This window comes from Erwinia mallotivora, from assembly GCF_000590885.1.
Taxonomy (GTDB): domain Bacteria; phylum Pseudomonadota; class Gammaproteobacteria; order Enterobacterales; family Enterobacteriaceae; genus Erwinia; species Erwinia mallotivora.
In genome coordinates, this window is record NZ_JFHN01000053.1 from 346,028 (window position 1) to 396,747 (window position 50,720).

The following is a 50,720-nucleotide window of genomic DNA, read 5'->3' on the forward strand; positions in this document are numbered from 1 at the left end:
CAGCTGCAACAGGACTGGGAAGAGTTAATGGATATGATCGTGTTGGGTCAGGTCGAGCGCATTACCGCACGCCATGGCGAAGTGTTGCAAATTCGTCCCAAAGCCGCGAACAACAAAGCCCTTACCGAAGGAATTGGTGAAAATGGCCAGCCGATTATGACGCTGCCACGCGGTTTTTATCTGAAGAAAACCTTTACCGCCCCCCTGCTGGCGCGCCATTTTCTGCTGTAACACGGCTATTACCCGGCCTTAACTCCCCTGATGAACAGCCAGCAGCCGCGACGCTGAAAGCCGTGTGGCGGTGGGTCCACCATTTGCAGAGCCGCGCAGGCAAACGCCGGGCAATACCAGACGGAAGTGTAACGCGCATATAGCTTATGTACGCCGGGTTGAGTATCCTCTCCGTTTAACTTTCGTTTAGGATGTTACCTTTGTATGTTTGAGTGGATTGCCGATCCAAATGCCTGGCTGGCACTGGGTACGCTAACAATTCTGGAGATCGTCCTCGGAATTGATAATATTATTTTTCTCTCTCTGGTGGTGGCAAAACTGCCTGAACATCAGCAAAATACGGCACGTCGCCTCGGCCTGACAGGGGCAATGCTGATGCGTCTTGCTCTGCTGGCCTCTATCGCCTGGGTGATCCGCCTGACCACTCCCCTGTTTACCCTGATGGATCACAGCTTCTCCGCACGCGATTTAATCCTGCTGTCAGGCGGCCTGTTTCTGTTATGGAAATCCAGCCAGGAGATCCACGAAACGATAGAAGGGAGCGAGGGGGAGCATAAAACCCATGTCCACTCGTTTGCCGGTGCCATCGTACAAATTATGCTGCTGGATATTATTTTCAGCCTTGATTCGGTGATCACAGCGGTAGGCCTGTCCGATCATCTGATTATTATGATGGCCGCCGTGGTGATTGCGGTACTGATTATGATGCTTGCGGCCCGCGGCATCGGTGAATTTGTCGAGCGCCACCCATCGGTAAAAATGCTGGCGCTGGCCTTCCTGATTCTGGTCGGTTTTACCCTGATTCTGGAAAGCTTCAATATTCATATTTCTAAAGGCTACATCTATTTCGCCATGTTCTTCTCGATGGCAGTTGAGTGCCTGAATTTATTGAGAAATAAAAAAAATCCTGCCTGACTCCCACTGGCCGGTCATCCGGCCAGTAGTGATTTCTGAAATATCACTTTACGAAAAAAGTCAATAGTACCCCATGCTTACAGCGCATTTTCGGAGTGTTGAGATTAACGAATTGTGCTAAATGCGTTATTAATAAATAACAGTAACAGGCAATGGGAGCTGAGTATGAAGTGGATGTCTGGCGCGGTGGCGTTGGTGCTGGTTATGCTGGTCAGTGGATGCAGCAGTGATTATGTGATGGCGACGAAAGACGGCAAAATGATCATGACCCAGGGTAAACCAGAAATTGATAAAGAAACCGGTCTGGTGAAATACACCGATAATACCGGCCATATTTTACAAATTAACGGCGATGAAGTGTCATCCATTGTCGAACGCTGAAATCTGTTCTGCCACCCGCAGCGCGCATTCGGGTGGCACGACCGCACTCACCGATCAATCCCCCCTTCCCCCTGTTGCTCCCGGCAGTTATAGTCAAATGCCTGATCGGCCCCACCTCACTGCATGATGGGGTGAGCTTCAGGTTCCAGACCTTTTAATAATGAAAAAAAGGAAGCCGGCAAATGCACTATCACCGTATCCCCCACAGCACCCTTGAAGTCAGCAGTCTGGGGCTGGGCACCATGACTTTTGGTGAGCAGAACAGCGAAGCCGATGCCCATGCTCAGTTAGATTTAGCGCTTCGTTCAGGGATTAACCTGATTGATACTGCCGAAATGTATCCGGTCCCCCCACGACCTGAAACGCAGGGCCTGACCGAAAAATACATCGGTAGCTGGCTGAAGGCGCGCGGTAATCGTGAAAAGATTATCCTGGCCTCAAAAGTGGCCGGACCGTCTCGCGGGGCGGACGCCTCTATCCGCCCCGGCCAGGCGCTGGATCGTAAAAATATTCGCGAAGCACTGGAAGCCAGCCTGAAGCGGCTGAATACCGACTACCTCGACCTCTATCAGTTGCACTGGCCTCAGAGACAGACCAACTGCTTCGGTAAACTGAACTATGAGTACAACGACAACAGCGTTCCCGTCACCCTGCTGGAGACGCTGGAAGCCCTGAACGAACAGGTGCGGGCCGGTAAAATCCGCTACATCGGCGTTTCCAACGAGACGCCGTGGGGCGTGATGCGCTATCTGCAACTGGCAGAAAAACACGAGCTGCCGCGCATCGTTTCCATCCAGAACCCCTACAGCCTGCTGAACCGCAGTTTTGAAGTGGGCCTGGCAGAAATCAGTCAGTTTGAAGGCGTGGAACTGCTGGCTTACTCCAGCCTGGCGTTCGGTACGTTAAGCGGAAAATATCTGAATGGCGCCAGACCGGCAGGCGCACGTAACACGCTGTTCAGCCGCTTTACCCGCTACAGCGGTGAGCAGGCTCAGCTGGCGATTGAGGAGTACGTGGCGCTGGCGAAACAGCACGGCCTGGATCCGTCGCAGATGGCGCTGGCATTCGTTCGTCAGCAACCCTTTGTCGCCAGTACGTTGCTGGGTGCCACCACAACCGAGCAGTTACAGATCAATATCGACAGCTACAACCTGACGCTGGACAATGAGGTATTACAGCAGCTGGAAGCAATCCACCGCCGCTATACCTTCCCGGCCCCCTGAAACCCTGCGGACTGTTTTCGCAGGCAGATAAGTAAGCCGGAGGCGATCCTGGGATCGCTTCCGGCTTTTTTAACGCCGGATCCGCTGTCGCTGCCAGCGCCACAGCATGGCAATCGCCAGGGCAAAAAACAGACCAAAGCCCGCCCCGGTTGCCACCACCGAGGTCCCCAGGCTGATCGCCAGCGAGTAGCCGCCCAGCATCAGCAGCATTGCCGTGTTTTCCCCCAGATTCTGAACGGCAATGGCATTGCCTGCCCCAACGCTCTCTTTGCCATGCAGCTGAAGCAACGCATTCAGCGGCACCACAAAAAAGCCCCCCAGCGCCCCCGTGGCAATCAACAGCCCGTAAGCGCCAGCCGCAGTATGTTGCAGAGAGAAACAGACCACCGCCACGCCAATCAGCACACCCGCTGGCATACAGCGACTGACGGTTTTAATCGTCACCAGCCTGGCGGCCAGAACTGCACCGAAAACGATGCCGATGGCGACCATCGCATTGAGAATTGAAGGGGTTTTATTATCAGTAATGCCCAGCGCCACCGGCACCCACAGCACCAGCAATAATCGCAGGGTCGCACCGGCCCCCCAGAACAGGCTGGTGCCGAGCAGCGAAAGACGGGTTTCGCCGTTACGCCAGAGCACCCGGCAGGCATGGAAAAAACTGGCAGACATCTTTGCGGGTCGCCAGGTCTGGCCGGGGCGGGCCGCTGCCAGCGTCGGGATCAGCAGGTTAGCCGCCACCGCCAGCCCATAAGCCAGCGCGCAGGCTGCCAGCGCTGCCAGCAGATTCCAGTCCGCCAGAATGCCACCGGCGACGGAGCCGGTGAGGATCGCGGCGATGGTTGAAGATTCCATCATGCCATTAGCTTTCACCAGCCGCTCACCGTCGGTTAACTCCCCCAGGATGCCGTATTTCGCCGGGGAATAGGCTGCCGCTCCCACGCCGACCAGTCCGTAGCCGAGAAACGGATTGAATCCGCAGCAGATAACCAGCGCCCCCAACAGCTTCAGCCCGTTGGCGAACAGCATCACCCGCCCTTTGGCAAAGCTGTCGGCAACCTGGCCGACAAAAGGGGCGAGAAGGATGTAGGTTGCCACAAACACCATTTGCAGCACCGGCTGGCTCCAGTCCGGATACAGCTGCTGTTTCAGCACCGCCAGAGTGGCAAACAACAGAGCATTATCACCAAAAGCAGACAGAAACTGGGCGCTCATCACCGCCATCATTCCCCGCGACAGCAGACTTTTACCGGGTGCATTATGCATCGTTCTGGCTCTCCGGCTGTTCAGCCATATTCTTCAGTCTGACAAAATCGGGCTTGCCACTGCCCAGTAACGGCAGCTGTTTCAGCCAGCGAATATCTCGTGGTACGGCCAGCTCCGGGCTGCCCAGTTCACGAGCCGCCCGCTGTAACGCATCGCGAGCCAGCTCGCGGTCGGTGGTGAACAACACCAGTGCTTCCCCGCGTTGTCCATCCGGCTTCACCGAGGCGGCGTGTTGTTTATCCGGCGAGGCCTTCAGGGCAAGTTGCTCAACGGTTTCCAGCGACACCATCTCACCCGCAATTTTAGCAAAACGCTTTATCCTTCCCTGAATCTGGCAAAAACCGTGCGGGTCAAAGCTGACAATATCGCCGGTATCGTACCAGCCTGCTTCCATCCGACCTTCGCCGTCGTCCGCCTGCGGCGCTTCCAGCACGCCGGGATTCTCCACCCGCAGATAGCCTTTCATGATATTTGGGCCACAGAGCTGCAACAGCCCACCCTGCTCAATGCCCGGCACCGAAATCAGGCGGCAATCCATCCCCGGCAGAATGCGCCCCACGGTGTTATTTTTTGCCGCCATCGGCACATTGATTGCCACTACAGGCGCGCACTCGGTTACGCCATACCCTTCGAGGATGCGGATACCAAATTTCTCCATCCATATTTCGCGGGTCGCCTGCTGAAGCTTTTCAGCCCCGGCCACCACGTAACGCAGGCGAAAAAAATCATAAGGACTGGCAAAACGGGCATAGTTGGCAAGAAACGTGGAGGTGCCAAACAGCACCGTGCAGTTCCGGTCGTAGACCAGCTCCGGCACAATGCGGTAATGCAGCGGGCTGGGATAGAGAAACACCTGCGCCCCGGTGAAAAGCGGCGTGAACAGCCCCACGGTCAGGCCAAAAGCGTGGAACAACGGCAGTGCTGACATAAAACGATCGCGTGGAGTGAAATCAGCCACCGTACGGATCTGCTCGACGTTAGCCAGCAGGCTTTTATGCGAATGCACTACCCCTTTGGGATTGCCTTCCGAGCCGGAAGTAAACAGCACCATCGCCGCATCTTCCGGCTGCTGCGGGACGGCGGCGCGCCCCGGGAAGACCAGCATGCTGAGCACCCACAGCTTGTCCTGCAAGGTAACCGTTTCTTTTAAATCTTCGAGGTAAACCCATTTCACCTCGCTGACGCCTTCCGGCAGGTGCCAGAGCTTGCCCTTGTCGAGGAACTGGCGCGACGTAAAGATCGTTTTTACCCCGGCGGCCTTCACCGCACTGCGAAGACCGTTAACACCCGCGGTATAGTTGAGCATCGCCGGTATGCGCCCGCGCATTGAGGCACCCAGAATCGCCGCCGCCGTCACCGTGGCATTGGGCAGCAACAGCCCGATATACTCGCCAGGCGCGGTGTAACGTTCAAGAATGCGGCCAACCCCCAGCGATTTTTTCAACAGTCCGCTGTAACTGTCGGCGGAAAAATTCACGTCTTCAATACAGGGTTTGCACCAGCCATAGCGGGTGCGGGCGGCCAGAAACGCCTGATACAGCGTCTGCCGTGGGCGCACCGCCATCCGCGCTTCCATCATAATATGGTGCAGATGCTCACCGGCCAGCCTGCGCCGCTCGCGCGCGGTTTTGGCGTCGGGCATCGGTATGGTGGTGGCGGGCAGCAGCGTCAGGCTGATGCGGGGAAATAAACGGCGTTTGAACACCCCGGCGAGGCGGCCAAAGGGGGAAAACTCCGCCCCGTCAATCCGCAAAGGGACAACCGTGGCCTGAGATTTGGCAGCGACAAAGCCCGCGCCATCATAGATTTTCATCAGTGAGCCGGTGACGGTAATACGGCCTTCCGGAAAAATCACCACCGGGCGGCCCTGACCAATCATTTTCACCAGATATTTAACCGACATCGGTTTGGTCGGATCCAGCGGCACAAAATCAATCAGCTTACGCACCTGGCGCATATACCACCGCTCACTGATCGACGAGTAAACGGCGAAAACTGGCTTAACCGGCAGAAAAACCGCCAGCAGCACCCCATCCAGAAAAGAGGTATGGTTCGGTACTATCAGCACTTTTTCCTGTGACAGCCCCGACAGGTCGCCATACAGACGGGTGCGAAAAAACAGCCTGAACACCAGGCGCAGAAAGGAAAAAAACATGCCAACTCCCTGAGCTTAAAAAAGTTGGCTACAACGATGCAGGATAGCGGCAGATAACTCAATGCCGGGCCTGGAAAAATGTGCCGGAAAACGTCAGAAGCTGCTGATAACCCGGCGTTTGCAGCAGAAAGATGAAGCCCCGGCCCTGCAACAGACGCCGCGCCCTCTGCTGCTGCTCAGGGGCTTCATCAATGACACCATCGTGCGGCGTGCATATCCCCGGCGCAGCTAACAGGCCATTCATCATCCGCTTCACTGCGACAGCGTGCTGGCCTGCCAGCCACCGCCCAGTGCGGCAATCAGCTGCACGCTGGCTACCCACTGCGTACTTTGCAGCGACAGCAGGCTTTGCTGCGCACTGAGGCTGGTGTTTTCCGTGGTTGCCACGTCAAGGTAATCAATCATACCGGCCTGATACTGATTGAACGTCACCCTGGCGGACTCTTTCGCCGCGTCGGTCGCCCGTTGCTGCGCCAGCATCTCCGCTTCCAGCGGTGTGCAGCTCAACCAGGTAGTTTTCCACCTCCTGGAAACCGGTCAGTACCGCCTGGCGATAGCTGGCTACGTCCGCATCATAGCTGGCTCTGGCCTGCTCCACTTTCGACGACGTGCCGCCAAAGTCCAGCAGCGTCCCGCTCAGCTCAGGTCCCAGCGACCAGACACGGTTCGGCAACGAAATCAGATTGCGGAAGGCCGAGCTGGAATAACCGCCGCTGGCACTCAATGTCAGGTCAGGAAAATAACCGGCAATCGCCACGCCCACCGCTGCATTAGCGGCCGCCACATTGCGCTCCGCATAAGCGATATCCGGGCGACGTTGCAGCAGTTCAGAAGGTAGCGACTGCGGCACGGCGGGCAGCGTGGCGCTCAGTTTCGCCACGGGCAGACTGAACTCAGCCGGGGTTTTACCGGTCAGCATGGCGATGGCATGTTCGGTCTGCGCCCGCTGCCAGCTCAGGTCCAGTGCCGATGCCCGGGCGCTCTCCAGCTGTGCCTGCGCCTGAGCCAGGGTGGCACGAGACTCGCTACCGGCCTGGTATTTGTTGTTAATAATATTCAGGTAGCGCTGATAGGCATCAACGCTCTGCTGATACAGGGCTATCTGCTGGTCCATAATCCGCAGTTTAAAGTAATCCTGCGCCAGCTCAGACTGCGCACTGAGGGTGATATTCGCCAGCTCTGCCGCGCTGGCCTGCGCGCTGGCTTTGTTCTCTTCCAGCGTGCGTCGGAGCTTACCCCACAGGTCCAGCTCCCAACTGGCGCTGGCCTGCAAGGTATGGCTGTTACTGGTGGTGCGTTGTCCGGTGGTGGCACTGGCCGCCGTGCCGCTGCGCGTCGAGGAGGCGCTGTACGTCGCGCTGGGGAACAGATCGGAACGTGACTCGCCCACCAGCGCTTTGGCCTGGCGGTATTGCGCTTCGTACTGCGCGACGTTCTGGTTAGAAATGGCTACCTGACGCAGCAGCGAGGAGAGCGTTTCATCGTGATAGACCGCCCACCACTCGCCTTTATTCTGCCCGTCCTGCGGCTCGGCCTGACGCCAGCCCTTAGCCTCTTTGTACTGAGCGGGCACGCTGGCCGACGGACGATGGTAATCAGGTCCGACGGCGCAACCGCTCAGTAACAGCGCCAGTAAAACAGGGGTGAGTGTGTTTGTTTTTTTCATCATCGTTTAATGGCTACGCAGTCGGGCCCACTGCCGTCTGGTGGCACGGCTGGCGCGATCAAGATAGAGGTACACCACCGGGGTGGTGAACAGGGTTAACAGCTGGCTCAGCGCCAGGCCACCGGCAATCGCCAGCCCCAGCGGGCTGCGCAAATCGGCATCGCCTCCGCTACCCAGCGCCAGCGGTAGCGCGCCGAAGAATGCCGCCAGGGTGGTCATCATAATCGGCCGGAAGCGCATCAGGCAGGCCTGAACAATCGCCTGCTCAGGCGTCATGCCCTGCTGCCGCTCGGCGGCCAGCGCAAAGTCGATCATCATAATGGCATTCTTCTTGACGATACCGATCAACAGCAGAATGCCGATCAGGGCGATCACCGTCAGTTGCGTTCCGGTCAGCAACAGCAACAGCAACGCGCCGACGCCCGCAGACGGCAGCGTGGAGAGAATGGTCAGCGGATGGATATAGCTTTCGTACAACATGCCCAGCACGATATAGACCGCCGCCAGCGCCGCCAGGATCAGCCACGGCATTGATGCGGCCAGCGCAGCGTACGCTTTGGCTGTTCCCTGGAATCCCGCCTGGATGGTATCCGGCAGGGCAATTTTCGCCATCGCGGTTTTAATCAGCGCGGTGGCCTGCTCCAGCGAGACGCCGTCCGCCAGGTTAAACGCCAGGGTGCTGGTCGCGGCCTGCCCCTGATGCGCCACCGACAGTGGCGCATTACCGCCGCTGAAAGAGGCAAACGCCGACAGCGGGATGCGCTCACCGGAATCATTCACCACAAACAGCTTATTGAGCATCTCCGGGTCGCGGGTGTAAGCATCCTGCAATGACATCACCACATGATACTGGTTCAGCGTTTTATAGAGCGTCGCCACCTGCCGCTGAGCGAAGGCGTTATTCAGCATGGTGTCGATCATACTGACATTCACCCCCAGCCGGATGGCGCGATCGCGGTCGATATTAATCATCACCTCCTGCCCGCCAGTCTCGGAGTCAGAATCGACGTTGGTCAGCTGAGGAATGGCTTCCAGCGCGGCTTTAACCTTTGGCGTCCAGATGCGCAGCGTATCCAGATCGTCAGCATGCAGGCTGTACTGATAGCTGGCATTGGCACTGCGTCCGCCCATATGCAGATCCTGCGCGGCCATCAGGAACAGCTCCACGCCGGGAATATTCGCCGTTTTACCGCTCAGCCGGTTAGCCACTTGCGTCGCCGTGGCATCGCGCTTGTCAAAATCTTTCAGATGGACAAAAAAGTTGGCGCTGTTGCGCGATCCAAACATGCCACTGCCCATTGAGGCCATCACCCCGTCCACCGCCGGGTCCTGCTGGATCATCTGGCTGAACTGCTTCAGCTTCGGTTCCATCGCCTGGAATGAGATGTTCTGGTCAGCCCGCACCGCTCCCATCAGCAGCCCGGTATCCTGATTGGGGAAGAAACCTTTCTGCACCACCGAATAGAGAAACAGGTTGAGAATAACCGTCAGGATCAAACTCAGCAGCGTCAGCCGCTGATGGCGCATCACCCAGTTCAGCCCGCGTGAGTAAGCCGCCAGCAGGCGGTTCAGCCCGTTTTCGATCCACTGATAGAGCGGATGAGGCCGCCTGGAGACCCTGGGCTTCGGCTTCAGCAGTCGGGCGCAGAGCATCGGGGTCAGGCTGAGGGAGACCAGCATTGAGATAATCAGCGAGACGGTCAGCGTCACCGCAAATTCACGAAACAACCGCCCCACAATACTGCCCATCAGCAGGATCGGGATAAACACCGCCACCAGCGACAGGGTCATCGAAAGCACGGTGAAGCTGACTTCATGCGCGCCCTTGATTGAGGCGCGCAGCGGGCTGAGCCCCTCTTCGATATAGCGGGTAATATTTTCCAGCACCACGATGGCATCATCCACCACGAAGCCGGTGGCAATAATCAGCGCCATCAGCGACAGATTGTCCAGACTGTAGTCCAGCAGATACATCACCGCACAGGTGCCAATCAGCGACACCGGCAACGCCAGCGCCGGGATCACCACCGCCTGTAAATTGCGCAGGAAGACAAACACCACCCCAATCACCAGCAGCATGGCGATCAGCAGGGTTTCTTCGGTGTCATACAACGAAGCGCGCACGGTGGGCGAGCGATCGACCACGATTTGCAGCTGGACATCGGCGGGGAGATCTTTTTCCAGCTCCGGCAGCTGCGCTTTAATGGCGTCGATGGTTTCCAGCATATTGGCACCGGCCTGGCGTTTTACGCCAATCATCACCGAGGGCGTGCCGTTGTAGTAACCGACGTTGTACTTGTCCTCCACCGAGTCATAGACGGTCGCCACATCGCTGAGGTGAATGGCTTTGCCATCCTGATAGCTGACCACCAGATTGCGATACTGGCTGGCCTGATCCAGCTGGCCGTTGCTGTCCACCACCCACGACTGATTGCCGCCCTGTAAAATCCCCTTCGGCAGATTGGTGGTGCTGTTGGCAATCGCCTCGCGCACCTTGTCCAGCGAGACGCCAAAATGGCTCAGCATCTGCGGTTGCAGATCGATCCTCACCGCCGGTAAGGCGCTGCCCATCAGCGACACATCCCCCACCCCTTTTACCTGGGCGATTTTCTGGTCAATCTTGCTGTCGGCCAGATCGTAGAGATAACCTTTTGAGCGGGTTTTGGAGGTCAGCGCCAGCATCACAATCGGCGCGTCGGAAGGGTTTGCCTTGCGGTAAGTGGGCAGCGAAGCCATGCTGCTCGGCAGCAGGCTGCGGGCCGCATTAATCGCCGCCTGCACATCGCGCGCCGCCCCGTTGATGTCGCGGTCGAGATCAAACTGCAAAATAATATTGCTCGATCCCTGTGAGCTGCTGGAGGTCATCTCGGTGATCCCGGCGATCTGCCCCAGTGAACGCTCCAGCGGCGTCGCCACCGTTGCCGCCATGGTTTCCGGGCTGGCTCCGGCCAGGCTGGCGCTGACCATAATGGTGGGGAAATCCACCTGCGGCAGCGGCGCAACGGGCAACAGGCGGTAACCCAGCGCCCCCAGCAGCAGCAGCGCCAGGGTCAGCAGCAGCGTGGCGACCGGCCGGAAGATAAACAGACGGGTGATATTCATGCGCGGGTCCTGCGCATCCAGCGACGGCCACGTTCTGCCTGACGGTCAAACCACAGATAGATAACCGGCGTGGAGAACAGCGTCAGCACCTGGCTGAAAATCAGCCCGCCGACAATCACCAGCCCCAGCGGCTGGCGCAGCTCGGCACCGGAACCGGACGCCAGCATCAGCGGCAGCGCGCCCAGCAATGCCGCCATGGTGGTCATCAGAATCGGCCTGAAACGTAGCAGGCAGGCCTGATGGATCGCCTCTCTGGGGCTGAGCCGCTGCGTTTTCTCCGCCTCCAGCGCAAAGTCGATCATCATAATCGCGTTCTTTTTAACGATACCGATCAGCAGGATCACCCCAATCAGCGCAATCAGGCTGAATTCACTGCCCGCCAGCAGCAGGGTGAGCAGCGCCCCCACCGCCGCCGACGGCAGCGTCGAGAGGATGGTCACCGGGTGGATAAAGCTCTCATACAGAATGCCCAGCACCACATACATGGTCATCAGCGCCGCGAGGATTAGCCACAGCGTGTTGCTGGTGGCGCTCTGGAACGCCTCGGTTTCGCCCTGATAGCGCAGGGTGATACTGGACGGCATGTTCAGGCTTTGTCGCGTTTCGGCAATCGCCTGCTGCGCGTCTTCCAGTGAGTAGCCGTCGCTGAGATTGAAAGAGAGCGTTACCGCCGGGAACTGGTTCAGACGCATATGCACCAGAGAACCAATACGCTGGTGGATGGTGGCGATGGAAGTCAGCCTCACCATGCCGGTCGTGGACGTGCTGCCCGTGGTGCTGGTTGAGCTGCTGCTGGCGGACGAGGACGAGGAAGATGAAGACGTTGATGTCGAGGTCGTCGTTGAAGAAGAAGTGGTGCCGGATGTCGACGAGGTCGCCAGCCAGATATCGTCAAACGACGCCGGCGACTGCTGGAATTTGGGGGCCACTTCCAGCACCACCCGGTACTGATTCGCCTGGGTGAAGATAGTGGAAATTAACCGCTGACCAAATGCGTTATAGAGCGCGGTATCCACATCGGAAGCCGTAATGCCATACCGCGCCGCCGCATCGCGGTTCAGCTCGACATACGCCACCTGCCCCTGGTCCTGAAGATTGCTGACTACCGAGCTGAACTCCGGGCGCTTTTGCAGCGCCGCCACCAGCTGCGGCGACCATGTAGCCAGTTTTTCACTGTCGGCATCGTCCAGTGAAAACTGATACTGGTCCGGCGTCACCTGATCGTTCACCGTTAAATCCTGCGCGGCCTGCAAATGCAGCTGGATGCCCGGCACGTTTTGCGTCGCCTGGCTCAGTTCGGCAATGATTTTGTCAGCGCGCTGGTCGCGTTGATCAAAGGATTTAAGGTTAATTTGCAGGCGACCGCTGTTCAGGCTGGAATTAGTGCCATCGATACCGATAGTGGATGACAGGCTGTCCACCGCCGGGTTTTTCAGCACGATCTCAGCAAGCTGCTGCTGACGCCTCGCCATTTCACTGAACGACACGTCCTGCGACGCGATAGTAACGCCCTGAATCAGGCCGGTGTCCTGACTGGGGAAGAAACCTTTCGGGATAAACAGATACAGCCCGGCGGTCAATACCAACGTCGCCAGCGCCACCAGCAGGGTTAACGGCTGATGGTTAAGCACCACGGTGAGCAGGCGGTCATAACCGGCAATCAGCTTATCGAAGAACTGGCCGCCCTTGCGGTAAAAGCGGCTCTGACGCTCCTCCGGAATATGACGCAACAGATACGCACACAGCATCGGGGTCAGCGTCAGTGAAACCAGCATCGATACCAGAATCGACACCGCCAGGGTGATGGCAAACTCGCGGAACAGGCGGCCCACCACGTCGCCCATAAACAGCAGCGGGATCAGCACCGCAATCAGCGAAAAGGTGAGCGAGATAATGGTGAAACCGATCTGCGCCGACCCTTTCAGCGCCGCCTCCATTGGCGTTTCGCCCTGCTCCAGCCGTCGGGAGATGTTCTCCACCACCACGATAGCATCGTCAATAACAAAGCCGGTGGCGATAGTCAGCGCCATCAGCGACAGATTATTCAGGCTGAACCCGGCGAGATACATCACCCCAAAGGTTCCCACCAGCGACAGCGGCACCGCCACGCTTGGGATCAGCGTGGCGGCAACGTTGCGCAGGAACAGGAAGGTCACCATCACCACCAGCGCAATCGACAGCATCAGTTCAAACTGCACATCACTGATTGACGCGCGAATGGTCTGGGTGCGGTCAGAAAGGATCTGTACTTTAACCCCATCAGGCAGCGCGGCCTGCAAGGTCGGCAGCTGCGCCTTGATGCCATCAACAACTGCGATAACATTCGCGCCGGGCTGGCGCTGCACGCTGATAATGATTGCCGGGCTGTTGTTGGCCCACGCCGACTGATACGTATTCTCCGGTGCCTGCTCAATATGGGCAATGTCACGCAGACGCAGCGCCGCGCCGTTTTTATAAGTGAGGATCAGGTTGCCGTACTCGTCGGCGGTGCGCAGCTGGTCGTTGGCGTCAATGGTCACCGAATGGTATTTACCATCAAAACCGCCTTTCGAACCGTTAACGTTGCTGTTGCCGATGAGGGTGTTGATATCTTCCAGCGTCAGTCCACGCGCCGCCAGCGCTTTCGGATCGGCCTGAATGCGGATAGCGGGTTGGTGTCCTCCCGCCAGCGTCACCATGCCGACGCCGGAAATCTGCGACAGCTTCAGCGCAATGCGGGTATTGACCAGATCCTGCACTCTGGTCAACGGCAACGTTGAAGAGGTCGCCGCGAGGGTAATCACCGCCGTGTCCGCCGGGTTGACCTTTTTGTAGGTCGGCGGATTGGGCAGGTCGCTGGGCAGCAGGTTATTCGCGGCATTGATGGCCGCCTGGACCTCCTGCTCGGCCACGTCCAGCGACAAATCCAGCGAGAATTTCAGCGTAATCACCGACGAGCCGCTGGCGCTGCTTGACGCCATCTGGCTCAGGCCCGACATCTGCCCAAGCTGACGTTCCAGCGGCGCAGTCACTGACGAGGCCATCACATCCGGACTGGCTCCGGGATAGAGCGTGGTGACCTGAATCGTAGGATAGTCCACCTGCGGCAACGCCGAGGTGGAGAGGAAGCGGTAGGCAAAGATGCCGGAGATCAGCACGCCGATCATCAGCAATATGGTAGCGACCGGACGCGCGATAAAAATGCGGGAAGGATTCATTGCGCTGTTGCGCTCCCGCTGGCGGCCTTGCTCTCTTCTGCACCGATCACCGACACCGTACTGCCATCGCTGAGCCGGTCAATGCCTTCGGTCACCAGCTGTTCACCGGCCGTCACCCCTTCGGTAATCGCCTGGCGGGTTTCGTCCAGCACCGGTCCGGTTTTCACTGCCCGGCGAGTGACGGTATGGTCTTTGTTAATCACATAGACAAAGCTGCCATCGCTGCTGAGTTGCAGCGCCTGCGCCGGGATCACCGTCGCCTGTTTCAGCGTGCCGGTTTGCAGCCGCAGGTTGACGAACTGATTGGGATAGAGCGCCTCATCCTGATTAGCAAACAGCGCCTTCAGCTCTACCGTACCGGTGCTGGTATCAATCTGGTTGCTGATAAACTGCACCTTACCGTCTGCCAGTTGTTTACTGCCATCCTGATCGAAGGCGGTGGCGGACAGACTCTGACCGTTATGCAGCGCAGCAATCAGGGTCGGAATATTGCTTTGCGGCACGCTGAAAGTGACGGCAGCAGGCTGCGTCTGGGTAACGGTAACAATGCCGGTGGTATCGCTGGAGTTGACCATATTGCCTGCATCCACCAGCCGCAAACCGACGCGACCACTGATGGGCGAGGTGATCCGGGCAAAATCGATATTCAGCTTCGCTGCGTCGATCTGCGCCTGGTCGGCCTTCACTGCGCCGCTGTACTGTCCGACCGTGGCTATCTGGCTGTCCAGATCCTGGCGGGATAAGGAGTCCTGGGCATAAAGTTTGCGGTAGCGTGCCAGCGTCAGCTCAGCGCTTTTCAGCAGCGCCTGATTCTGGTTCAGACTGCCCTGATACTGCGCGAGGGTCGCCTGATAGCTGCGAGGATCAATCTGCGCCAGCAGCTGACCTTCCTGAACTTTTTGCCCCTCGGTGAAGTAAACCTTCATCAGCTGGCCGTCCACCCGGCTGGTGACGGTGACGGAAGCATTCGGGATAACCGTACCCAGCGCCGTCAGATACACCGGCACATCTGCCGTGGTCACCACGCCAGCGTGCACCGCCGCAGGCCCACCAAACATCATCCCACCCGGGCCACCCGGCGGAGGTCCACCCGCTGGCGGTGCGCCATGTACGCCCGCTTTACCCGCTGAACCATGAGGCCAGAAGCGCCAGATGAGTGCCGCGACAAGGAGGATCAAAATCAGGATCAGGATTTTTTTACGCAGAGAAGGTGAGATTTTCCTGGATGTTGGGGTCATGGGAATCTGCTGATCAAGTGAAACAAAAAATTCAAGGCAACATTTCGCTACCGCCCAAAAAAAGTCAGGCCAGTAAACAACTGGCCTGAGGATATTATGATTGTAGAGGGTGATTAATTTCCATCCTCTTAACGTAAGAATTTCGTAATCAACCGCTTATAATTTTTATTTCCCGCCATCAGCCGACGGATTCACCGTGTAACTTGCTGGTTTAATTGCCTGAATCAGACAGTCATTATCTCGTATTGCCGATTTGCAGAATAAATGCAGCAGGTAAGAATTTATCAGTAACCTTAACGTCAGACGGGAAAAAATCAGATGTGGTTGCCAGAATGGCCTGTAACGAGGCAAAAAAAACCCACGCATCCGCGTGGGTTGGTGCAATTTAACAGGGTGTAAATCTGCCGGGAGCAGATTGCTTTCTCACCAATCAATACCTCTGGGATAATCATCCTCGCAGCTGTGCTCCCGACCTGCCAGCAGCAAAACGCAACGGAGTTAGCGAAAATGCTACCAGCTGTAAAACCTTTGCGGCTTTGTTTACCGACCTTTGCAGAGCGTAACTCAGGTGCCACTGTGGGTGCTGTAAAGTGCATCCGGTGCCACGTTCATATGTTTCAGCACCGGGCCAATAATGTTGCCAAATACCGGCGCGGCAACCGATCCACCGAAGTGATCGCCCGCCGTTGGGTGGTTAATCATAATCACCAGCGCCACCTGCGGATTGCTGGCCGGTGCCACGCCAGCGGTATAGTTGATATAGCCACCATCATATTTACCGCTGCTGCCCATTTTCTCTGCCGTACCGGTTTTAATCGCCAGACGGTAACCCGGCACCGCCGCGCGCACCCCACTGCCGCCGGGTAGTGCATCGCTCTCCATCATATGCACCACTGAGCGAACGATATCCTCATCGGCCACCCGCGTGCCCATTACCGGCGGCGTCACTTTGGTGATCGACAGCGGGCGATAGACGCCGAAAGAGCCAAGGGTGGCGTATTCACGGGCGATTTGCAGTGGCGTGACCCGCAGACCATAGCCAAACGAGAAGGTGGCGCGTTCGATATCGGCCCAACGCTCACGGTGTAGCGGAAAATAGCCCACGCTTTCTCCGGTCAGTCCCAGGCCGGTTGGCTTGCCCAGTCCAAACGAGCGGTAAGTATTGACCAGCACTTCCGCAGGCATCGCCAGCGCAATGTGCGATACGCCAATATCGCTGGATTTTTGCAGAATGCCGGTCATCGTCAGGCGCGGCCAGTGGCCCACGTCGCGGATCAGGTGGCCATTGACGCGATACGGTGTGGTATCCAGCACTGAGTCAGGACGCACCAGCTTACGGACCAGACCTTCCATCACCACCAGCGGCTTCACCGTTGAACCCGGCTCATAGCTGTCGTTGATCGCGGCGTTACGCATCTGCGTGGGCGAGACATCGCCAAAATTATTGGGGTTAAATGACGGATAAGAAGCCATGCCGAGGATTTCGCCGGTATCAATCTTAATCAGGACCGCCGCCCCGGAGTCAGCTTTGTTCAGCAACACGCCGTCACGCAGTTTGCTGTAAAGGGTGTATTGATCAAATTTATCAATACTGAGCTGCACCGTGGGGGGCTGGCGTGGCGGCTCATAGTTGATCATCGCCACAATGTTGCCATTGGCGTCCTGGCGATATTTTTCTTCGCCCGGCGTGCCCTGAAGCACCTTATCAAAGCCTTTTTCCAGCCCGGTCAGGCCGCTGTTTTCCGCCCCGACGATACCGATAAGCGGCGCGGTCGCCTCGCTCATCGGATAAAAGCGGCTGTCGTCATACACGGTGGTAATCCCGGCCAGATGCAGCTTTGCAATGTCTTTGGCGATCCCCAGCTCAATTTTGTGGCCGAGATAGAGGAAGCGTCGGGTGGGACTGGCGTTAATCTGGCGGGCAATATCCTCCGGCCGCTGGTCCAGCGCATTCGCCAGATACTGCCATTTTGCGCTGGTAAAATCCGGGTGCGCTTCCAGCACGCGCTGCGGATCGGCAATGATATCGCGCGAAGGCACGCTCAGCGCCAGCGCTTCACCGTTGCGATCCAGCAGCGTCCCCCGGTTAGTGGGGATCGCCACCGTGCGCAGTGAGCGCTCATCCGCCTCTTTCTCCAGCATCGGATGGTTGATCAGCTGAAGATCGCCGACCCGCGCCAGCAGTAAAACCAGGCAGGTCAGCACACCAAAGCAGATCAGGCGGAAACGGAGAGGGTTAAAAGGCGCTTTCGCCTGGTCTTTAGCCAACAGTTTCTTTAAGCGGGGCATGGATTCTTTCACAGCTGATCGGGATAACTGATTGTGGGTTATATAAAAAATGCCGCCAGGATAACAGGGAAACTGTGTTTCAGCCTGTGATTGCCAGGCCGTTGATCGGCAGGGAACGCGGGGATTTCAGTTAGAATTCATTTTATTACCGCACTCAGGCGGTGTGCAGATAAAAAAAACCTGCGCATCGGCGCAGGTTGGTGAAATTAAAGCATGAAGACTTTTTGATGTTCACCCATCAATACCTCTGGGATCAGCACTGTAGCAATGCGGCTGACCCGGCAGCCAGCCCTCATTCGCAACAGTTATCCGCAAAATGTAACCAGCTATGAGATTGTTATTTTTATCATTCAGCTGTCGCGGCGCGTTTAATCTCCACCAGGCAGCTCATGGCGTTTGGGCCCTGGGTCAGGGACGACGTGCCGATATCCAGCGTCAGCACATTCGGATTACCGGCCCGGTCGTAAGGTTGCCAGGTCTTGCCAAAGCCGGGATCGAACCAGGCACCGGTGGCGATCAACACCACGCCTGGGCTGACGCCATCCGTCAATCGCACTCCGGCCAGCATCCTGCCACGATCGTTACTGACGTCGATGACCTCACCATCCGCAATCCCACGCGGGCCGGCATCCTGCGGATGCATCCACAGTGTTTCGTGACCGGCGGTTTTCGCCGCCTGCACCGTTGGCGTGGCATCCATCTGACTGTGCAGACGGTCGCCAGGCTGAATGGAAATCATATGCAACGGGAAGCGCTGGCTTAATCCGGCACCCAGCCACTCTCTCGGCGGCTGCCACTGCGGGTGTGGCGCGAAATCATCAAGCTGATAATCGGCAATCGTCTTGCTGAACAGCTCAATTTTGCCGCTGGCGGTCTTGATTGGATTGGCAACGGGATCGTCACGAAACGCCTCCATAAAGACAAAAGGTTTGCCGCCGGATGGCACCTCCACATGGCCTTCCCGCCAGAAGGTCTGGAAATCAGGCCAGTCAATCCCCTTCTCCTGATGCGCCCGGGCGCACTGCTGATAGAGGTATTCGATCCACTGCGCCTCGTTGCGCTGTTCGGTAAAAGTATCGCGGTAACCCAGTCTTTCTGCCAGATCGGCAAAAATATCAAAATCGTTACGTGCCTGATGCTGCGGTTTAATTGCCTGATGCAACGCCAGCACAAAGCGATCGCGCGAGGAACCGCCAATATCGTTACGTTCAAGCGTGGTCGTCACCGGCAGTACGATATCGGCCATCTGCGCCGCCGGGGTCCAGACGATATCCTGGACAATCACCGTATCCGGCCGCTGCCAGCCCTCCACCAGGCGATTCAACTGCTGATGGTGATGGAAAGGATTACCGCCCGCCCAGTGGATCAGGTGGATTTCCGGGTAAGTATGGGTCTGCCCCTGAAAACGGTAAGGCTCATTGGGGTGCAACAGCATATCGCTGATGCGGGCCACCGGGATCGCCCGATCGGCAATCGGATTGACGCCGGTAGACATCAGCGGGGCCGGGCCTTCAACGCGCGGATTACCGACGCTGTTCATCGAGCCATGACCGAAGGAGAAGCCCGCCCCCGGCAAACCCGGCTGCCCCAGCATCGAGGAGAGCGCAATCATCATCCAGTAAGGCTGCTCGCCACGGTGGGCGCGCTGCACGGAATAGGAGCAGGTGATAAAGCTGCGTTTGCCGCTCAGCTGCGCAGCCAGCAGTCTGATACGCGCGGCCGGAATGCCGGTAATCTCACTGGCCCACTCCGGCGTCTTGGGTGTGCTGTCCGTCTCGCCCAGCAGGTAGCTGCGCAGCTGTGGCCAGCCGACGCAGTGTGAAGCGAGAAAAGCGTTATCCACAGCGCCAGAGCGTTCAATTTCGTAGCCCAGCGCCAGCATCAGCGCCACGTCGGTGTTGGGGCGGATCGGAATCCACTCGGCATTGACAAAGGCGGGACAGTCATCGCGCATCGGGCTGATATTAATCACCGGTGTGCCTTTTGCCGCCAGTTCCAGCAGCGCCGGTTTCAGGCTGTGCTGCCCCGCTCCGCCGGAAGCCACCTGGCTGTTTTTCAGCGCCAGCCCGCCAAAGGCGACAAAAATGTCGCAATGCTCCACCACCTGCGGCCAGTCGGTGACGCGCCCGGTCAGCGGCATATAGGTGCCGATAATGTAGGGCAGGAAAAACTGCGCCGCTCCCCAGCTGTAGTTACCAAGCTGGTCGACACCGCCGCCGCCGGTAAAATAGAAACGGCGGATCAGCGTGCGGGCATGGTTAACACGCCCCGCAGAAGACCAGCCGTAAGAACCCGAAAAAATGCCGGTGGGGCCGTAACGGTCACGCACCCGGCGATTCTCCTCCGCCACCAGATCCAGCGCGGTTTCCCAGTCCACGGCGACAAAATCTTCCCGCCCACGCAGGGTGCGGTCACTTTTCTCGCGGGATTTGAGCCATGAACGGCGAACCATTGGCTGGCGGATGCGCTTGTCGGAATAGACCAGCTCCGGGATGGTATTCAGCATCGGCGACGGATCCTGGTCAGCGAAGAACGGCTCACAGCGGACAAGCTTGCCATCTTCGACAACGGCGGTGAAGGCGCCCCAGTGGGCGAGGTGCGGCACTTTTATTATGGTCATCAGGCGTTCCGGCAGGCTTTTCGGCATTATTTAACCGCAGAATAACATTATTCAGCGCCGGTTTTGAATCGCTTGCCGGCGGATAATCTTTGCGCGGCTTTTATCAGGCTTTGCGACGCCGCTGACATTCTGTCTGCTTGAAGTAACAGGAGAATTCCGCAACACTGGGCGGATGTAAACGTTTACCCAGGAAGGCTTACGATTTATGGCCACGATTAAGGATGTTGCCAGGCTGGCTGGCGTTTCCGTCGCCACGGTTTCCCGAGTCATAAACAATTCACCGAAAGCCAGTGAAAGTTCACGGCAGGCGGTGAACAGCGCGATGGTGCAGTTACAGTATCATCCCAATGCCAACGCCCGTGCGCTGGCGCAGCAGTCAACCGAAACGATGGGGCTGGTGGTCGGTGATGTTTCCGATCCCTTCTTCGGTGCGCTGGTCAAGGCGGTGGAGCAGGTCGCCTATGAGACCGGCAATTTTTTACTGATTGGCAATGGTTACCATATTGAGCAAAAAGAGCGTCAGGCGATTGAGCAGTTGATTCGCCATCGTTGTGGCGCGCTGGTGGTCCACGCCAAAAAGATCCCGGATAACGAGCTGTTACCGCTGATGGCACAAATCCCCGGCATGGTCCTGATTAACCGGGCGCTGCCGGGCTATGAAAAACGCTGTATTGCGCTGGACGATCGCTACGGTGCCTGGCTGGCAACCCGCCACCTGATTCAGCAGGGGCACCAGAATATTGCCTTTATCTGCTCGAACCATCCTATTTCTGACGCCGAAGATCGGCTTCAGGGCTATTACGATGCGCTGCGTGAACACCATCTGCCCTGTAATGATCGGCTGGTGGCGCAGGGTGAACCGGATGAAGTGGGCGGCGAACAGGCGATGACAGAGCTGCTCGGACGCGGTAAACCCTTTACCGCCGTCGCCTGCTATAACGATTCGATGGCCGCCGGTGCGCTGGCGGTACTGAGTGACAACGGGGTGCGGGTGCCGGAAGAGATGTCGCTGATTGGCTTTGATGACGTACTGGTTTCACGCTATGTCCGGCCACGTCTGACCACCATTCGCTACCCGATTGTGACCATGGCGCAGCAGGCCGCCGCGCTGGCACTGGCGTTAGCCAATAACCAGCCGTTACCGGAAGTGACCAATATCTTCAGCCCGACGCTGGTGCGTCGCCACTCGGTGGGTGCGCCGGGCCAGAGCTGAGTTATGCCAGCTGCTGTTCCAGCGCCAGCAAATCCTCTATCGTCTGGGCGCGGCGGATAATCCGCGCCTGACCGTTTTCAAACAGCACTTCCGGCAGCAGCGGGCGGCTGTTGTAATTTGAGGACATAGAGGCACCGTAGGCACCGGTATCGTGAAACACCAGGTAATCGCCCACCTGCACATCCGGCAGCGAGCGCGTCTCTACCTGGCCGCCTTCCAGCTGCGTAAAGACATCGCCGGATTCGCACAGCGGCCCGGCCACCACGCTTTCCACGGTGCGTTGTTCATCAAGCTGATGCCCTTCTCCCGCCATCGCGGAGATATGGTGGTAGCTGCCATACATCGCAGGCCGCATCAGGTCACTAAACCCGGCATCCACCAGCACGAAGTGACGGCTGCCCATCTGCTTAACGGCACGAACCTGAGAAACCAGCACGCCGGACTCCGCCACCAGGAAACGGCCTGGCTCGATTTCCAGCTTCACCGGGTGGCCCAGATGCTGCTCAATGCGTTTACGCGCCGCATCCCACAGGCTGAAATAATGATCGGTATTGATCGCCTCTTCGCCCGGACGGTAAGGAATCGACAGCCCGCCACCTGCGGAGATGGCATGCAGATCCTGACCGAAACTGACCACCTGATGCACCATCGCATCGCAGACCTGCTCCAGGTGACCATAGTCCACGCCGGATCCGATATGCATGTGAATGCCAACAAGCTTCAGCTGATGACGTTGCAGCGCGGCCAGCGCCAGCGGCAGATCCTCAGGCCAGATACCGTGTTTGCTGTTTTCGCCGCCGGTATTGGTTTTCTGGCTGTGTCCGTGGCCGAACCCCGGGTTGATGCGCAACCAGACCGGATGTCCCGGAGAGACCTCGCCCAGTTGCTCAAGCATATCCACTGACCCGGCATTGACCGGAATTTTCAGTTCAGCCACCCGCGCCAGCGTCGGCACGTCAAGCACATCGGCGGTGAACACGATGTCATCGCCACCGGGCTGGAATCCGGCGACCAGCGCACGCTCAATTTCTCCGAGGGACACCGAATCCACTCTCACCCCGGCTGCCTGCATCAGCCGCAGAATATGAATATTGGAACAGGCTTTCTGCGCAAAACGCACCACGTCAAACTGCTGTAACTGTGCGATGCGCGCGCGAATAATATCGGCATCATAGACCCACAGCGGTCCCCCTGACTTTTGCACCAGTGGCAGAAGGTTATCGCGGTTGAGTGCAGTTTCCGTGTTACTGAGCAGACGTGGCATAAAATTTCTCCTGAGGGTAAAGGCCTATTACGCCACAGCGAGGCAATGATTAAAAATATCTGTTTTAAGGCACTCTATTCATCCATGATATGGCTTTGATTTTCAGGAGCGGGCAATGACGGGCATTACGCTGCGCCATGTTGAGATTTTCCACGCGGTGGTCACCACCGGTAACCTGACGGAGGCGGCAGCGCTGCTGCATACCTCGCAGCCGACGGTGAGTCGCGAACTGGCAAGATTTGAAAAACTCAGCGGGCTGAAGCTGTTTGACCGGGTGCGCGGTCGCCTGCAACCCACGGTCCAGGGATTGCGGCTGTTTGAAGAGGTTCAGCGTTCATGGTACGGACTGGACCGCATTATCAGCGCCGCCGAAGGACTGCGCCAGTTTCGCCAGGGTGAGCTTTCCCTCGCCTGCCTGCCGGTGTTTTCCCAGTCGCTGCTGCCGCTGCTCTGTCAGCCTTTTTTACAACGCTACCCGGAGGTCAGTCTGAACATTATTGCGCAGGAGTCGCCGCTGCTGGAGGAGTGGCTCTCCGCCCAGCGCTATGACCTGGGGTTGACCGAAACCGGTCAGACGCCTGCCGGTACTGAACGCACCGAACTCTTCACCGCAATGGAAGTCTGTGTCCTGCCTCCCGGAGATGAACTGGCGCAAAAAAACTGCCTGACCCCGCAGGATTTCAGTGGCAGAAACTACATCAGCCTGTCACGCACCGACAGCTATCGTCAGCTACTGGATAAACTGTTCAACGAGCAGGGAGTGGAGCGGCGGATGGTGATGGAAACCCACAGCGCGGCATCGGTCTGTTCGATGGTCAGAGCCGGAGTTGGCGTGTCGGTAGTCAATCCGCTGACCGCAATGGAGTATGCGGGCAGCGGCGTGACCATCAGACGCTTCAGCGCCGAAATCCCCTTTACCGTCAGTCTGATCAGACCGCGCCACCGCCCCTCTTCTGCACTGACGGATGCCTTCTGCGCCCATCTGCAACAGCATATCAGCCTGTTTACTCAGCGACTGGCGGCGCTGTTAGATTAAGCCCGGGCGGTTTGCGGCCGCCCGCCTGAACGACGAAAGGTAATCAGAGACACCAGCAGGCCAGCCACTGCCAGCCCGGCAGCCACTACCGGCACCGCCGTCAGTCCAAAGCCAGAGCCGATTACCGCGCCGCCAGCCCAGGCACCAAAGGCATTACCGACGTTGAAGGCGGATATATTCAGCGTCGAAACCAGATTGGGCGCGTCCTTACCGTGGCGTACCACGTTAATCTGCAAGCCGGGCACAATGGCAAAGGTCGCCATCGCCCAGAGAAACAGGGTAATTTCCGCCAGCCATACCGCATGGCTGGTCCAGCTGAACAGCAGCGAGAACAGCGCTATCAGTGAAAAGCTGAGGATCAGGCTGAATGACACTTTCCAGTCGGCCAGCCTGCCGCCAAGAATATTACCCACCGTCAGGCCTGCGCCAATCAGGAACAGCGTCCAGCTGACGCTCCGATTGCTGATGCCGGTCACCTGCAACAACAGCGGCGCAATGTAGCTGAACAGCGCAAACATCGCCGCGGCAAAACAGACGGTCATCAGCAGCGACAGCCACAATTTGCCGTTAGCCAGCGCGCCAATCTCACTGGCGAGATGCACCGGTTTTTCGTCCCGGTTGCCAGGCAGACTAAACAGCAGGGAAATAAAGGCCAGCAGGCCGATAGCCGATACGCCCCAGAAAGTGGCGCGCCAGCCGAGAAGCTGACCAAACCAGGTCCCCAGCGGTACACCCAGTACGTTCGCCAGCGTCAGTCCGGTAAACATCAGCGCTACCGCTGAAGCCTGTTTACCCGGCGCGACCAGGCTGGCCGCCACCACTGAGCCAATCCCGAAGAAGGCACCATGACAGAGCGCGGTAATCACCCTTGCCAGCATCAGCAGGTTATAGCTGTATGCCAGCGCACAGAGGATGTTACCGACAATAAAAATTGCCATCAGCAGAATCAGCGTACTTTTACGCGGCAGCTTTGCGGTCAGTAAGGTCATTATCGGCGCGCCAATCGCCACCCCCAGCGCATAGCCGCTAATCAACCAGCCGGCAGAGGGGATCGATACCGCTAAATCGGCGGCCACTTCCGGTAGCAATCCCATGATGACAAATTCCGTGGTGCCAATGGCAAAGGCGCTCAACGCCAGCGCCAGTAAGGAAACGGGCATGTTTCTATCTCCAGATATTCTTCAGGTTTTACCACCAGTCATTCCCGGTAGTAAAAGAGCTCGGACTCCGCTCTAATAGTGACTAAAATTGATCTACATCACAAATATCATTTAGCTTAAGTATGATAGATGCTTACATACCGTTAACATTAAGCATCCGTAACGGCTCTGGCGGCCCTGAGCAGGGGATCCGTGCGCTGAAAAGTACGATGCTGTTGCATAACAGGCCCAGTCAGAGCCTGATTTATCAGCCTGACTGTTAATGAATTTTTATCAGTAAAACTCAGATCGTTCTTAGTTTTGTCGTTCAGCAGCGACAAACAATTGTCATTTGACGCAGAATGCATCAGGCTTTGTGTTAAGTAAAAAAGATTAAAGCTTCTTGAGCGTTTGCCGATACCTCGATGACGGATTACCGGGCGTTTGATGTGACGTGCTTGATCAATTCTTTTCGAGGACTAAAAATGCGATGCGCAATAAGCCTGCTATCTCTGATACTGGCCGGGTGCTCAGTTGGGCATTATGAGTACAGCCGCGAAGCGGAAAAACGGGTCGATATGACCGTTACCGGTATTCCAACCGTGTTGGGCATTGGTACATTAGGCACCACCATTCCCCTGACGTCTGAATACAGCCTGACCGCTGCCCATGTGGCAAAATATTCGCTTTACCGGGTCAAAGCCAGACACCCACTGTGCGATCTGGCGGTGGTCTATCACCCCAATCCCAACATCCAGCCGCCACATTTTCGTAACGGACATATTGGCGACAAAATCAACATGTATGGCTACAGCTTTATTTCCGCCATGCCGGTGGCCTCTACCGGCACCAGCCTGATCAATACCGGGCTGCAAAATGACTGGAATAAGCTGGGATGTGTGGTGGTGGCCTCCGATGCGGGGGTGGTGAAAGGGATGTCCGGTGGCGCGGTCTACAACGCGTCTGATGACTCCATCGCTGGCGTTATTGTGGGTTATTCTGACCGCATTAATGACTTAAAAACCGGCAAGGCACTGTACAAAAACGTCTCGCTGTATGTTCCTTATGCCAGCTTTAAACAGTGGCTGGATACCGCCATCAAGTCATGATTGCCGGGAAGCCTGTTCGTTCAGCGAAAAAAGCAGAACGCCCGGGCGTTTTCCCGGTCACCGTCTACAGTTGACTGATTGAGCATTCACGTAGAAACGCCACATCATGTCCAGTTCTCTGACCACCCACCTGTTTGCCCGGCTGCGCCTGATTTTCGCTGTTGCTGCCGGTCTGATTTGTTACTTTGTCCTGCCTGCGCAATCAGGGCAATTGCAACGTTTGCTGATAAGTTGGAATGTGCTGGCGTGGATCTATCTGGCGCTAATCTGGTTTCGCATGTTGCGTACTGATGCCGATAAGATCAGGCATATCGCCAGCGTCCAGGATCAAAGTGCCGCGCTGGTGCTGACGCTGGTGATCGTGGCCTGTGTGACCAGTATTGTGGCGATCCTGAGCGAGCTGCCGACGCTGAAACACCTCACCGGTTCGGCGCGCACACTGCATCTGCTGCTGACGGTACTGACCCTGATTGCCTCATGGGCATTACTGCCCAGCGCCTTTGCCATGCACTATGCTCACCAGCACTATCTGCATCGTAGCGACAGCCTCAGCCCATTTATTTTCCCGGAAAAAAACGCCAGGCCAGGGTACTGGGATTTTCTTTACTTCTCTTTTACCATCGCCGTGGCAGCGCAAACCGCCGATGTGGCAACGGGAACCACCGGGATACGCAAACTGACGCTACTGCAATCAGTCATCTCATTTATTTTCAATCTGGCCGTTCTGGGACTGTCGGTGAATGTCGGAGCCGGTTTGCTGAACTGATACCCGCTGCCGACCGCTGAGAGAAAAGTAAGCCTGGCCTCGGATCACCGTGACGGGGTCAGAGGCGCAGGCAGATGAGCTGTGGAGACCTTGCTTATTGTTGATTCTGCTGCTTAGCCGCCTCTTTCTGTTTTTTACTGGCCATATGATGCCCCACCGCACAACCTGCCGCCGCCCCGGCAACGCCATGATGTTTGATATGACCCGCCACGCCGCCTACCGCGGCCCCTTTCAGGCAGCCTTTCGCGTCGGCCTGCGAACTGACCGCCATAAGAAGACCGGCAGTGATAACGATTATGGAAAGCTTGCGCATCAACTTTACTCCCTGAGAATGAAAACAGCCTGATTAGCCAGACTGTGAGTTGTGATAATCCTGAGCATAGTCGAAGCGGACATTGATGGGGTGCAGCCCGCATAAACCTTAAAACTGTCTTACCGGCTGTTACGATTTCACTGGGGTTGATAGTTCAGGGCCTGGAGATCATACGTGGGTTGATGGCGTCCGACGGGGGAATTTTCGACTGCGTCCGGGTGTGGTTTCGGAAGATTGTATAACTCTTAAAAATAATTCAGATTTTGCCTTGCTTCGTGGGTGCCTTATGAGGACACCGCTGGTAAACGTACCTTGCATGAGAAGACTTAAAGCGCGTGGTTACATTGAGGTAAAAAGTTATGGCTATGGTGAAGATTGTCCGGCGAAGCGCTAAGACAGTTCTGTTTATCTTGCTGTTCTGTCTCTTTGCCCGGCTGATTGACTCTTCAAAATTTATCAGTCCGGGAGCAGCTAACCACTTTTCTTCCTGGTTGCATGGCAGTGCAAGTCAGGAAAATTTTGACGATTTATGGTTTTTCTCAGATGTACTGCTCACCCTGCTGGCTTCGGCTGTGGCTTATAACGTAGTTGTGGTGTTATATCACAAGGCGATAAAACGCCGGGCGTGTCGGGTGCATCAGCACTGAATTTTTGATGCAATTACGCAAGGCCCGGCCTGATTCATGAGGGTGCGGCCTCTCCCCCTCTTATTATGCGGTGTTGCAAAGTTTGTCAGCGCAGACTGCGGCTGGGATGGCTCAGCGCTGACAGAAAAGTTGTGATGGCAGATATAACTTTTTTCTGATCCCGGTCAGTAATAAAAAAAAGGGGCGAATGATTTCGCCCCGATACTGAATGCAGAGAGATTACTTACTGCCAGGCCGTAAAGCCGGGAACAGGATCACATCACGAATCGTGTGGCTGTTGGTAAACAGCATCACCATTCTGTCGATACCAATGCCCAGACCCGCAGTCGGTGGCAAACCATGCTCCAGCGCGGTGACGTAGTCTTCATCGTAGAACATCGCCTCATCATCACCCGCGTCTTTGGCATTCACCTGCTGAAGGAAACGTTCTGCCTGATCCTGCGCATCGTTCAGCTCTGAGAAACCGTTGCCGATTTCACGTCCACCGATAAAGAACTCAAAGCGGTCAGTGATTTCCGGGTTGAGATCGTTGCGCCGCGCCAGCGGTGACACTTCGGCCGGGTATTCGGTGATAAAAGTGGGCTGGATCAGATGGCTTTCCGCCGTCTCTTCAAAGATTTCCGTCACCACGCGCCCCAGTCCCCAGCTTTTCTCGACTTTGATGCCCAGCGACTGTGCAATCGCCGTCGCTTTTTCCATATCATCGAGATCGGCAAGGTCGGTTTCTGGCCGGTACTTCAGGATCGCCTCTTTCATGGTCAGCTTTGCAAAGGGCTTACCGAAGTCAAACTCCTCTTCACCATAAGGCACCACGGTGCTGCCCAGCACCTCCTGCGCCAGCGTACGGAACAGGCTCTCGGTCAGCTCGATCAAATCCCTGTAATCCGCATACGCCATGTAGAGTTCCATCATGGTGAACTCAGGATTATGGCGTGGGGAAATACCTTCATTGCGGAAGTTACGGTTGATTTCAAACACGCGTTCAAAACCACCGACCACCAGTCGCTTCAGATACAGCTCTGGCGCGATACGCAGGTACATATCAATATCCAGCGCGTTATGATGGGTGATAAACGGTCGGGCTGATGCGCCACCGGGGATCACCTGCATCATCGGTGTTTCCACTTCCATAAAATCACGGCCAACCATAAAGTTGCGGATGCCTGCCATAATCTTCGAACGGACTTTAAAGGTGTTGCGCGAATCGTCGTTGGCAATCAGATCAAGATAACGCTGACGGTAACGGGTTTCCTGATCGGCCAGTCCGTGGAATTTGTCCGGCAGCGGACGTAAAGCCTTGGTCAGCAGGCGCAGTTCATGGCAGTGAATCGACAGCTCGCCGGTTTTGGTTTTAAACAGCTTACCGCGCGCACCGACGATATCGCCAAGATCCCATTTTTTAAACTGCTCGTTGTAGATACCTTCTGCCAGGTCATCACGAGAGACATACAGCTGAATGCGCCCCCCCACGTCCTGCAAGGTAACAAACGAGGCTTTGCCCATGATGCGGCGAGTCATCATACGACCGGCGACGCTCACCTCAATACCAAGCGCCTCCAGTTCTTCGTTTTCTTTGTCGTCATAAGCCGCATGAAGCTGCTCTGACAGGGTGTCACGACGGAAATCATTCGGAAATGCCACGCCATTTTCACGCAGCGCACTGAGCTTTTCGCGACGCGTTTTCAGTTCATTATTCAGTTCCAGTGCGGCGTCAGCACTCTGCGGTTGTTGTTCAGACATGTCAGTTCCTTATAGTCCTGCTTTCAGACTTGCTTCAATAAATCGGTCCAGATCGCCATCCAGCACCGCCTGGGTATTGCGGGTTTCCACGCCGGTGCGCAAATCCTTGATACGGGAGTCATCCAGTACATAAGAGCGGATCTGACTGCCCCAGCCAATGTCGGATTTGTTATCTTCCAGCGCCTGTTTCTCAGCATTTTTCTTTTGCATTTCCAGCTCGTACAGCTTCGCTTTCATCTGCTTCATTGCCTGGTCTTTGTTCTTATGCTGAGAACGGTCATTCTGGCACTGCGTGACGGTATTGGTGGGAATATGGGTGATACGCACCGCAGATTCTGTCCGGTTTACGTGCTGACCACCGGCACCCGAGGCGCGATAGACGTCGATACGCAGGTCAGCCGGGTTGATTTCGATATCAATATCGTCATCCACTTCCGGATAGATAAACGCAGAGCTGAACGAGGTGTGGCGGCGACCACCGGAATCAAATGGACTCTTACGAACCAGGCGATGTACGCCGGTTTCCGTACGTAACCAGCCAAAGGCATAGTCGCCCATAATGCGCAAGGTGGCCGATTTGGTGCCGGCAACGTCACCTTCAGATTCTTCAATGATTTCAGTTTTGAAGCCTTTCGCTTCGGCCCAGCGCAGATACATCCGCACCAGCATACTGGCCCAGTCCTGGGCTTCGGTGCCGCCGGAACCGGCCTGGATATCAATATAGCAATCCGCACTGTCGTACTGACCGGAGAACATGCGGCGGAACTCCAGCTCTGCCAGTTTTTTCTCCAGCGTATCCAGCTCTGCCACGGCTTCGTTGAAGGTATCTTCATCTTCGGCTTCCACCGCCAGGTCCAGCAGGCCGGAAACGTCTTCCAGACCCTGACTCATCTGATCCAGTGTCGCAACAATGGCTTCCAGCGAGGAACGCTCTTTGCCCAGCGCCTGCGCGCGCTCAGGCTCATTCCACACGTCCGGCTGTTCCAGCTCGGCGTTAACTTCTTCTAAACGTTCTTTCTTCGCATCGTAGTCAAAGATACCCCCTGAGAACGCCGCTGCGCTCAGAGAGATCCTGAATTCGGTTTTTTACCGGGTTAATTTCAAACATGTTTTCAGTCTTCTACAATCTGCAATGTAATGGCGTAGTTTACCCGAATTTACGGGGGGTTTATAGCGTTGAAAAGCGTGATTCGCGGGCTTAATCAGGCTGTTGTTGGCGGTCGCGCGCCCTCATCCAGCCCCTTTTACAACGGCCAGATTCGTTCAATAATCAGCTGCACGCTGCGATTGCCGCGAAACTCGTTGATATCAAGTTTATAGGCCAGCGTGACCTGTCTGATGCTGGGATCAGGCCACAGGGTGGTATCAATATTAAAAGCGATACCGTCGATCAACGGGCCGCCACCGAGAGGTTCCAGCATTACCTTCAGGTGTCGTTCTCCCACCAGGCGCTGTTGAATAAGCTTAAATTTGCCGTCGAACTGCGGCTCCGGAAAGGCCTGTCCCCACGGCCCGGCATCGCGCAGCAATTCAGCCGTCGGCAGGGTCAGCTCCTGTGCCAGCAGCTCGCCATCCGACCAGACCACCCCCTGCAACACTTCCGCATCCAGTAATTCGCCCACCAGTTCACCAAATTGCTGACGGAAGGTTTCAAACTTTGCCTCTTCCAGCGTCAGGCCTGCGGCCATTGCGTGACCGCCAAATTTGAGCATCAGCCCCGGATTCAGGCTATCCAGCCGCTCCAGCGCATCACGCATGTGCAACCCGGCAATCGAACGGCCTGAACCTTTCAGGGTGCCATCGCCGGAAGGGGCAAAGGCAATGACCGGCCGGTGAAAACGCTCTTTCAACCTTGATGCCAGAATGCCAACCACCCCCTGATGCCACTCCGGATGATACATAGCAATACCTGTCGGCAGTGCCTCGCTGCTGCGTTCAAGTCTGTCGCACAGCGCCAGCGCTTCCGCCTGCATCCCCTGCTCTATCTCTTTGCGCGTCTGATTTAACGCATCCAGTTCTGCCGCCAGCATTCGGGCCTGAGCCAGGTCTTCACTGAGCAACAGTGCCACGCCGATGGACATATCATCAAGCCGCCCCGCCGCATTCAACCTGGGGCCCAATGCAAAGCCAAGATCGTTTGCCGCAAGTTGGCGGGCGTCTCGCCCGGCGATCTCCAGCAAGGCCCGGATCCCCACCCGGCACTTACCGGCGCGAATGCGGTTGAGTCCCTGCCAGACCAGAATGCGATTATTGGCATCGAGCGGCACCACATCGGCAACGGTGCCCAGTGCCACCAGATCAAGTAGCTCAGCCAGATTCGGTAATGTTTCGACACCGCTTTCTCGCAATCTGGCGCGCAAAGCCAGCATCAGGTAAAAGGCCACACCCACACCGGCCAGCGTTCGGGAAGGAAAGGCGCAGCCATCGAGGTTTGGATTAACGATAGCCTCTGCCTCGGGCAGGGTTTCGCCCGGCAGATGGTGGTCGGTGATCACTACCGCGATGCCTTTTTCATGCGCCAGACTGACGCCAGCATGGGAAGAAATACCATTATCCACGGTGACTATCAGCTGTGCGCCGCGGGCAGCGGCCTGCTCCACCACTTCCGGACTCAGACCATAGCCATCATCAAAGCGATTGGGCACCAGATACTTAACGTTACGTCCCCCCATGCTGCGCAGCGCCAGCACCGTCAGGGCGGTACTGGTTGCGCCGTCAGCATCGAAATCCCCAACAATCATGATGCACAGGTCGTCGACAATCGCCTGATGAAGAATCGTTGCCGCCTGCTCAATGCCATCGAGAGAATGGAAGGCATGAAGATACTTTGCGCCGCGCTCCAGTTCGGTTGCCTGCTTAACACCGCGATGCAGGTAGAGACGCCGCAGCAAAGGGTGAAGATCGTCCGGCAGGAGACAGCCTTCCGCCGCCTCCCGGCGACGGAGCTCAGTTTTGCTGTTCACTGCGTTCAGCCACCCTTCTGGCTGTCAAGCATTTGCTTCATTTCCTGTGGTCCCTGGTAGCCCGGAACCATCATGCCGTTCTGCAACAGGATAGCCGGTGTCCCCTGGATGCCATAAAGCACGCCCAGTTGGTATTGTTTAGCAAGATCGATTTTGCAGTCGGCAGGTGAAACGGCTTCGCCTTTCATGGCGGCATCAAAGGCTTTTTTACGATCGGCCACGCACCAGATCGATTTCATATCTTTTGCTACCTGACCATTCATCCCTTCACGCGGAAAAGCAAGGTAGCGGACGGTGATACCCAGCGCATTGTAGTCAGCCATCTGGGCGTGCAGCTTGTGACAATAGCCACAGGTGATGTCGGTAAAGACGGTGATCACATGTTGTTCTTTTGGCGCTTTATAGATGATCATCTCATCGCGCAGTGCTTCAACTTTCTTCTCCAGCAGTTTATTGGTCACATTGACCGGCTGGCCCGCGCTGACGTCATACAGCGGTCCCTGAATGAATTGTTTTCCATCGTCGGTGATATATAACACGCCGCTTTCTGACAGCACGGTTTTCATACCGGGCAGCGTGGAAGGCTGGATTTCAATCTGTTGCAGGCCCAGCTTTGTCAACGACTGACGGATGGCCGCATCGTCAGCATGGGCAAAACCGGTAAATGCGGTTATCAGCAGTGAAAGTAAAAGGTGACGCTTGTTCATTTAATGTCCTTAAAGCCTCATTGTCGGGCTGTTTACCTTCGCGCTAAGCGCGGGGATGATGCTGTTGATGTAACTGACGCAGCCGCTCTGTAGCGACATGCGTGTAGATCTGGGTGGTCGACAAATCACTGTGTCCAAGCAGCATCTGTACGACACGCAGATCCGCGCCGTGGTTCAACAGATGAGTGGCAAATGCATGACGTAGCACGTGGGGTGAGAGTTTCTCGCTGTCGATCCCCGCCAGTGTGGCGTAATGTTTAATCCGATGCCAGAAAGTTTGTCGGGTCATTTGTTGCGCACGGTTACTGGGAAACAGCACATCCAGAGCCTGACCGTTAAGCAACCACGGGCGACCATACTCAATATACTGCTCCAGCCAGTGCACGGCTTCTTCCCCCAGAGGGACCAGCCGCTCTTTATTGCCTTTGCCAATCACCCGTACCACGCCCTGACGCAGACTGAGATTATTCAACGTCAGGCTGACCAGCTCTGTCACGCGCAGACCGGTGGCATACAACAGCTCCAGCATGGCTTTATCACGCAATTCTACCGGCTGTTCCGTTCCCGGAGCCTGAAGCAGACGCTCAATCTGAGCTTCGCTGAGATCTTTCGGCAGCCGCTGCGGCAGCTTTGGTGAGGCCAGAATGGCACTGGGGTCGTCTTCACGCAGTTTTTCACGATAGAGGTACTGAAACAGGCGACGCATGGCGCTGAGCAGGCGCGCTGAGCTGGTGGCTTTATATCCCCCCTCGACCCGTTCAGCCAGAAAAGCCTGTAACTGAGCTGAATCCACCCGCAGCAGCTCCGAATCATGGTGGGCCAGCCACTCCGCCAGCGAGGTTAAATCCAGCCGGTAGGAGGCCAGGGTATTCTCCGCCAGATTTCGCTCTGACCATATAGCGTCAAGAAACTGTTCTATCCGATCGTTATCCTGCACCTTTTCCCCTTACTTTCTGCGCTGACGGCGGCAACGGCCGGGGTGCAATTCTGATATAATCCGCCCCATTGCACCACGAACATTGAGTTAATCAGAAATGAATATTGGTCTTTTTTACGGTTCAAGCACTTGCTACACCGAAATGGCGGCTGAGAAAATCCGCGATTTTATCGGTGAAGATCTTGTTACCCTGCACAACCTGAAAGACGATGCCCCGGAACTGATGGAACAGTATGACATGTTAATCCTCGGCATCCCCACCTGGGATTTTGGTGAGTTACAGGAAGACTGGGAAGCTGTCTGGCATAAACTGCCCACGCTTAATCTACGCGGTAAAGTTGTGGCGCTGTATGGCATGGGCGATCAGGCCGATTACAGCGAGTGGTTCCTGGATGCGCTGGGCATGTTGCATGACATTCTGGCTCCCCTTGCGGTGCAATTTGTTGGCCTGTGGCCAAACGAGGGTTACCAGTTTACCAGCAAAAAACCGCTGACAGCAGATGGCCGCCATTTCGTTGGCCTCGCCCTGGACGACGTCAATCAGTATGACGCTACCGATGAGCGCATTGCGCAGTGGTGTGAGCAGATCCTGACAGAGATGGCAGCCCTGCTTTAATCCGTCAGGCAAACCACCAGTCTGGCGGTTTGCCTGACGCAACAATCCTTTCACGGCCTGATCGAATCTCAATCTGCAACTCGCAGGCTTAAAGACTCTGCGCTGCCTCCCCCTGTCCCTGCCCCTGAACAGTGCGGTTAAGATAAGACTGGCTGCCTGAAGCGCAGTTAAACCAGTAATTGAGGATTACGCCCGTTATTTATGGCGTGGCGTGCCACATATCAAATGTTTGCGCAAATCCCGCCACTCCTCAGCAGACATGCTGTCAGCAACCAGCCACAACTTTTCCTGTTCACCTTTTGCCGAACGCAGTGGGATCAGAATTGCCTGACGGGTTATCCACGGACGTCCGCTGATTTGCCAGCGCCGCTGTCGCCACTGAAACTGTCTTCCCTCAAGCAGGGCAATTTCACCTTCCCTGCTGCCGATTCGCCGCTGGCTGCGTACGCATTCAAACACCACCAGCGTCAACAACAGCATCCACACCACCGTGTAACTGGCGGGCCAGGGGGCAAGCAGTAAGGCGATGATCACCATGCCATGCAGCAGCAACGAGACCCACTGCGCACGCCAGGAGACCCGCAGGTCAGAGTGCCACAGGGCCACGTTGCTTGTTTCGCTGCTGAATCAGTTGCACCATGCGCTTCAGCTCTGCATCAGGCGGTTCGCCGTGGTTCATCAACCAGTTGAACAGATCCGGATCGTCACTTTCCAGCAGTCGAACGAAAACCTGTTTATCGCTGTCGCTCAATGAATCATATTCGTACTCAAAAAACGGCATGATGGAGATATCCAGTTCACGCATGCCGCGACGGCAGGCCCAGTGAACACGGGCTTTATTGTTAATGTCCATTTTATCATCGTCAGTCAGTCAAACATGGCCGTCAGTGTATCGCGTTTTGCACGGGATGTTGATGCAGCAATTTTTAGCTTACGAGCCGTTTCGCAAAGCAGCTGCATTTGTTACAGGGATATCACGCGTTTTGTGCGTCGTTTCCAGGAAACTGGTTGCAAAGCCGGTCGGCTCTTCTAACATGACCGGCAGAGCTTATCTTCATTCAGGAATACATCATGCCGACTTTATCTTTTCCGCCTCGTCAACCTGCGGCTTCATCGCGCCTGCCATTGACGTTGATTTCACTGGAAGAGTGGGCGCTGGTTCAGGTAACCGGCGCAGACTGCATCAGCTATCTTCAGGGGCAGGTGACGCTGGATGTCGCTGCGCTGTCTGCCAGTCACCATCTTCCTGCCGCGCACTGCGATGCCAAAGGTAAAATGTGGAGCAATCTGCGTCTTTTTCATCGTGGTGAAGGGCTGGCCTATCTGTTACGACGCAGTCTGCGCGATGCGCAGATTACGGAGCTGAAAAAATATGCTGTGTTCTCAAAAATCAGTATCAGCGCCGATGACGACGCGATTTTGCTTGGCGTGGCGGGTTTGCAGGCGCGGGCGGCGTTAGCCGGCTGTTTTGACCAGTTACCCGATGCTGAAAACCCTGTGGTGCAGCAGGGTGAAACCACCCTGCTGTGGTTTGCTCTGCCTGCCGAACGCTTTATGGTGGTAACCCGCCAGGATATCGCGCTGACGCTACAGGATGCGCTGAAAGGCCAGGCGCAGCTCGCCGACAGCGCACAATGGCTCGCGCTTGATATCGAAGCCGGTTTCCCGGTAATTGACGATGTCAGCAGCAGCCAGTTTATTCCACAGGCGACCAATCTTCAGGCGCTGGACGCCATCAGTTTTAAAAAAGGGTGTTACAGCGGTCAGGAGATGGTTGCCCGGGCGAAATTTCGCGGTGCAAACAAGCGCGCGCTCTACTGGCTGGCGGGTACAGCCACGCATCTTCCGGCGGCTAACGACGGGCTGGAGCTGAAGCTGGGTGACAACTGGCGTCGTACCGGAACCGTTCTCACTGCCTGCCGCCTGGATGACGGTACAGTGTGGATTCAGGTGGTGTTGAATAACGATCTTGAGCCTGACAGTGAGTTACGTGTGCAGGGTGATGAAACGGGCAAGCTGACCATTCAACCGCTGCCCTATGCATTAAGCTGAGCAACCTGACCAGGGGCCATCCGGCCCCTGTTATTCAGGATACGTAGAGATAGATCGCCAGAAAATGGCAGAGGCTTCCCCCCAGCACAAAGCCGTGCCAGATTGCGTGGTTGTAAGGGATTTTTTTCGCCACGTAGAAGATAACCCCCAGCGAATAGATAACGCCGCCCAGCGCCAGCAGCCAGACGCCGCCCGGCGAAAGCTTTAACGTCAGCTGATAAATGACGATCAGCGACAGCCATCCCATCAGCAGATAAGTGGTGACCGACAGTGCCTCAAAGCGCTGCACGAACAGTAATTTGAACACCACGCCAATCAGCGCCAGACTCCAGATGACCACCATCAGGGCATGTGCCAACGGCGACTTCAGTCCAACCAGCAAAAATGGGGTGTAGGTGCCCGCAATCAGCAGGTAGATGGCGCAGTGATCCAGCTTTTTCAGCCAGTATTTTGCCCGCTGAAAGGGGATAGCATGGTAAAGGGTGGAAGCCAGAAACAGCAGGATCATGCTGCCGCCATACAGGCTGTAGCTGGCAATCGCCATGATGCCTGCCTGGGTGTCAATGGCATGATTCAGCAGCAGGACCAGTCCGACAATCCCCAGAATACAGCCGATACCGTGGCTGATACTGTTAGCCACTTCTTCGGCCAGCGAATAGCCGTGTGCAAGTAACGCTTTATTGGCCATAACACTTACTCCCTGGAATGAAACGGGCTTGCTGATACCGGGTAATATCAGCGCTCAGTACTGTTAATATCGGCCAGCACGCCCGAAAATTGAGCAGGTTTAGCGTAACTGAGAATAATTTCAGAGTACACATGTAAGCTAAAATAAACTGTGAATGGCTGTAACAGCAGTAAATCCGCGATTTTTTCGCAACCTGCACAAAATAATCATCACAAGGCGGCGGAGAAGACTTACTGAAAACAGATCGAGAGTCAGGAAAATGATTTCATTGCCGTCCCTGCGCGGCGGACAACTCTGTGACGCAGTGGCTAAGTTAGCGGTGTTTGTCAGGCTAACGCCCACCGGCCGCATCTGTAAACGTACCGGTAACATACGAGGCGTCGTCACTGATCAGCCAGCCAATCACCCGGGCAATTTCTTCTGGCTGTCCTCCCCGCCGCATTGGAATGGTCGATGCCACACGATCCACCCTTCCAGGTTCCCCTCCGTCTGCATGCATTTCGGTATAGATAAAACCCGGCCGCACGCAGTTAACCCGAATCCCCTGCGCGGCCACTTCAAGCGCTAAGCCTGTGGTCAGGGTATCGACTGCCCCTTTTGACGCCGCATAGTCAACGTACTCCCCCGGTGCACCGCTACGGGCAGCGGCAGAGGAGACATTAACAATCGCCCCGCCCGTTCCACCGTGGTGCCATCCCATTCGTTTAACCGCCTCACGGCAGCAAATGAAAGTGCCGGTTACATTGGTGGCGAATACAGCGGCGATCCGTTCAGCAGAGAGATGTTCAACCGTGGTCTGCTGAAACAGGATGCCAGCATTATTGACCAGTGCGGTCAGCACCCCCGGATAGCTGTCTATCCGACGAAACATCGCCATCACCTGTTCTTCATCGGCAATGTCGGCCTGAACACTGAAAGCCCGCCCACCCTGCTGATGGATCTGCGTCACAACCTCTTCCGCCGCCGCATGATCGCGATGATAATTTACCGCCGTGACGTACCCCTGTCGGGCCAGCAATAAACTGGTTGCCCGACCAATCCCCCGACTGCCGCCTGTTACCAGTGCAATTTTCATCTGTCACTCCCGAAAAAAAAGGGCACGCCATGTGCCCCTCTTATGTGCAGTCAACATCCGCCGGACTATTCGTATTCGCTCATCGGGACGCAGGAACAGAACAGATTACGGTCACCGTAAACATCATCAAGACGTTTCACCGCAGGCCAGTATTTATTTTCGCTTCCTGCCGGGAAGACCGCCAGCTCCCGGCTGTAGGGATGCGACCAGTCGCTGACGATTTCCATTTGCGTATGGGGAGCATTGACCAGTGGGTTATCGTCCGCTGGCCATTCGCCTGCTGCTATCCGATCGATTTCCATTCGGATAGCCAGCATCGCATCGATAAAGCGATCCAGCTCGATTTTGCTCTCTGATTCAGTCGGCTCAACCATCAGCGTACCCGCCACCGGGAAGGACATGGTTGGCGCGTGGAAACCATAATCTATCAGCCGCTTGGCGATATCCATTTCGCTGATGCCGGTCTGCTCTTTCAGCGGGCGAATATCCAGAATGCACTCATGCGCCACGCGACCATCACGACCGGTGTAAAGAATGGGGTAAGCAGACTGTAAACGCGTGGCGATATAGTTGGCATTCAGGATCGCCACCGAACTGGCCTGTTTCAGACCTTCCGCCCCCATCATGCGGATGTACATCCAGCTGATGGGTAAAATGGAAGCACTACCAAAAGGTGCGGCGGAAACCGCGCCCTGTTGCGTCAGCACCCCATCAATCTGCACCACGCTGTGACCCGGCACAAAGGGTGCCAGGTGCGCTTTCACGCCGATTGGCCCCATACCGGGACCGCCGCCGCCATGCGGGATACAGAAGGTTTTATGCAGGTTAAGGTGGGATACATCCGCGCCGATGTAACCCGGCGTGGTAATTCCCACCTGGGCATTCATATTTGCGCCATCCAGATAAACCTGACCGCCAAACTGATGAACGATCTGGCAAACCTCGCGGATGGTTTCTTCATACACGCCGTGGGTGGACGGGTAGGTCACCATAATGCAGGAGAGCGCTTCACCACTCTGCTCCGCCTTGATGCGCAGGTCATGCAGGTCGATATTTCCCTGTCGGTCACAGGCGACCACCACCACTGACATCCCTGCCATCTGGGCGGATGCCGGATTGGTGCCATGCGCAGAGCTGGGGATCAGGCAGATATGACGTCCGCCTTCATTGCGGCTTTCATGATAGCGGCGGATTGCCAGCAGGCCAGCGTATTCACCCTGTGCGCCTGAGTTTGGCTGCATGCAGAGCGCATCATAGCCGGTCAGTTGGACCAGCCACTGCGACAGCTGACCAATCATTTGCAGATAGCCACCGGCCTGTTCTGCCGGACAGAATGGATGCAGTTCTGAAAACTCCGGCCAGGTGATGGGGATCATTTCCGCAGCGGCATTCAGTTTCATGGTGCAGGATCCCAGCGGGATCATCGCCTGGTTGAGTGCCAGATCTTTGCGCTCCAGGCTGTGCATGTAGCGCATCATTTCCGTTTCGCTGTGATGACGATTGAATACCGGGTGCGTCAGAATGGCATCCTGTCGCAGCAGGTTTGCCGGGATCGACTGGCTGCCGGCGGCAACCGCAGCATCAAGTTGTTCAATATCCAGACCGTGGTTTTCTCCCAACAGAACTGAGAACAGCGCAGCCACATCTTCACGCAGGGTGGTTTCATCCAGCGTGATGCCAACAGCCTGATGAATATCGGTGCGCAGATTGATACCGAAACTCAGTGCGCGGTCCAGTACGGCGGCTTTGTCGCTTACTTCGACGGTCAGGGTATCAAACCAGCTCTGATGACGCAGCGTCAGACCGGCTTTCAGCAGGCCGGCAGCCAGAATATCGGTCAGACGATGAATACGTGACGCAATACGCTTCAGCCCCTGCGGACCGTGGAATACGGCATACAGGCTGGCAATGTTGGCCAGCAGCACCTGAGAGGTACAGATATTTGAATTCGCTTTCTCGCGGCGAATATGTTGCTCACGCGTCTGCATTGCCATCCGCAGGGCAGTGTTGCCTGCCGCATCGCGGGAAACACCAATAATACGCCCGGGCATTGAGCGTTTATGCTCGTCGCGTGCAGCGAAGAATGCCGCGTGTGGCCCGCCGTATCCCATTGGGACGCCAAAACGCTGAGCGGAGCCGAAAACAATATCCGCGCCCTGTCTGGCTGGAGCCTGCAACAGCACCAGCGACATCAAATCGGCCGCGACCGCCACAACCACTTTTCGTGCTTTCAGTTCGGCAATCAGGCTGGTGTAATCCTGTACTTCTCCGGTGGTGCCGACCTGCTGCAACAGCACGCCAAACACCTCCTGGTGATCGAGGACTTTTTCTGCCTTGTCCACCAGCAGCTCAAAACCAAAAGTTTCAGCACGGGTGCGCACCACGTCAAGCGTCTGGGGGTGAACGTCATCCGCGACAAAAAAACGTCCGGCATTTTTCAGCTTACTGACGCGCTTCGCCATTACCATCGCTTCTGCCGCTGCGGTCGCTTCATCCAGCAGTGACGCTGACGCGATGTCCAGCCCGGTGAGATCCAGCGTCAGTTGTTGAAAATTGAGCAGAGCTTCCAGACGTCCCTGCGACACTTCAGGTTGATAGGGGGTATAGGCCGTGTACCAGCCCGGATTTTCCAGCATATTGCGCAGAATAACCGGCGGTGTCAGTACCGGCGTATACCCCATGCCGATGTAGGATTTGTAGCGCTGGTTCTGACTGGCTATCGCCTTTAACTCTGCAAGCGCCTGATGTTCAGTCAGGGCGTCACCAATCGCCGGTGGGCCTGGCAGTTGAATATCCGCCGGCACAATCGAGGCGATTAGCCCGGAAAGAGAATGGGCACCGATAGCATTTAACATCGCCTCCTGCTGCTGCGAAGAGGGGCCGATATGGCGCTCAGTAAACGCACCGGTGTGTTCTAACTGGCTGAGAGTCTGGGTCATTGCTAACAAATCCTGATTACGGGTTATTCGTCAATGCTGGCTTTATAGGCATCCGCATCCAGCAGTGAATCCAGTTCGGATTCATCGCTGGCTTTAATACGGAACAGCCAGCCGTCTTCATAAGGCGCGCTGTTGACCCGTTCCGGTTCTCCGTCCAGCGCGTCATTTACCGCCACCACTTCACCGCTAATCGGGGCGTAAATATCTGACGCAGCTTTCACTGATTCTGCCACTGCGCAGTCATCGCCCTGGCTCCAACTGCTGCCCACGTCGGGCAGGTCGACGAACACCATGTCGCCCAACAGTTCCTGTGCGTGTTCCGTGATCCCCACGGTGTAGGTTCCGTCTGCTTCTTTACGCACCCATTCGTGGCTGTCACGATATTTCAATTCACCTGGCACATTGCTCATCGCCCACTCTCCTGAACGTTATTATTTAAAGGCATACGCTCTGACAGCGCATCGCCTGGCTTGCAAGTCTGTTATACGACCGGTTTACCGGCACGCACGAAAATGGGTTTGGTTACGCGAACCGGCATTTCACGGTTGCGGATCTGTACAATGGCCGTTTCGCCAATACCCGCCGGAACGCGAGCCAGCGCAATGCTGTACCCCAGGGTTGGCGAGAAGGAACCGCTGGTAATGACGCCTTGCTGAAGATTGCCCTGCGCATCGGTGAAGCGCACCGGCAGTTCATTCCGCAGTACGCCTTTTTCAGTCATCATCAGACCGACCAGTTGTTCAGTGCCTTTTTCGCGCTGCGCGGTAAGCGCTTCACGGCCGATAAAGTCGCGCTCCTGTGGCTGCCATGCCACCGTCCAGCCCATATTGGCAGCCAGCGGAGAAACCCCTTCGTCCATCTCCTGACCGTACAAATTCATCCCGGCTTCAAGGCGCAACGTGTCGCGCGCGCCGAGCCCGGCAGGTTTCACGCCTGCCGCCACCAGCTTTTGCCAGAATTCAGCCGCCTGTTGGTTTGGCAGGGCAATTTCATAACCCGCTTCACCGGTGTATCCCGTGGTAGCAATAAACAGGTCGCCGGTCTCTACACCAAAGAAAGGTTTCATTCCGGCTACGGCCTGACATTGTGTCTCGTCAAACAGGCTTTGTGCTTTAGCCTGGGCATTCGGCCCCTGCACGGCAATCAGCGACAGATCGTCCCGCTCGTGAATCTGAACGCCATAAGGTTCAGCATGTTCACCAATCCACGCCAGATCCTTCTCACGGGTAGCTGAGTTGACCACCAGGCGAAAAAATTCTTCGTTGATAAAGTAAACAATCAGATCGTCAATGACGCCAGCGGAAGCATTGAGCATGGCGGTGTAGAGGGCCTTACCCGGTTGGGTCAGTTTGGCAACATCGTTGGCAAGAAGGTAACGCAGAAAGTCGCGGGTACGCGGCCCATGCAAATCGACGATGGTCATGTGCGAGACGTCAAACATCCCGGCATCAGTGCGTACCGCGTGGTGTTCATCGATCTGTGAGCCATAGTGCAGTGGCATCATCCAGCCATGAAAGTCCACCATACGTGCGCCTGCAACCTGATGTTGTTCAAACAAGGGAGTCTGCTGAGTCATATCGATTCCTGTTCTGATTATTGACGCCTGCACGGCTGGCGCGGCGCAAACGTTACCCTGGGACTGAAGTTACCATCGAATACGGTGATTAACCATAAGTTAAACAGGGTCGAATCATTATGGTGCAACAGAGGGGAAAGATAATTCATCGGAGTTTTTAACTTAAAATACAAATAATCACATTTTTAAATTCTGATTTAATAGCCTTATTGCAGTTTAAAAGTAGTGAAAAGGCATCTCACAGATAAAATGACAGCGCGATAAAACCATCCAGGCATGAGAAAATATAATGCGAACAGGGTGGTGAAATTAGAATTTTTCAAATGATGTACCAAAACAGGGCATCACGTTATTCAGACCTTCAACAGGCAGATGCTGATGATGTTGTCAGATAAGAATAACGGCGAGATGGGGGGAGATTATACCGTCCGGATAATGCGGTTATCGCCTCCTGGCAGGCAAACCGGCGGGCAGCAGAGGAAGGTAGTTGACGTTGACGGTAAGAGGGTGATCGCCGGTCAGGCCGTTAGCCCATGTCATCGCTGGAGAAAAGGAATGAACGGAACAGTGAAATATTTTCCGTTCATTTCCGCTGGTTACAGGATGGGCATTAATGCTGGAGCAATGAAGATTAATGCAGCCATTCCGGCAGGTCGTTAAGCCCCATCGCCTGCTTCAGCAAACGAGGTTTCACCCCCGGAAGCTTGTCGGCCAGGCTGAGTCCAACGTCACGAAGCAGTTTCTTTGCCGGATGGTTGCCATCAAACAGCTCGCGGAAGCCCTGCATTCCAGCCAGCATCATCGCCGCGCTGTATTTGCGGCGACGCTCATACCGACGCAGATAAAGGTGCTGACCAATGTCTTTGCCCTGCTGATGCAGACGTTTCAGTTCACCAACCAGTTCTGCTGCATCCATAAAACCAAGATTCACTCCCTGCCCTGCCAGTGGGTGAATGGTATGTGCGGCATCACCCACCAGCGCCAGACGATGAGTGGCGAAACTGCGGGCAAAGCGTGCCATCAGGGGAAAGGTTTCCCGCTCACTTTCCAGCGTACACAAACCGAGACGCAGATCGGAAAGCACCGACAGTTGCTGGTTGAATACCTCTGCCGGCATTGACTGAAGCCGCGTGGCTTCCTGAGGCGGCAGTGACCAGACGATGGAACAGAGATGCGGGTCGCTGAGCGGCAGAAAAGCCAGAATGCCCTCACCGTGGAAAACCTGACGTGCAACCGCACCGTGTGGCTGTCTGGTGCGTATATTTGCCACCAACGCATGGTGTTCATAGTCATGAAATGTCAGCGGAATATCCGCCTTATTGCGCAGCCATGAGTTAGCACCGTCAGCGGCCACCAGAAGCCTGGCTCCAATCATGGTGCCGTCATTCAGCGTCACAAAGGCTTCGTTATCGCCAAAAGCCACCTGTTGCAGTTGTGCGCCCGGGATCAGAGTGATATCACGCTGCTCACTGGCTTTCGTCCATAATGCCTGCTGAATGACCGTATTTTCGATAATGTGTCCAAGGTGAGGCAGGCCCTGCTGTTGATCATCAAATGTAATGTGACCAAAGCTGTCCCGATCCCAAACCTCCATAGCGTGGTACGCGCTGGCCCGGCAGGCGACAATCTGATTCCAGACGTCCATATGCTGTAAAAAACGCTCACTCGCCGCATTGATCGCTGACACCCGTAATGTCGGTACATCACTGGCCGTCAGCACCGGGGGAGTTTCACGCTCCAGAACGGCCACTTTCATGCCGCTGCCCTGCAAACCGCAGGCAACGGCCAGACCGACCATACCACCACCCGCCACGATCACATCATACGTTTGCATCTCTGCTCTCTCCTCAACGCTTTACCCAGCCTAACGTGCGCCGGGCAAGCAAATTGCGCACCAGCGGCAGGGAATCCATCGCCATCAGGCCCAGATTGCGCCCCGCAACCAACGGCGTGTAGTTATTGGCAAACAGTCTGACCAGGCTGTCTGTAATGCCAATGGTTGTTGCCGCATCTGTCCGACGCCGCTGCTGATAATGCTGAAGGGTGGCATAGCTGCCAGTATCCTGCCCGTGACGAAATGCACCAGCCACCGTTTCTGCCAGCGACATGACATCGCGCAGACCCAGATTAAATCCCTGTCCGGCGATGGGATGCAGCGTTTGTGCCGCATTACCTACCAGCGCCAGACGATGAGAAACATGCTGTGTCGCTCTCTGAAGCTGTAAGGGGTAGCTGTGGCGCTGTCCCACCTGGGTGATGCGCCCCAGTCGCCAGCCAAAGGCTTGTTGTAATTCATCACGAAATTGTTGCTCACTCCAGCCATCAACCTGCGGCTGAGATGAGAGCGAATGGCACCAGACCAGCGAACTTCGCCCACCTGACATCGGTAACAGCGCCAGAGGGCCATATCGGGTGAAACGCTCATAAGCCCGCCCACGGTGAGGCTGTGCCGTGGAAACATTGGCGATTACCGCGATCTGCTGATAATCCTCAGCCTGCCACTGAATCCCACAGGAGGCAGCCACCGGAGAGCGCGAGCCATCTGCGGCGACCAGCAGTTGCGCATTAATCACATCCCCATTGTCCAGGGTGACGCTGACCTCCTGCTGACTGCGCACCACGGCAGTTACTTTAGCCGGACAGCACAAGCGAACACCCGGTGCTTTTTTCAGCATCGCAAACAGATGCTGCCCAACATCATGTAACTCCACCACCTGCCCCAACGCAGCAATGCCATAGTCCTGCGCCGCGATGGAAACAAAGCTGGCATGACCACGATCACTGACATGCACATCAGTGATTGGCGTCGCGCACCTTTGCAGGACCGGCCAGAGATTAATCGCCGCCAGTTGCTGACAGGTCCCGTCGGCCAGCGCTATTGCCCGTCCATCGAAGCCTGGATGCGTTCGGCTTGCCGGAGCAGTTGCCTCCACCAGCGTGACCGCCACTTTACCCTGGGTAAGATGAGAAATGGCCAGCGCCAACGTGGCACCGGCCATTCCTCCGCCTGCAATCACTATGCTCATGGTGCCTTTGCTGCCGCCATCAGTGCTTCAATCTCATCCGCATCTTTGACCACGCTGTCAGTCAGGTTCTCATTGCCCTCAGCAGTGATGACAATGTCATCCTCCACGCGAACACCGATTCCACGATACTCAGCAGGAACATCCGCATCTGGGGCAATATAAAGACCCGGCTCCACCGTAATCACCATGCCCGGTTCGAGAATCCGGTCGCGGTCATTGCCGTAAAATCCAACGTCATGCACATCCAGTCCAAGCCAGTGACTGAGCCCATGCATATAAAATTCGCGGTGCGCCTGTTCGGCAATTAACGTTTCCACATCACCTTTCATCACGCCAAGTTCCACCAGCCCGGTGACCATGATGCGCACCACCTGCTCGTTCACTTCACGGATGCTGGTTCCCGGACGAAACAGTTCCAGCGCTTTGTTCAAAGATGACAGCACAATGTCGTAGATCGCCCGCTGTGGCGCAGAAAACTGACCATTTACCGGGAAGGTCCGGGTGATATCCCCGGCATAGCCCTGAAGCTCACACCCGGCATCAATCAGCACCAGGTCGCCGTCGCGCAGCTGACTCTCATTCTCGGTGTAGTGGAGAATACAGGCGTTTTCACCCGATCCCACAATGGTATTGTAAGAAGGAAATCTGGCCCCATGACGATTGAATTCGTGATGAATTTCCCCTTCAAGTTGGTACTCATACATTCCTGGTCTGCACTGCTGCATTGCACGGGTATGAGCCAGGGCGCTGATACGTCCGGCTTCACGCAAAATCCTCAGCTCTTCCGGCGATTTAAACAGACGCATTTCATGAACCCATGGTCGCCAGTCGGTCAGCGTGGCGGGAGCGATAAGATTTTGCCGGGATCCTCGCCGCAATTTTTCCAGGGCCGCGAACAGCAAATCATCGGCCTGCGTGTAAAGACCCTGCGCGTGATAAACCACGTCAAGGCCGTTCAGTAACTGAGGCAGCTGCTCGCTGATATCGTCAAAGGGCAGCGCCCGGTCGACGGAAAGTTTCTCCGGTGCGGCGTCCTGCCCAAGCCGGCGGCCAAACCATATCTCTGCATTCAAATCACGCACCCGATTAAACAACACGCTGTGATTGTGATTTTCACTGCTTTTAATCAGTACCAGTACCGCTTCGGGTTCGTTAAAACCGGTGAAGTACCAGAAGTCACTGTTCTGACGATAGGGATATTCACTGTCGTTGCTGCGGGTCACTTCTGGGGCGGCAAAAATAATCGCGGCGCTGGCCGGGACCATTTTTGCCAACAGCGCCTGGCGACGTTGTACGAACTCTTGCTGTGTCATCAACTTCTCCTGAATGCAGTCCATATAATGGCTAAGACCAGCTTAATGCAGGGTATTTTTTTTCACTTCCGGCTTCGGCGCGCTGGTGCGGCTGAAGGTTTCGTGGCACAACAGAGCCGCTACCCGAACATATTCAATCACCTCTTCCAGTGACTGTTCCAGTTCATCCTGGTCTTCATCTTCATCATAACCCAGCTGGGCGATGGTACGCAGATCGTCAATCGCCTCCCCGGTTTCACCCTTTACCTGAGCCAGCTTAGGCTGTGATACGCCCAGCCCCAGCAGAAAATGGTTTACCCAGCCAGCCAGGGCATCCGCACGGTCAAACACGGTAATATCTTCATCTTCAGGCAGATAGAGCTGAAACATAAAACCATCATCTTCCAGCGTATCACTCACCGTCTGATGCAAATGTTGTAGCGGCTGCATCAGTGACTGCGAGAAGGCCATGCCTTCATTAGTCAAATCATGAACCAGCGTCTGCCAGCTGCTGTCGCTGTTGCCGCCGCAGATGAGTCCGCTAATCAGACCGTGCATTTCAGCAGGCGTCATTGCCACACCCTGCTGCGTAAGTGCTGAAGCCAGCGCATCGTAGCCTGGCATTGTGTTTGTTAGTGACATACGTTTTGGTCGTCGTTGGCTGATGAAGTTCATGTTATGCTACCACCAGGTGCCTCAAGGATTCCAGAAAGGGGTTGTTTCTTCCCAGCGTGGTAGTTATAGTCCTCACCCTCCCAACCTGTTGAGTGGCAAGGGAGATTGACGGCGAAATAATCAGTCAGGATGGTTTCATGTCTGCTCAGCCCGTAGATATTCAAATTTTTGGTCGTTCTTTAAGAGTGAATTGCCCGCCTGAACAGCAAGATGCGCTGAACATGGCTGCCGACGACCTCAATCAGCGGTTGCAAGATTTAAAAGTTCGCACTAGAGTCACAAATACCGAGCAGCTGGTGTTTATTGCTGCATTAAATATTTGTCATGAGCTGGCGCAGGAAAAAAGTAAAACCCGCGATTACGCCAGCAACATGGAACAACGTATCCGGATGCTGCAACAGACCATTGAACAGGCATTGCTTGAGCAGGGTCGCATTACAGAACGTACCGGTACGCAATTCGAATAACACGTCAGCGTTTACTGTGTTACAGTGGCGGTGATACAAAATTTCTCTGAGATGTTTGCAAGCGGGCCAGTCCCCTGAGCCGATATTTCATACCAACAGAGTGTGGCGCTCGGTGACCTGTGTGCATGCCCGGCCTGTCCGGGAAGCCTGATGGTTGCGACGACATACTCACCTTGAACCAAGGGTTCAAGTGTTACAGCCTGCGGCGGCATCTCGGAGATTCCCTTCCTGGTTACAATGGCCCATGCCTGACCAGTTCTGCTCAACGGTGAGCAGATATAACTTCATCCAACGGCAGTAAATCCTTAAAACATCCTCTGATACGGTAACGCTGATGACTCTCGTTTTATCCGATCGCCAGAATATCCGTAATCACATTCGCCAGTTGCGGCGTGGGTTAAGCTCAGTTCAGCAACAGCAGGCCGCCCAGCAGGTCGCTGAGAGAGCGACAGATTTCGCGGCCGTTCGCCAGGCGAGGAAAATCGCGCTGTTTCTCTCTTTTGATGGCGAGCTTAATACTCACCCCCTGATTGAGCGATTATGGCAACGCCAGCAGGAAGTTTACCTGCCTGTTCTTCATCCTTTCTCCGCCGGTCAGTTGCTGTTTATTCGTTACCAATCCACTACACCCCTGATACGTAACCGTCTGAATATTCCTGAGCCAGTGCTGGACATTCGTAACCTGGTCACACTGAATGAGCTGGATGTGGTGATGGTGCCTTTGGTGGCATTTGATACCCATGGACAGCGCCTGGGCATGGGCGGCGGCTTTTACGACCGAACCCTACAGAACTGGCAACAGCATGGCTTTCTGCCTGTCGGGCTGGCCCATGATTGTCAGCAGGTGGAGCAACTACCGGTAGCAGAGTGGGATGTGCCTTTACCGGTGATGATTACCCCTTCAAAAATCTGGCACTGGTAAAAGATGACTAGTCCTGGCATAGGTTGACACTTTACGCCCTCAAAACGCCTGATGTACTGCATCTGGCGTTTTATATTTCAGCGACAGATGCGGTCGCTGGCTATTGTAGATTCTTACCGACTCCGCCACCATTATTTCTGCCTGAACGATGTCTGCCGGGCGCGTTATCAGCAGCTCGTTTTTCAGTATTCCGTTGACCCTCTCCGCAATGGCGTTCTGATAACAGTCATACCCATCCGTCATTGAGCAGATTAGCCCGTGTCTTTCATGCACCGACTGGTACATCGCTGAGCAGTACTGTATGCCGCGATCGGAGTGATGGATCAGCGGTGTCCTGCCATGCCGGTTTTTCAGTGCCATCTGTAGCGCCTTCACCACGTGCTCTGTATGAAGACTTTCATGCACATGGTAACCCACTATTTTCCGTGAGAATGCGTCGGTTACCAGGCTCACGTAAGCCGTGCCGGTTCTGACCGGAAGCCAGGTAATGTCCGCCACCCAAACCTGCTCCGGGCCGGAGATGACGGTCCGCCCCGGCCCGTCTTTCAGCAGGTTTGGATGCTTATAAAAGCGATGATGGCTGTGGGTTGTTTTATGATAAGCCCTGGCCGGACGTACCCGCAGCCCGGCCTCCCGGAGTACGGTAAACAGGCTGTCCCGCCCGATATGCAGTTCAGGTGCATCCCGACAGTTAAGGATATGGTGCAGCTTGCGCGTGCCCAGGCGCGGTTGCTGCATCCTGAGGTTTTTCACTTCCTCAGTAATGCGGCAGGCCTGCTCTGACTTACGTTGCACGCGCTGACACCCCTGATACCAGGCCTGACGGCTTATTTTTAAAAACCGGCAGACCCTGACGATGGTCAGTCCGGGTGTTTTTGCCTGCGCGATAACGAAGCTAACTGCTTTTTTGTCAGCGTGGCACCGAACTCAGTGTTCATGACCTTCACGACGGCCTCAAAGAACTGCGCCTTCACTTCGGATTCAGCCAGCTGCTGCTCAAGCTCTTTGATTCGTTGTTCAGGCGTAAGGGGAAGGGATTTTTTCATGAGTCCTCCACGTGCGCTGCGCTGCTTTGAAGAGTGCCAGTCCAGCTGGCCATATTTACGCAGCCACTTCAGAACGGTGGAGCACCCCTGGATACCGTAGCGCTCCTGAGCCTGACGATAAGTCATCTCACCTTTTTCAACCTGCTCAACGACGGCCAGTTTAAAGGACAGAGAGTAGTCGCGTTGTGTACGTTTAACATATTGCTTCATCACATTCTCCTCAGAATCG

Annotated in this window: 41 protein-coding genes, 1 other RNA gene and 1 pseudogene (1 of these 43 cut by a window edge); 14 read left to right on the forward strand and 29 right to left on the reverse strand. The window is 55.9% G+C overall.

The window, feature by feature from the left end:
• The 4 genes from mutH to BG55_RS14025 form a co-directional block, all read left to right on the forward strand.
• Window positions 1–231, forward strand: the 3' portion of a protein-coding gene (gene mutH / locus BG55_RS14010) for a DNA mismatch repair endonuclease MutH (protein WP_034938582.1). 456 nt of this gene lie to the left of the window's left edge; 231 of the gene's 687 nt are visible here — the last part of the coding sequence; its start codon lies off the left edge, out of view; it ends in the stop codon at window positions 229–231.
• Between the two features lie 204 nt (window positions 232–435).
• The gene (locus BG55_RS14015; protein ID WP_034938584.1) at window positions 436–1,146 is read left to right on the forward strand and encodes a TerC family protein; all 711 of its coding nucleotides are present in this window, start codon (window positions 436–438) and stop codon (window positions 1,144–1,146) included.
• A gap of 165 nt (window positions 1,147–1,311) precedes the next feature.
• Window positions 1,312–1,527 (forward strand): YgdI/YgdR family lipoprotein, encoded by a 216-nt coding sequence (locus BG55_RS14020; protein ID WP_034938589.1) that lies wholly within the window; start codon window positions 1,312–1,314, stop codon window positions 1,525–1,527.
• Between the two features lie 182 nt (window positions 1,528–1,709).
• A complete protein-coding gene (locus BG55_RS14025; RefSeq protein ID WP_034938590.1) occupies window positions 1,710–2,750 on the forward strand; it encodes an NADP(H)-dependent aldo-keto reductase in 1,041 nt (346 codons plus the stop codon).
• A gap of 69 nt (window positions 2,751–2,819) precedes the next feature.
• On the opposite strand, the gene lplT is transcribed toward BG55_RS14025, so the two are convergent.
• The 9 genes and pseudogenes from lplT to BG55_RS14065 form a co-directional block, all read right to left on the reverse strand.
• A complete protein-coding gene (gene lplT / locus BG55_RS14030) occupies window positions 2,820–4,016 on the reverse strand; it encodes a lysophospholipid transporter LplT (protein WP_034938591.1) in 1,197 nt (398 codons plus the stop codon).
• Window positions 4,009–6,171 carry a bifunctional acyl-ACP--phospholipid O-acyltransferase/long-chain-fatty-acid--ACP ligase gene (gene aas, locus BG55_RS14035; protein WP_034938592.1) on the reverse strand — a complete coding sequence of 721 codons (2,163 nt, stop codon included), beginning with the start codon at window positions 6,169–6,171 and terminating at the stop codon, window positions 4,009–4,011. The genes lplT and aas overlap by 8 nt, the downstream gene beginning before the upstream one ends.
• A 58-nt stretch (window positions 6,172–6,229) precedes the next feature.
• Window positions 6,230–6,415 carry a hypothetical protein gene (locus BG55_RS22610; protein WP_160170860.1) on the reverse strand — a complete coding sequence of 62 codons (186 nt, stop codon included), beginning with the start codon at window positions 6,413–6,415 and terminating at the stop codon, window positions 6,230–6,232.
• A gap of 8 nt (window positions 6,416–6,423) precedes the next feature.
• Window positions 6,424–7,837, reverse strand: a pseudogene (locus BG55_RS14040) (efflux transporter outer membrane subunit).
• 6 nt (window positions 7,838–7,843) lie between these two features.
• On the reverse strand, window positions 7,844–10,939 hold the full coding sequence (locus tag BG55_RS14045; RefSeq protein ID WP_034938594.1) for a multidrug efflux RND transporter permease subunit: 3,096 nt from the start codon (window positions 10,937–10,939) through the stop codon (window positions 7,844–7,846).
• Window positions 10,936–14,136, reverse strand: coding sequence for an efflux RND transporter permease subunit (locus BG55_RS14050; RefSeq protein ID WP_034938595.1), 3,201 nt, complete (start codon window positions 14,134–14,136; stop codon window positions 10,936–10,938). Before BG55_RS14050 ends, BG55_RS14045 begins: the two co-directional genes overlap by 4 nt.
• Window positions 14,133–15,374 carry an MdtA/MuxA family multidrug efflux RND transporter periplasmic adaptor subunit gene (locus BG55_RS14055; RefSeq protein WP_034938597.1) on the reverse strand — a complete coding sequence of 414 codons (1,242 nt, stop codon included), beginning with the start codon at window positions 15,372–15,374 and terminating at the stop codon, window positions 14,133–14,135. The genes BG55_RS14050 and BG55_RS14055 overlap by 4 nt, the downstream gene beginning before the upstream one ends.
• 564 nt (window positions 15,375–15,938) lie before the next feature.
• A complete protein-coding gene (locus BG55_RS14060) occupies window positions 15,939–17,663 on the reverse strand; it encodes a penicillin-binding transpeptidase domain-containing protein (protein WP_034938599.1) in 1,725 nt (574 codons plus the stop codon).
• Between the two features lie 346 nt (window positions 17,664–18,009).
• A complete protein-coding gene (locus BG55_RS14065; protein WP_034938758.1) occupies window positions 18,010–20,283 on the reverse strand; it encodes a molybdopterin guanine dinucleotide-containing S/N-oxide reductase in 2,274 nt (757 codons plus the stop codon).
• 205 nt (window positions 20,284–20,488) lie between these two features.
• Between BG55_RS14065 and galR the strand changes: the two genes are divergently transcribed.
• A complete protein-coding gene (gene galR / locus BG55_RS14070) occupies window positions 20,489–21,496 on the forward strand; it encodes an HTH-type transcriptional regulator GalR (protein WP_034938602.1) in 1,008 nt (335 codons plus the stop codon).
• Window position 21,497: 1 nt separating this feature from the next.
• Here galR and lysA read toward each other — a convergent pair whose 3' ends face one another.
• A complete protein-coding gene (gene lysA / locus BG55_RS14075; protein WP_034938603.1) occupies window positions 21,498–22,760 on the reverse strand; it encodes a diaminopimelate decarboxylase in 1,263 nt (420 codons plus the stop codon).
• A gap of 115 nt (window positions 22,761–22,875) precedes the next feature.
• On the opposite strand from lysA, the gene BG55_RS14080 reads away from it, so the two are divergent.
• Window positions 22,876–23,796, forward strand: a complete 921-nt coding sequence (locus BG55_RS14080; protein ID WP_034938605.1) for a LysR family transcriptional regulator — start codon at window positions 22,876–22,878, stop codon at window positions 23,794–23,796.
• On the opposite strand, the gene BG55_RS14085 is transcribed toward BG55_RS14080, so the two are convergent.
• Entirely contained in the window at window positions 23,793–24,956 is a 1,164-nt protein-coding gene (locus tag BG55_RS14085) for an MFS transporter (protein ID WP_034938607.1), read from the reverse strand. The two genes, BG55_RS14080 and BG55_RS14085, sit on opposite strands and share 4 nt — an antisense overlap.
• Before the next feature lie 464 nt (window positions 24,957–25,420).
• On the opposite strand from BG55_RS14085, the gene BG55_RS14095 reads away from it, so the two are divergent.
• Both BG55_RS14095 and BG55_RS14100 read left to right on the forward strand, forming a co-directional pair.
• Window positions 25,421–26,044 carry a hypothetical protein gene (locus tag BG55_RS14095; protein WP_034938613.1) on the forward strand — a complete coding sequence of 208 codons (624 nt, stop codon included), beginning with the start codon at window positions 25,421–25,423 and terminating at the stop codon, window positions 26,042–26,044.
• A 106-nt stretch (window positions 26,045–26,150) separates the two neighbouring features.
• Entirely contained in the window at window positions 26,151–26,810 is a 660-nt protein-coding gene (locus tag BG55_RS14100; RefSeq protein ID WP_034938614.1) for a DUF1345 domain-containing protein, read from the forward strand.
• Between the two features lie 94 nt (window positions 26,811–26,904).
• Here BG55_RS14100 and BG55_RS14105 read toward each other — a convergent pair whose 3' ends face one another.
• Window positions 26,905–27,123, reverse strand: a complete 219-nt coding sequence (locus BG55_RS14105) for a hypothetical protein (protein WP_034938617.1) — start codon at window positions 27,121–27,123, stop codon at window positions 26,905–26,907.
• Between the two features lie 359 nt (window positions 27,124–27,482).
• On the opposite strand from BG55_RS14105, the gene BG55_RS14110 reads away from it, so the two are divergent.
• On the forward strand, window positions 27,483–27,770 hold the full coding sequence (locus BG55_RS14110; protein ID WP_034938619.1) for a hypothetical protein: 288 nt from the start codon (window positions 27,483–27,485) through the stop codon (window positions 27,768–27,770).
• A 219-nt stretch (window positions 27,771–27,989) separates the two neighbouring features.
• Here BG55_RS14110 and lysS read toward each other — a convergent pair whose 3' ends face one another.
• The 5 genes from lysS to xerD all read right to left on the reverse strand — a co-directional run bounded on the left by lysS (window position 27,990) and on the right by xerD (window position 34,117).
• The gene (gene lysS / locus BG55_RS14115) at window positions 27,990–29,510 is read right to left on the reverse strand and encodes a lysine--tRNA ligase (protein WP_034938621.1); all 1,521 of its coding nucleotides are present in this window, start codon (window positions 29,508–29,510) and stop codon (window positions 27,990–27,992) included.
• 9 nt (window positions 29,511–29,519) lie between these two features.
• A protein-coding gene (gene prfB, locus BG55_RS14120; protein ID WP_152542783.1) for a peptide chain release factor 2 occupies window positions 29,520–30,618 on the reverse strand; the annotation gives its coding sequence in 2 pieces (ribosomal slippage) (window positions 29,520–30,542 and window positions 30,544–30,618; 1,098 coding nt in all).
• Window positions 30,619–30,754: 136 nt separating this feature from the next.
• Window positions 30,755–32,473, reverse strand: a complete 1,719-nt coding sequence (gene recJ / locus BG55_RS14125; RefSeq protein ID WP_034938624.1) for a single-stranded-DNA-specific exonuclease RecJ — start codon at window positions 32,471–32,473, stop codon at window positions 30,755–30,757.
• Between the two features lie 5 nt (window positions 32,474–32,478).
• The gene (dsbC, locus tag BG55_RS14130) at window positions 32,479–33,180 is read right to left on the reverse strand and encodes a bifunctional protein-disulfide isomerase/oxidoreductase DsbC (protein WP_034938625.1); all 702 of its coding nucleotides are present in this window, start codon (window positions 33,178–33,180) and stop codon (window positions 32,479–32,481) included.
• A gap of 43 nt (window positions 33,181–33,223) precedes the next feature.
• Window positions 33,224–34,117 carry a site-specific tyrosine recombinase XerD gene (gene xerD, locus BG55_RS14135; protein WP_034938628.1) on the reverse strand — a complete coding sequence of 298 codons (894 nt, stop codon included), beginning with the start codon at window positions 34,115–34,117 and terminating at the stop codon, window positions 33,224–33,226.
• Window positions 34,118–34,214: 97 nt separating this feature from the next.
• On the opposite strand from xerD, the gene fldB reads away from it, so the two are divergent.
• Window positions 34,215–34,733 (forward strand): flavodoxin FldB, encoded by a 519-nt coding sequence (fldB, locus tag BG55_RS14140; protein WP_034938631.1) that lies wholly within the window; start codon window positions 34,215–34,217, stop codon window positions 34,731–34,733.
• 195 nt (window positions 34,734–34,928) lie between these two features.
• On the opposite strand, the gene BG55_RS14145 is transcribed toward fldB, so the two are convergent.
• Both BG55_RS14145 and sdhE read right to left on the reverse strand, forming a co-directional pair.
• On the reverse strand, window positions 34,929–35,339 hold the full coding sequence (locus BG55_RS14145; protein WP_034938638.1) for a protein YgfX: 411 nt from the start codon (window positions 35,337–35,339) through the stop codon (window positions 34,929–34,931).
• On the reverse strand, window positions 35,320–35,586 hold the full coding sequence (sdhE, locus tag BG55_RS14150) for an FAD assembly factor SdhE (RefSeq protein ID WP_034938641.1): 267 nt from the start codon (window positions 35,584–35,586) through the stop codon (window positions 35,320–35,322). The genes BG55_RS14145 and sdhE overlap by 20 nt, the downstream gene beginning before the upstream one ends.
• A 218-nt stretch (window positions 35,587–35,804) precedes the next feature.
• On the opposite strand from sdhE, the gene ygfZ reads away from it, so the two are divergent.
• Window positions 35,805–36,785, forward strand: coding sequence for a tRNA-modifying protein YgfZ (gene ygfZ / locus BG55_RS14155; protein ID WP_034938643.1), 981 nt, complete (start codon window positions 35,805–35,807; stop codon window positions 36,783–36,785).
• 34 nt (window positions 36,786–36,819) lie between these two features.
• Here ygfZ and trhA read toward each other — a convergent pair whose 3' ends face one another.
• The 9 genes from trhA to BG55_RS14205 all read right to left on the reverse strand — a co-directional run bounded on the left by trhA (window position 36,820) and on the right by BG55_RS14205 (window position 48,023).
• Window positions 36,820–37,473 (reverse strand): PAQR family membrane homeostasis protein TrhA, encoded by a 654-nt coding sequence (gene trhA / locus BG55_RS14160; RefSeq protein ID WP_034938645.1) that lies wholly within the window; start codon window positions 37,471–37,473, stop codon window positions 36,820–36,822.
• A 331-nt stretch (window positions 37,474–37,804) separates the two neighbouring features.
• On the reverse strand, window positions 37,805–38,548 hold the full coding sequence (locus BG55_RS14165) for an SDR family oxidoreductase (RefSeq protein WP_034938650.1): 744 nt from the start codon (window positions 38,546–38,548) through the stop codon (window positions 37,805–37,807).
• 65 nt (window positions 38,549–38,613) lie between these two features.
• Window positions 38,614–41,487, reverse strand: coding sequence for an aminomethyl-transferring glycine dehydrogenase (gcvP, locus tag BG55_RS14170; RefSeq protein ID WP_034938651.1), 2,874 nt, complete (start codon window positions 41,485–41,487; stop codon window positions 38,614–38,616).
• Between the two features lie 23 nt (window positions 41,488–41,510).
• Window positions 41,511–41,897: a glycine cleavage system protein GcvH gene (gcvH, locus tag BG55_RS14175; protein WP_034938652.1), complete on the reverse strand. Its 387-nt coding sequence runs from the start codon at window positions 41,895–41,897 to the stop codon at window positions 41,511–41,513.
• Between the two features lie 71 nt (window positions 41,898–41,968).
• Complete coding sequence (gene gcvT, locus BG55_RS14180) at window positions 41,969–43,063, reverse strand: glycine cleavage system aminomethyltransferase GcvT (RefSeq protein WP_034938653.1); 1,095 nt, start codon at window positions 43,061–43,063, stop codon at window positions 41,969–41,971.
• Window positions 43,064–43,694: 631 nt separating this feature from the next.
• Window positions 43,695–44,897 (reverse strand): FAD-dependent 2-octaprenylphenol hydroxylase, encoded by a 1,203-nt coding sequence (gene ubiI / locus BG55_RS14190; protein WP_034938657.1) that lies wholly within the window; start codon window positions 44,895–44,897, stop codon window positions 43,695–43,697.
• Window positions 44,898–44,910: 13 nt separating this feature from the next.
• Complete coding sequence (ubiH, locus tag BG55_RS14195) at window positions 44,911–46,089, reverse strand: 2-octaprenyl-6-methoxyphenyl hydroxylase (protein WP_034938659.1); 1,179 nt, start codon at window positions 46,087–46,089, stop codon at window positions 44,911–44,913.
• The gene (pepP, locus tag BG55_RS14200; RefSeq protein ID WP_034938661.1) at window positions 46,086–47,402 is read right to left on the reverse strand and encodes a Xaa-Pro aminopeptidase; all 1,317 of its coding nucleotides are present in this window, start codon (window positions 47,400–47,402) and stop codon (window positions 46,086–46,088) included. Before pepP ends, ubiH begins: the two co-directional genes overlap by 4 nt.
• A 42-nt stretch (window positions 47,403–47,444) precedes the next feature.
• The gene (locus BG55_RS14205) at window positions 47,445–48,023 is read right to left on the reverse strand and encodes a YecA/YgfB family protein (RefSeq protein ID WP_034938764.1); all 579 of its coding nucleotides are present in this window, start codon (window positions 48,021–48,023) and stop codon (window positions 47,445–47,447) included.
• Window positions 48,024–48,193: 170 nt separating this feature from the next.
• Here BG55_RS14205 and zapA point away from each other — a divergent pair, with 170 nt between their 5' ends.
• The 3 genes from zapA (at window position 48,194) to BG55_RS14215 (ending at window position 49,445) form a co-directional block, all read left to right on the forward strand.
• A complete protein-coding gene (gene zapA / locus BG55_RS14210; protein WP_034938662.1) occupies window positions 48,194–48,523 on the forward strand; it encodes a cell division protein ZapA in 330 nt (109 codons plus the stop codon).
• Window positions 48,524–48,563: 40 nt separating this feature from the next.
• Window positions 48,564–48,747: non-coding RNA, 6S RNA (ssrS, locus tag BG55_RS21935), on the forward strand.
• A gap of 110 nt (window positions 48,748–48,857) precedes the next feature.
• A complete protein-coding gene (locus tag BG55_RS14215; RefSeq protein WP_034938664.1) occupies window positions 48,858–49,445 on the forward strand; it encodes a 5-formyltetrahydrofolate cyclo-ligase in 588 nt (195 codons plus the stop codon).
• A gap of 39 nt (window positions 49,446–49,484) precedes the next feature.
• On the opposite strand, the gene BG55_RS14220 is transcribed toward BG55_RS14215, so the two are convergent.
• A protein-coding gene (locus BG55_RS14220) for an IS3 family transposase (RefSeq protein WP_152542550.1) occupies window positions 49,485–50,701 on the reverse strand; the annotation gives its coding sequence in 2 pieces (ribosomal slippage) (window positions 49,485–50,354 and window positions 50,357–50,701; 1,215 coding nt in all).
• Window positions 50,702–50,720: the final 19 nt, after the last annotated feature.

Bases quoted from the DNA above. Each gene is read 5' to 3' on its own strand.
- aas (WP_034938592.1), bottom strand. From the start codon at position 6,171: ATGTTTTTTTCCTTTCTGCGCCTGGTGTTCAGGCTGTTTTTTCGCACC.
- BG55_RS14105 (WP_034938617.1), bottom strand. From the start codon at position 27,123: ATGCGCAAGCTTTCCATAATCGTTATCACTGCCGGTCTTCTTATGGCG.
- BG55_RS22610 (WP_160170860.1), bottom strand. From the start codon at position 6,415: ATGAATGGCCTGTTAGCTGCGCCGGGGATATGCACGCCGCACGATGGT.
- BG55_RS14020 (WP_034938589.1), top strand. From the start codon at position 1,312: ATGAAGTGGATGTCTGGCGCGGTGGCGTTGGTGCTGGTTATGCTGGTC.
- ygfZ (WP_034938643.1), top strand. From the start codon at position 35,805: ATGCCGACTTTATCTTTTCCGCCTCGTCAACCTGCGGCTTCATCGCGC.
- BG55_RS14095 (WP_034938613.1), top strand. From the start codon at position 25,421: ATGCGATGCGCAATAAGCCTGCTATCTCTGATACTGGCCGGGTGCTCA.
- BG55_RS14215 (WP_034938664.1), top strand. From the start codon at position 48,858: ATGACTCTCGTTTTATCCGATCGCCAGAATATCCGTAATCACATTCGC.
- fldB (WP_034938631.1), top strand. From the start codon at position 34,215: ATGAATATTGGTCTTTTTTACGGTTCAAGCACTTGCTACACCGAAATG.
- BG55_RS14080 (WP_034938605.1), top strand. From the start codon at position 22,876: ATGACGGGCATTACGCTGCGCCATGTTGAGATTTTCCACGCGGTGGTC.
- zapA (WP_034938662.1), top strand. From the start codon at position 48,194: ATGTCTGCTCAGCCCGTAGATATTCAAATTTTTGGTCGTTCTTTAAGA.
- sdhE (WP_034938641.1), bottom strand. From the start codon at position 35,586: ATGGACATTAACAATAAAGCCCGTGTTCACTGGGCCTGCCGTCGCGGC.
- BG55_RS14205 (WP_034938764.1), bottom strand. From the start codon at position 48,023: ATGTCACTAACAAACACAATGCCAGGCTACGATGCGCTGGCTTCAGCA.
- BG55_RS14100 (WP_034938614.1), top strand. From the start codon at position 26,151: ATGTCCAGTTCTCTGACCACCCACCTGTTTGCCCGGCTGCGCCTGATT.
- BG55_RS14015 (WP_034938584.1), top strand. From the start codon at position 436: ATGTTTGAGTGGATTGCCGATCCAAATGCCTGGCTGGCACTGGGTACG.
- lysA (WP_034938603.1), bottom strand. From the start codon at position 22,760: ATGCCACGTCTGCTCAGTAACACGGAAACTGCACTCAACCGCGATAAC.
- BG55_RS14085 (WP_034938607.1), bottom strand. From the start codon at position 24,956: ATGCCCGTTTCCTTACTGGCGCTGGCGTTGAGCGCCTTTGCCATTGGC.
- lplT (WP_034938591.1), bottom strand. From the start codon at position 4,016: ATGCATAATGCACCCGGTAAAAGTCTGCTGTCGCGGGGAATGATGGCG.
- lysS (WP_034938621.1), bottom strand. From the start codon at position 29,510: ATGTCTGAACAACAACCGCAGAGTGCTGACGCCGCACTGGAACTGAAT.
- BG55_RS14045 (WP_034938594.1), bottom strand. From the start codon at position 10,939: ATGAATATCACCCGTCTGTTTATCTTCCGGCCGGTCGCCACGCTGCTG.
- dsbC (WP_034938625.1), bottom strand. From the start codon at position 33,180: ATGAACAAGCGTCACCTTTTACTTTCACTGCTGATAACCGCATTTACC.
- gcvT (WP_034938653.1), bottom strand. From the start codon at position 43,063: ATGACTCAGCAGACTCCCTTGTTTGAACAACATCAGGTTGCAGGCGCA.
- BG55_RS14065 (WP_034938758.1), bottom strand. From the start codon at position 20,283: ATGACCATAATAAAAGTGCCGCACCTCGCCCACTGGGGCGCCTTCACC.
- BG55_RS14165 (WP_034938650.1), bottom strand. From the start codon at position 38,548: ATGAAAATTGCACTGGTAACAGGCGGCAGTCGGGGGATTGGTCGGGCA.
- ubiI (WP_034938657.1), bottom strand. From the start codon at position 44,897: ATGCAAACGTATGATGTGATCGTGGCGGGTGGTGGTATGGTCGGTCTG.
- BG55_RS14025 (WP_034938590.1), top strand. From the start codon at position 1,710: ATGCACTATCACCGTATCCCCCACAGCACCCTTGAAGTCAGCAGTCTG.
- BG55_RS14050 (WP_034938595.1), bottom strand. From the start codon at position 14,136: ATGAATCCTTCCCGCATTTTTATCGCGCGTCCGGTCGCTACCATATTG.
- ubiH (WP_034938659.1), bottom strand. From the start codon at position 46,089: ATGAGCATAGTGATTGCAGGCGGAGGAATGGCCGGTGCCACGTTGGCG.
- gcvH (WP_034938652.1), bottom strand. From the start codon at position 41,897: ATGAGCAATGTGCCAGGTGAATTGAAATATCGTGACAGCCACGAATGG.
- BG55_RS14060 (WP_034938599.1), bottom strand. From the start codon at position 17,663: ATGCCCCGCTTAAAGAAACTGTTGGCTAAAGACCAGGCGAAAGCGCCT.
- pepP (WP_034938661.1), bottom strand. From the start codon at position 47,402: ATGACACAGCAAGAGTTCGTACAACGTCGCCAGGCGCTGTTGGCAAAA.
- BG55_RS14110 (WP_034938619.1), top strand. From the start codon at position 27,483: ATGGCTATGGTGAAGATTGTCCGGCGAAGCGCTAAGACAGTTCTGTTT.
- galR (WP_034938602.1), top strand. From the start codon at position 20,489: ATGGCCACGATTAAGGATGTTGCCAGGCTGGCTGGCGTTTCCGTCGCC.
- BG55_RS14055 (WP_034938597.1), bottom strand. From the start codon at position 15,374: ATGACCCCAACATCCAGGAAAATCTCACCTTCTCTGCGTAAAAAAATC.
- gcvP (WP_034938651.1), bottom strand. From the start codon at position 41,487: ATGACCCAGACTCTCAGCCAGTTAGAACACACCGGTGCGTTTACTGAG.
- trhA (WP_034938645.1), bottom strand. From the start codon at position 37,473: ATGGCCAATAAAGCGTTACTTGCACACGGCTATTCGCTGGCCGAAGAA.